This is a genomic window from Petrotoga sp. Shatin.DS.tank11.9.2.9.3, from assembly GCF_003665005.1.
Taxonomy (GTDB): Bacteria; Thermotogota; Thermotogae; order Petrotogales; family Petrotogaceae; genus Petrotoga; species Petrotoga mobilis.
Map to the genome: position 1 here is coordinate 1 of NZ_JGVT01000006.1, position 57,671 is coordinate 57,671.

The window sequence follows — 57,671 nt, forward strand, 5'->3', positions numbered from 1 at the left end:
CACTTTGTCAATTTCTTTTTTATGAACTTATTTGAAAATTATTGTGAATTCATCAAAGAAAAAGAATAGTATACATTGAATATCGAATATCCTAAATAGGCTATGGAAGGTAAATAAAACCATTTGTTTTGGCCTATTTCAGTTTGTCCGAACAATTGTATTCCTACCCAGTTTAAAGAATATTTTATTATTATATAAGTTATAGCAATAGTCATAAAGATTGAAAAGAAAAAAGAGATAGCGCCTATTAACGAGTATCTGTGAAGTCTAGCTTTTTCTATGGCATATATTTCAAATAGTATTCCTAAGACCAACATTAATATAGATAGAAAAAATATTTGTCTGGTTTCTAACGGAAAATTGGGGTTAAGAAGATCATTAATAATAGGTTTTACAGTGTTCATTATTACTACGAGTAATATAAATATTACAGAAATAACTATATTAAATGTACCATATAGCATTTCAGCGAGTGTAAAAGGAGATTTTTTTTCTTTTTTTATATTTTTTGGCGTTAGATTTTGATTAGTCCTTTTATAATAATCTTCAATGTTTACTTTCATTGTTCTCTCCTTTTGATGAAGAATTACTGTTATAGCGCCCCTTCGCCCCGCTGCCCACCCATATTCCTATAATTCAATTTTTATTTCATTAATTTGGTCAACTATTTTAGCAGTCTTTTTTATAAATTGATCATAAATAGATTTGAAGTCTATATCAAGGATACGATCTGCAGGTGTTTTGAATACGGCTAATGCTGGTGCTTTAACTTTCATTTCTGGAAGTTTGTATGAATTTTCCAAAAAATTGTATCCTCGAAGCACTTTTTCTTTTAATATTCGACCTATTTCAATATATATAGATACTTCTGAACTACTTATATGATCGGGAACTTTAAATAAAACATGAATGTCCTTCAAATATGGAAAATAAAATATGTCATCATCCCATTGCTTGTAATGTTCAATTATGAATTTCAATTTTTCATCTGTTATGCTCTGATAGAGAGAAATGTATTCTTCGCCTTTTAATTTTTCAGAGAATATGAGCTTTTTTATAAGCCTTTCATTTCCCCATACCCTGTATGATGTAATTTTAAAAGGTGATTGTACTATTCCAAATGCCGTGTCGGGTTGTATTATTTTATTGTATTGCTTAGATAGTTCTGTGTATTTTTTTAGTAATATATCAGGATCATTGTAATACGTAGGGTATAAGACACTCATAACTTTTCCTGGTTTATCAGGTCCCAGAGTTTCAAAAACTCTTCCTTCTTCATCTATAAAAATACAGTAGACTGGAAATTTGTCTTCACCATCGTAAACAGCGCCAAAGAAAAAATGTTGAAATTCATCGGCTAAAAAGCTTTTGTATTTATTTAAGTAACTTATGGCAAATTCAATTAATTTTTCCAAATTATTTCTCTCCCAAACTTTCTTTTATTCTTTTAGCGATTTTTTCACTTTTAACGACTTTCGATATCTCTTCAATTGATGCTTCCAGTAATTTTTGAATCCCTCCAAAATGTTTTATTAATTCTTTTTTCCTTTTCGGACCTATACCGTAAATATCATCCAACTTTGTTTTTTCGAATCGTTTACTTCTGAGACTTCTATTAAAGCCTATAGCAAACCTATGGGTTTCATCTCTTACGTATATAAGTAATCTTAACACTGGATGATCCAAAGGTAAGTGAAGATCGGGTATGTCACCAGGTAAAACTATCCTTTCATCTTCTTTGGCGATACCTACAACATCGACATCTTTCAAAGAATAGCCGATTTCTTTTAGTGCTTCTACAGCTGAATTTACCTGTCCTTTTCCTCCATCAATAAATAAAAGATCAGGTAATTCATGCTTTTGATATCTTCTTTTTATAACTGTTCTGATACTTTCAAAGTCATCTGGGGCTTTTATATCATCTAATCGATACTTTCTGTATCCTTCTTTTTTGGGCTTGCCGTTTTCAAAACTTACTAAAGAGGCAACGGTATATAACCCTTGAAGATGAGATATATCTATACCTTCAATAATTTTTGGTTCTTTTTTCAAAGAAAGTATTTCTTTTGTTTGTTTTAAGGCAAAGCTTAAGTCTTTTTGCCTTTTTATTTCTTCTTGCAAATTTGTATAAGCCATTTCATATATTTTAGAACTTTTACCTATCTTTTCGATTCTTTTTAAGCCTTTTTCTTTCAGAAAATCCAATATTTCTGGAGAAATTTCTTCATTGTATAATGTCGATATCAAAGAAGGCGGTTCATTCTTTCTAACAATATAGTATTGATACAAGAAATCTTCCAACGTCCCTTCCATCGTGAAGGAAAGTTTTGAAATCAAGTATCCCTTTCTTACTATTAAAACTAAATAAACTGGAGGTTCATACATTATTATATCTAAATTTTTTCCGTTTTTGTATTCAACCGCTACTTCTTCAAATAAATTTTCTAATTTAAACAATGTGTCACGCATTTGAGCGGCTTTTTCATAATTTTTTATTTTGGCATAATCCATCATTGCTTTTTGAAGATAGTTCTTCACTTCTTCAATATCTCCTGATAAAACTTTTTTAACCTTTTCCACTGATTCTTGATATACCGTTTCGTCTACATCCTTGTAACATGGACCATAGCATCTTCCTAAATGGTAAAGGAAACATGGTTTGCTTTTCCTGCTTAAATCTCTGTCACAATTTCTGATTTTATATACGCTTTGGAGTACTTCGATAACGTCTTTTACAAATTTAACATCAGAGTATGGACCATAGAATTTACCTTTTTCTTCTTTTTTTGTACGAATGTATTTTATCTTGGGGAATTGTTCATCCGTTACTAAAATATATGGATACACTCGTGTATCTTTTAACATTATATTGTATTTTGGCTTATGAATATAGATGAGGTTGGCTTCTAAGATAAATGCTTGATTTTCATTTGAAGTTATTATGTAGTCTAAATTTGTGGCTTTTTCTAGCATTTCATAAGTTTTTTCATTTCCTATGTAGTTTTTCTTGTTAAAATAGGAAGAAACTCTGTTTTTTAAGTTTTTTGCCTTGCCTATATATATAGGATCACCTTTATTGTTTTTAAAAATATATACTCCTGGTTTTTTAGGGATGTTGTTTAAAATTGATCTGTCAATCATAGGTTGAGTCGCCTCCTTGCATTAAGGGGTAAACCCCTTAAGAACCCCAAGATCTTTGTTTGTTTTTAAAAAGTCTTTTTGCACAAAGCTGCAAAAGGGCTTCGCCCCTTAAGAACCTCATGAATCTTTGTTTCATTTTAAAAAATTTTTCGTGTAAAGCTGCAATAAGGTATTACTTTGAGATATTCAAAAGTTAGTTTTTTAGCGCCCCTTCGCCCCGCAGCCCACCCTTCTAAGGAAGAGGAATCATCGCTCAGCCTCGCATCCCACCCATTTTTCACATCTATTGTCATCACAATCTTTCTTGCCAATATAGCGATCCACTATTTCCCCCACGGGATTATTCTCCCCATCTAAATACGATGCATAGTGTAAATGTAAACATTTTATTTTAGAGAAATCCTCAATTCCACCTATTCCCGTTTCTTTTAGTTTCTTGATCATATTTTCAGGTAGGGAATTGATTTTTTCTCCTAATAGCTTCATTCTTTTTTCAATTTCTACTTGGTGAACACGTACCAGCTGTCGTTTTAATTCTGGATCATTTTGTATAATCTTTTCTATTTCAGTGATTTTTTGTTGGGCTTCCAGTTTTGAAACTTCTTCCACTAAATATGGACAAGTTAGCCAATAAAGAGTAGGAAATGGCTTTCCATCTTTTAAAGGAAAGCTCTTTATTACTTGAGGATAGCCATAAATGCATCTTTTTTCTATAGTTAATACGTTACTAACGCACCGTCCCAATTGTTTTTCAATTATTTTTAAATCTTTTTCTGAAACATCAGAGCTATCCAAGAACCATCCTCCATTCTATCTTTCAATACTAAATTTACATCTTTTGCTTGTTCAATAACCAATTTTTCCTTACTTTCAATTATACCAGAAAGGATGACAAATCCTTTATTTTTAAGTATTTTATCAAATTTAGGATCTTTCATTAACTGTATCAGTACTTCAGCCACAATATTAGAAACTAATATATCGAATCTTTCATGTTCTCCAACAGCGCTTAACAAATCGGATTCTTTTATCTCAATACTGACATTGTTTAAAATAGCAGTTTCTTTTGCTTTTTCTGTAGCCAAAATATCGTTATCTAAAGCCAAAACGTGATTAGCTCCAAACTTTTTAACCAAAAGCGATAATATTCCGCTACCTGTTCCAACGTCTATAACATCTTTACCTATGCAACCAACCTTTCTTAAAAGTTCGGCTGCCAGTTTAGTGGTTGAATGTAAACCCGTTCCAAATGCACTTCCTGGTATTATATTCAATACTATTCCCGGTTTTTCTATTTTTTTATCGGAAAAAGGATTGATCCAAACTCCATCTATAAGTTCAAAAACATCTATTGTTTTTTTCCATTCTTCTAACCATTTTGATTCTTCGGTAATTTCCTTCGAAAGGAGTTTTAAACCATACATAGAAAGCAAATCCAAAATATCTTTGATTTGCTCTTCCTTCTTGACATACAACTTCAGAAAAGTCTTTGAACTTTCTACATCTTCTTCAAAGTAAAAGGAATTAAACCCATATTTTATGAACTGATCTATTATCTTTTCTTCCTCGCTGGCTTTCAATTCATAAACAAACTCATAATATTTATCCATCTTATTTTTTCTCCATCATTTTATAAATTTGAGGAATTCTCGTGAGTAATAAAAGCATTATAAAGGCGTTCAAAAAGAATGAGACCACATAGCCACCGATTCGTGGAGGCATAAGAACCGCATATGAAACATCAAAAGCTTGATGAATAAAGAATGGTGTTAAGGTTATTCCTACGGCTTCACCTAAACCACAGGAAATGGCTAGTGACCAATAATTGATTCTTCTTTTAAAAAAATACCTAAAAACTATACCTGGAATCAAACCGTGTAAGGCTGAGGTCAACGTGAATTGGGGAAGGAACGCCCCCATTGGATTTATCCAAAAACCAATCAAATCAGATAAACCTCCAACGATAAAACCATCCAGGGGCCCAAAAATAAAGGCGGAAAGAAACATAGGAATCGTTCCAAACCCAAATCTAATAACTTCCACATTGCCTATGGGAATTCTAATCGCTAATAACCTTGACAAAAGTATGGATAGAACTATAAACAACGAATTCATGACTAACCTATAGGTGGCATTCTTTTGGTCCATAAATTCACTCCTTACTTTAATGGATAATTAGCATATTTTTTGCAAAGAACCTTAATACATCTTTTATTTCTTGGCTCCAAAGAAACCAATTATGGTCGCCTGGTTTTATGAAAAGAGTTGAAGATATGCCATTGATTCTTAATTCATGGTGCAGTTCAGAAGCACCTAAATATAGGTAAAAGTAATCTTCACTTCCACAAGAAAGATAAACTGGAAGCTCTAAGCCGTTTTGTTTTACGTTTTCTATATAATTAAAAATATTCTCTTTCTCCCAAAACTTTGGGTCAAAAGGCCAGCCAAATGCATCATGATAGTAATCTTCTCTTACATGAATTTCATTGCCATATAAATCGACTTCTTTCTCTGGGGGAACTTCTCTGGTTATTCCCCCACTTAAACTAGCAACAGACAAAAATAACTCTGGATACTTAAATGCCAACCTTAAGGCACCGTATCCTCCCATAGATAAACCGGCTATGAATCTTGAAGAACGTTCGTTATAAACCTTGTACTGCGTTTCTATATGTTGAAGAAGGTCCTCTATCAAAGCGGTTTCATAGTTAACACCAGTTGGAGAATTAACGTACCAACTGTTCTTAGCATCAGGCATCACGGCAACAAAAGGTGGAATTTCATTGTTAGTTATCATTAAATCCAAACTTTGATCTACTCGACCTTTCCTTAGCCAACTTGTTTCGTTCCCTCCATGTCCATGCAGAAGATAAATAGTCGGATATTTCCTGGTTTCAATGTCGTATTTAGGTGGAAGATAAATAGAATATTTCACATCACTTTTCAGTGCTCGGCTATAAAACGATAAAGATTCATATACTTTTCCATGTATCAAATGTGAACACCCCTTTTTTCTATCTATTAGGCCGTCAGTAAAGATTGTTTACAACCTCACCATACAATGGACCTGGTGTAATTTTATTGACCTTTACTTTCAAAAATTCACCGTTCAACTCTTCATTGCTTTCGAAGATTATTAATTTATTGTTCATTGTTCTTCCCATATAAGTACCATTTTTCCCAGCCTTTCCTTCTTGAATTATAACAACTTCTTGTTCGAGATACTTTTCATTCTCTTCAAGGTTTATTCTTTTTTGTAACTCCATGAGATACTGCAATCTTTTATTTTTAATGTGTTTAGGAACATCATCTTTTTGATACTTATAAGCTATGGTTCCTTCTCTTGGAGAATATTCTGCGATATTTATTCTCTCAAATCTACATCGCTTAATCAAATCTACCGTTTCTTCAAAATCCTCATCTGTTTCTGAAGGGAAGCCCGTTATAAAATCACTTGATATTGTAACGCTAGCTACTTCTTTCTTTACCTTATTTACAAGTTCTATGAACTCTTCTTTTGTGTATTTTCTATTCATTGCTTTGAGAATCTTGTTGCTTCCTGATTGAGCTGGAAGATGAAAATAATTTGCCGCCTTTTCCTCGTTGGCAACAGTCTGTATTAAAGAATCTGTTATATCGGATGGATAAGAGGTTAAAAACCAAATTCGTTTTATGGAATCAAATTCCGCTGCCTTATGAATGAGTAGATCTAATTTAGATTTTTTATCGCCAAAGTCCTTACCGTAGGAATCAACATTTTGACCTAAAAAGGTTATTTCTTTGTAGCCTTTTTTCGCATAACTTTCAACTTCTCTTATTATATCTTCCATAGGCCTACTTTTTTCGAAACCTCTGGTGTATGGGACTATACAGTACGTGCAATATTTGTTGCATCCGTATATGATAGTAATCCAAGCATGGTGTTTACTTGACGGCATCTTTGGAATATCGTAACTTACTTCATCTAATTTGTCGCTAAAATCAGCGAACCTTTCTCCATATAAAGCTCGTTTTACCAAATTTCCTATGTCTACCACATTTCTAGTGCCAAAGACAAAATCTATATTTTTAAATCTTTCAAGCAGATTCTCCCTTTCTTTTTCTGCAGAGCAACCACCTACACCTAAGATTAAATTCTTATTTTCATCTTTTAGTTTACCGTAACCGCCTATGGCTCCATACATTTTATTTTCTGCTTTTTCTCTAACGGCACAACTATTTATCAATATTATGTCGGCTTCTTTTGGATTTTCAGTCCATTCGAAGCCTTCTTCTTTCAAAAGACCTGCCATTATTTCACTTTCATTAATATTCATTTGACAACCAAATGTCCGTATGTAAAATTTCAAAATTATCACCTCTTATAAAAAAACCGGGAGTAATCCCCCGGTGTATTATGTAGAACCAAAAATTAAAATTTTTCGTCTTCGCCCTCGTCTTCTATTTCTGAAGGTACAAATTCTTCTTCCTCTTCTTCTAATTCTTCTGCGTAAATGGCGTATTTCTCTTCAGCTTCTAATTTTTCGTCTACTTCATCTATTACTTCGTCTTTTTCTTCTTCTACTTCTACTTCGCTACTTTCTTCGAGAGTTTCAATTCTACCTTCTTTTCCTTCAATAATCGCATCAGCCATTTTTGAAACAATGAGCATTATGGTTCTAATAGCATCATCGTTTGCTGGAATAACGTAATCAATAACATCCGGATCACAATTAGTATCCACTGTTGCTATTATGGGTATTTTAAGTAAATTCGCTTCTTTCACAGCAATTTCTTCTTTTTTAGGATCAATAATGAATAGTATATCTGGAATTTTTTTCATTCCACGTAAACCACCCAAGTTTTTTTCTAATTTTTCTAAATTTCTGCGAATGGTCGCCTGTTCTTTTTTGGGTAGTTTGGAAAACTCTTCACTTTCAACGTATTCCGTTAGTTGTTCCAACTTATCAATTCTAGATTTTATCGTCTTGAAGTTCGTTAACAAGCCACCAAGCCATCTGTTGTTTACAAAAAATTCTCCACTTCTGCGTGCTTCATCGGCAACAATTTGCTGAGCCTGTTTTTTCGTTCCTACAAACAATACTCTTTTCTTTTCCATGACCGAATTTTTTAGGAAGTCATAGGCTTCGTCAATACTTTTTAAAGTTTTTTGTAAATCAATAATGTGAATCCCTTTTCTTGCAGTAAAGATATAAGGCTGCATCTTTGGATTCCATCTTCTCGTCCTATGACCAAAGTGAGCTCCTGCTTCAAGTAACTGTTTCATACTTACCACTGACACAAAAATACACCTCCGTAGTTGTTTGATTTGGTTTTCTAACCTCCACCTTTCTTTTTTTCACCGACCCTTTTATGGGCACCGAGGTGAAAAACGAAAGATGTGAGTATTATTTTATAGTACCATTCTATTTTGTTCTCCCCAAAGCCCTTCTAAATCGTAGAATTCTCTACTCTCTTCCGAGAATATATGAACTATAAAAATACCAGCGTCGATTATCATCCAATCGGTACTTTTACCTTTATCGTAAAAAGTTATGGGTATATCTTCATCTTTTAAATACCTAACTACTTGGTCTCTTAAAGCTACTCTATGTGGTTCTGAATTTCCCGTAACAATAACAAAGTAATCAACCATCAATTCAGAATTTTCCATGTCAAGTACAACAATATTTTCTCCATCTTTTTCTTCTAACAATTCCACTATTTCCTTAACGGAATTCAAAACATCAGTTTTTAACAAAAATTTATCACCTCCACTAAAATTTTTTTACTTTTAGCATTTCTAAATTTATTAGCGCCCTTCCCCCGCTCCCCACCCATAAGGTAGAAAAATCAATGTTTTGCCCCGCTGCCCGCCCCACAATTGGCCAAATTATTCGACCGTGACACTTTTTGCCAAGTTTCTCGGTTTATCTGGGTCCAAACCTTTTTGCACCGCTGTGTAATAAGCGAACAATTGAGTAATAGGAGCTACTACCAACGGTATTAAAGGTTCCAGAACAGTAGGCACATCGATGTAATCATCACATATTTTTTTCGTTTGTAGATCATCTTTTGGGGTTAAAGCTATAACCCTTGCGCCACGCGCTTTTACTTCCATAATGTTTGAAATCATTTTTTCTCTTAACTTCCCTGAAGGAACTATCGCAAAGACTGGAAAATTATCATCTAATAGTGCTATTGGCCCATGTTTTAATTCTCCTGCTTGATAGGCGATCGCATTGATATAACTGATCTCTTTTAATTTTAAAGCACCTTCCAAAGCTGCGGGAAAACCAAAAACTCTACCAATGTACATCATGTCTTTGAAGTTTTTATACTTCTTTACCAATTCCATCATGTGACCGTTTGTTTCATTCAAGATCATTTTAAATAATTCTGGCATTTTTTCGATGGTTCTCATAATTTCATCCAACTCTTCGTTTTTGTAACCTCTCCAACGGATGAGTTGGGAAGCTAAGGTGTAAAGCAAAGCTATCTGTGCCGTATAAGTTTTCGTTGCAGCAACCCCTATCTCTGGACCAGTGTTGAGATAAAGGACTGCGTCAGATTCTCTCGGAATAGTTGACCCAACTACGTTACTTATAGCTAATACATATGCACCTTTTTTCTTTGCTAATCTGACACCTTCTAACGTATCTATAGTCTCCCCAGATTGAGAGATAGCCAACACCAAAGTATTACCATCTATCGCCGGATTCATGTATCTGAACTCTGATGCAACCTCAATGTCAAAATCAATATCTGAATATCTATTCATGAAGTATTTTGCAGCTAAACCAGCATGATAACTCGTACCGCATGCAACCACATATACTTTTTTCATTTGGTTCTTAACAAAACCTTCTAAAGATCGTACTTCTTTTATCTGTGGTTTCCCATCTTTTAATCGACCAACCAGAACGGATTCTAAAGCTATCGGTTGCTCAAAGATTTCTTTCAACATGAAATGCGGATATCCTGATTTTTCTGCCAGCGACTCATCCCAGGTTATAAGTATTGGTTTTCTCTCAAGAGGGACACCATCTAAGTTAAATAAAGAGTAACCTTTAGGAGTTAAAATAGCTACCTCTCCATCATTCAAAAAATTCATCTCTTTTGAATACTTCAGTAAAGGAGTAACATCTGAAGCTAACATACTAATACTATTATTACTTGCAATCACTAAAGGACTGCCTTTTCTTGCAGCAACTATTTGATCGGGTTTGTCTTTATGAACAACAGCAATAGCATACGCACCTTCGAGTTCTTCTAAAGCTTTTAAAACAGAATCAAAAAGATCTCCATTGTACTTATCTTCTATCAAATGAGCGATAACTTCTGAATCCGTTTCTGATTTGAAGATATGGCCCTTAACTTCAAGCTCCGTTTTCAACTCTTGAAAGTTCTCTATGATGCCGTTATGTACAACGGCTAACTCTTCTTTACAATCCAAATGTGGATGGGAATTTTGTTCTGAAACAACGCCGTGCGTTGCCCATCTTGTGTGGGCTATTCCAGAATAAAAACTTTCTTTCATTAAACCTTCATTTAGTAGTAATTTTTCAATCTCGCTTATTCTTCCCGGCATTTTTAGGTATTTTATAGAATTATTCACATTGTAAGCTAAACCTGCGGAATCGTATCCTCGATACTCAAGTTTTTTTAATCCAGAAATAAGATCTTCAACTTTCACTTTTCTATCGGAAACAAACCCTACTATCCCACACAATTGTTAAACCCCCTTTTAAATCTCAATCTTTTCGATCAAGTCAAATTTGGCGGCACGGTAAGCCACGTACAATGCATTAGCTATTGCTTCAGCGTCTGAAGACCCATGCGCCTTAACTAAAACACCATTGACCCCCAAAAAGAATGTCCCTCCGTAACTCCTATAATCAATTTTATTGACTAAAGATTTCAAAGAACCTCTTAGAAACAAGGCCCCTAATTTTGTGAATAACCCACCTTTTTTAATCGTTTCTTTCAATTCATGAAGGATGAAATAAGCTGTACCTTCCATAGTTTTTAAAACGTTGTTACCGGTGAATCCGTCTGTAACTATTATATCACACGTATCATCAAACAACTCACGTGCTTCTACATAGCCAACATAATTAAACTTCTTTTCTTCTTTCAACAAATTAGAAGCTTCTCTAACAATTGAATTTCCCTTTTCGTCTTCAGAACCGATATTTAAAATCCCAACCCTTGGATTTTCAAGATTCAAAAATTTAGCGTAAGCTATTCCCTCCCTTGCAAAATCATAAAAATGTTCAGCCTTTACTTCAGCGTTTGCTCCTGCATCCACCAAAATTTTTGGTTTATTGGATTTAGAAGGAAGGGCTAAAACCAAGGCAGGCCTTTTTATACCAGGTAGTCTACCTGCAACAAATGTACCGCTTGATAGTAATGCACCAGTGTTACCTGCACTCACAAAAGCATTTAATTCGTTATTTTTCAACATTTCGCAGCCTAGGTACATCGAAGATTCTTTCATTTTCAAAACTTCCGTTGGTTTTGTCTCGTTACTAACCAAATTTTTAGCTGGCACAATCTTTAAATTCGATATTTTATCTAAATCTTCCTTTGAAATTTCGTTTCCCACTATAACCAATTCGTCTGGAGAAAGAAACTTATTCTTTAAAGCAAAAAGTGCGCCCTCAACAACAGAACTGGGCGCATTATCACCGCCGTATAGATCGATACCTATTTTTACACTATCCATAGGCTCATTCACCTATTTCTAAGATTTGTTTGTCACCATAGTATCCACAATTCAAACAAACGCGGTGTGGTAATTTTGGCTCTCCGCACTTCGGACATTTTACAACATTGATCTTGTATGCAGAGTAAAATTTCGCTCTTCTAGAATGTGTTTGACCTCTTGAAGCTTTTTGTTTTGGTGTTGCCATCTATGTTACCCCCTTTGGTATTTTGTATTAATTTGATTTTTCATTATCCAACAACTTTTTTAGCATTACAAAACGTGGGTCAATATCCTCTGTTTCACAAGAATGCTCTGGATTTTCGTTCAAATCAATTCCACAGATAGGACATAGCCCTTTGCAATCTTCTTTACACAGTGGAACTTCTGGCACTGCTAATATTATAGTCTCTATTACTCGATTTGTCAAATCTATTGTTTGACCATCATAGTAAATGAGATTGTCTAACGTTTTTAAACGTTCAGTTTTCGATAAATACTTTTCAAAACTCCTACTCATATATACGGCTTCAAAACTTTCATCGATCCAATACTCTATAGGTTTCAAACATCTCGAACAATGAAGCTGAACCATAGTTTCAATTTTACCGTTTACCAATACTTGACTGTCGCCTTTCTCCAAAGAAACATTTACATCTATTGGGGCAAGTATCTTCGCCTTTTCAGAAGGTAGTTCAATTTCTTTCCAGTTTCTGATGATGATCTCTCTTTCTAATATCTTTTCAAAAGATTCTAATTCAACTATAAGGTTTTTATTTTTCAGTTCTTCGTTAAACATTATTCTCACCTCAGCCGTTTTATTTTACTTCAAAAACGTTTATCAAATACAAAATAATTGTTAATTTTTCAATAATAAAAAGAGAGGCAGGAATTAACCTACCTCTCGAGCATTTGCTGCACTATGCAAATAAGGGGCGCATAATTGTCTTTAAACTGCGGGGGAAACTGTGAAAACAAAATTACCAACCTTACCATTATATTCTCCATTTTTTAAAAGCAATTCTCTCATCTCAGGATTGCTAGCGAGCACCTGTTGAAAATTGAATCCTACTTGAACGGTTTTTTCAATAACTCCATACGATGAATCGTTACTATCAACAGAATAATTAAAGCTACTATTCAACAATTCTAACAATGCTTGAGTATTTTCATTAAAACTGCTTTCTTCGACGTCAAATTCAACCATGAGTTCAAAAGCGGTATTTGCTACTATTTTTACGTTAACCTCTTCACTTTTGTTTTCAGGAGATGACAAATCCAATTCATAATCTAAACTTTCTTTATCAACAGAGTCAATCGCTGCATAACTAGAAACACTAATATAGACAGGGATATTAACACCATCAGAAGTTTGAGAAAAAGAAATAACACTGATATTTAAAACCAACAACATTATTATTGTTATAAAAATAATCTTTTTCATTACATTCACCACCTCTAATAAAAGTCTAATAAAATTATACTAAATAAAAATAAAAATGTCAAGTCTTTTATTATTTTTTTTAGTACGATTAAAAGCGAATTATAATCATTTTTATTGAATTTTTATTGAAATAATTAAAATTATTTATAAAAAATAATGTATAATTAAAGAAAAATATTAGGAAGTGATTAAAATGAAGAAAATGATTGTCTTTATAACTTTCTTATTCTTAACTGTGAGCATATTTTCAGCAAATAATTATTTCGAATTTAAATTGGATTTAGACAATTACAACTATCAGCAAACTCAAATTTTTCTTAACCTGTCCAACGTTTATCGGGTAGAATTACAACTAGATAGTAATTACCAATTCTTTCATAGTTATTTTAACCTTTCAAGTTGGGGAAGCGGAAGTACTTATACATTACAACTAGGGTTTAATATCCAACCATTATGGCAAAACAATAACCAAAAAATTCTGGCTATGTTTCAGAATGGACTTTTATCTTCTTCAGGGACAAAAATAGGAGAAGTTTTGCTTTTAGACTCTACTGGGGAACAGTTAGATTTTATTGATGTTTATTTCGTAGTTGACAACTTTTTTGTCGACTATAACGTTTCAAACGATATAGTCTTTGAATTCACCCCACCTTATCCAGGTAGTGGGAAGTGGTATGATCAAAAATCCTCTAATGTATCCCTCAAGTCTAACTTGCCTCCCCTTCATGTTTACGTTGGTGTAGAGTTATTAGATGGGTTTGATTTTCTATCTGAAGGTAGCTATTTGCAATTTTTAGGTTCTCCAAATACGTATTTAAATAATCCTAATGTAGAGTTCGACATAACAGTTGGCTCTAATTTAGGTAACCTATTCAAAAATTATGGAAGTTTATTACAAGAAAAATTTGTCCAGGCTGGCTTCCCTGAAGAGGGACTTCACGTGGGGGATGTTGTAGTTTCTATCCCTATGGAGGGTGGGTATTTTAGTTATTTGGCTGTTCCTATTTACTTTAAGGTGCCTGAACCTGTTATAAACTTCATCGTCGGAGGAGAAGGCACAATTCAACTAACTTTTGACCTTGCCAATCCTCAGAATAATGTTATTTCCTCAGTTCCCGCGCACATTGAATCAACTTTGCCAAAGTACGATATTTATCTTTCATTGGATATTTTTGACAGTTACAACTTTTTGGAAGATTATATTATATTACAAAGTGACGAAGTAATATCCGTAGAGAATGGTAATACCGATTTTGATATTGAAATAAAGGCAGATTTTGCTGATTTGTGGAATGACAAACGTGAGCAAATACTATCCCTTTTTGAAAATGAGGTGCTCACGGTCAATGAAATTATCCATATAGGTGATGTTTACATTACTCTTTCGTCCTCTTGATACCTTCCTGAATCTTTTTCTTATTTTTTATTTTCTTCTTACTGTTTTTCTTCAAAATTCTTATTGAAATTTTATTGAAATTAATTGCTATCTTATTAGCCCGAGTATAATTAAAACAGAATTAGTTTTATAAAAAATGAAGTCAGGGCGTGAGGGTAAATGATTCAAAAATTAAAATATACATTAATTTTTTCTTTCATAATTATCATTTCATCAACCTCATTTGCTATAAGCAAAGAGACCACTGTCCCTATATATTTAGCCGTACCTGAATACTTGAAAATTACCAACCTTAGCGATTCACGTTTAGACTTGTATGCTACAGTTGCCAATTGGGGCGACATAGTAGAAGACAGTTTAACTTTTAATGTTGAATCTAACATAAATTATAATTTAACAGCTAATTTTACGGTACTTAGCTCGCTACCTGGGTGGCAGCAATATTTGATACTAGGTTCTTATGATTTGCTACTGTCAGGCACTGGAGGAACTCCTGGAATCCACAATTATATTTTAACTTTTCAGCTGGATGTAGGCCTGTTGGAAGGACTTATATACACCTTTATGGAAGGTCAAATTGGGAATATTCAAATAACAGTTTCTAGCAACTGAAGTTGTAACATAAATTTTGATTGGATTTTTATTAAAAATTATTGTTGTTTTATTATAGTAAGTATAATTAAATTAGAAAAGTAAAATAAAGATAATTCAAATAAAACGAAAATTTTAAAAGGGGTGGAAAATTATGAAAAAAGTTTTAAGTTTGGCAGTTTTGATGATGGTGATGTTGATTTCAGTTTCAGGTTTGGCACAAGTTTCTGATACTGTTAACGTTCCAGTTTTTTTGAATGTTCCAGCATTTGTCAGATTGACAGTAGATACTACAAGTCCTGATTCCCAGTTCGATTTAGTATTTGATCCAGCAAATCCTGCAAATCCTACAGATACTGTAAAGCTCTTAGCAGAGGCAAATGTTAATTATAGTGTTTCTTCTAGTATAACTCCAGTGACTGGTTATTCTTCATGGACTAGCTTACTACTAATTACCATAAACACTAACAACGCAGCTGGTTTTGGAGGAGCAGGAAATGTGGTCTTCGATGTTTCTGCAACACTTGATGTTCTAGGTAACTTAAATCTAGGTGCACTTCCTACAAATACAAAAATCGCCGATGTAACCTTTACCATAGCCTCAATTTAAGAGTTTTTAAAGAACATTTATTAATAATATCCCATATTTTTCAATTACCCCTTTTTGCTTCTAAAGCACATAAAAAGGGGTAATTTTATTAATATTTAGGTAGAACGTATTTTAGTGAATATAATTATTAAAGATTCAATAAATTTTAATTGTGTTATAATAGAAACAAAAAAAGGGGATAGGTAATAATCATGAAGAAATTTTATATTCTATCTATTGTTTTTTTACTTTTTACAACTTTTTCTTTCACTCAGATAACAGTTTCGCCTTTGTCCGTTGAAAAAGACGTCAGGGCAGGGGAAGAATTCATTGCCACTATAAACGTCATTGGAGGTAACACTACACAAAACGTCAATATAGAGCTTTACCTACTGAGTCAGGACTTTGATGGAAATTTTGATTATGTAGAAGCAACTCCAGATAACTTTCTCTATTCAAATTGGATCGAATTTCCAAACTCCATTACCGTTTCCCCTCGATCAACGACACCAGTTGAAGTCGGTGTCAATATCCCCTCAAACGCTCCTTTTGGAACTTACAATTTTATCCTTATGATTACCCCAGAAGTTGAAACTAGTGGAACGATAGGAATAATTATTAGATACGCTATAAGAATCACAGTTCATGTGCAAGGAACTGTCATAACAATGGTGGAAGTTGAAGATGTGAAGGTCGTTCCAGATGGAGAAGGCAAACCAGTAATCGAAGCTACCATCTCTAATGGCTCAAGTTATGACCTAGTAATTTCTGCTGAAGCTATTTTGAGAGATAAATCTGGTATGATGATAGAAAGATTGCCCTTAAAATCTTCTTACATGGAAAAAAACAATATAACCACCCAAAGAGTATTAAAAGGGAACAAAGTTGTATTTTCAGGTAAACCCACCTACCTGTTAGCTCCTGGAGATTACAAGGTAAACCTCTTTGTTAACTACTCCAACAGGCAAAGAGTGTTTACATACGATATAAACGTTCCTGAAGAAGGTTTTAATTTCACTCCTCCAACGGAACTTGCGCTTATATTAGACAATACAGAGTTCAGTCATGAGCTTTACGCTGGTGCTGTTAAAACCTTTGTTATAAATCTACAAAATATGTCTAATCAAAACGTCACGGTACAAGTTGGTGGAGAAGAATTTGCGAGTTTACCTAAAGATAGATCCTTGCTATCATGGATCACTTTGAGGTCTCCGTCATCTTTTACAGTTAATGCTCAACGAACCTCAAGAGTTATACTTTCAATAAACGTACCAAAAGAAGTCGAAAATGGTGCTTACTACGGCAAAATCTTTCTAAATGCCTACGATGAATCGGGAAAATTTTTATCTCAGAAAAAAGTCAACGTTGAAACGATTATAGGCGAAGTAAATTATGATGTTGAGTTAGTGAGCTCAAACTATGAAAAAATAGAAGGTAGCGGAATTTTTAGTGCCTTGATCAAAAATACGGGGGAGAGATACATAATTCCTAAAGGAAGTTTGAGTATTTTAGACAGTGATGGTGTGAGCATAGGTGTTTACAGTCTTCTTCCATCTACTCAAGAGTGGTTAGTTCCTAGCCAAGAAACGATGTTGATTGGCGAAGTACCTATTTTAGAAGAGAATGGTTATAGATACATCCTCACTATTTATAACAACGAACAAAGGTTAAAAGCCTTCGAGGGGGAGTTAATGTGATAAAAAAAATATTAAAAAGATCAATTTCTTTTGTTATTTTATCACTTATGTGTTTATTAGCCTTCTCTCAAGAAAGTACCGCCCCAAAAGTGACGGCAACTTTTTACAACACTGATTTAATAGAGGCTTTGAACGAAATCTCTCTTCAAACGGGGGTAACGATTTTAACCGATCAATACGTGAGTGGCTTGGTCACAGCAGACTTTGTAGAAGTGGATTTAGAAAAAGCGTTGAATATACTTCTACTTCCCGGTGGCTACTCTTACAAAAAAATTGATGAAAATGTTTACTTTGTGGGATTAGCCGATCCTCAAAGTCATAATTTTTTGAACTTAGCTGAAATGCAAGTGTTTTCTTTGAATTATATTTCGGTGGAAAAATTTTTAAATTTGATTCCCGAAAATCTACACCAATACATAAAAACTAACGAAGAAACTAACCAATTGGTTGTATATGCTCCACAAAATACAATAGATTATATAAAAGATCTGGTTGACAAGTTGGATAAGAGTGAACCATATATTGAATTAACCGTTTATATCGTTGAAACAAATGAAAGGTACTCTGATTTGATAAAGGGCAATGTGTTCAATATAAACCAAGAAGGTATGATTAACAGTTTTTCTTTTACGAGTCCTGCAATTGGATTTTCTGTACAAGATCTTTTTGAAGCTGAAATAGAGATGTACGAAAAGAACGAAACCGCAAATTTAGTTACTAAACAGGTTGTCAACGTTTTACCAGGAGAACCAGCGTTATTAAGTTTGAAGAATCTAGAGAGTATCGTTTTTACTACCTACAGAAACGAATTCCGAAATATTGAAAGTGGAATAGAAATAGAAATGACCCCAACTATGATGAATCAAATACTTCAAATTTCTTTTAGGACAAAAACAACAAACTTAATGGAAGTCACAAATGATAGCTATTTACTTTCAGAATCGGAGTTGGAGACTAAAGTGAATTTAAACCCCAACGAAATTTTGCTAATTGCTGATTTAGATTTGAGTCAACTTTATTCAAAAAATGGGGGAACAACTTTGTTGAAAGATCTTCCATTTCTTAGATTTTTATTCGGTGATAACCAAAACATTGATGAGAGCAAACGGATGATGATATTTTTAACTGCTACCCCAACCTTTGAAGGGGTTGATCAAAATTGAAAAAATATCTCTATCTTTTAACACTCTTCGTTTTGATGTTTCAAATTTTTGCGTTTTCACAAAGCTCTCAAATGTATAATTACTCAATTTACTCTGTTTTGAAGAATGATAGCAGAAGTGAAACTCTTTTGGGTAATGTGGCTGTTATTCAAGGTTACACTTTTAATTTTGTTTCGAAAGGCAATATTGATGCTACTTTCGGAATCACTCCTCTCAATGACTTGGGAGATAAGGTTAGAACAAAAATTATTATAGACAGTGTAAATATGCACTTTGAAAATACTATCGACCTCTCAAAAAACAAGAAAAACTATGTTACCTCGATTTATTATTTAGAAGGCGACGAAGAAAAGACTTTGGATATCTATCTCCAAGTTAACAACGTTGAAAAGTTAGAGTTCAGAGATCAAGAAGTAACTTCAAAAAATAATAAAATTATCTTTAAAACTTATTACAACCAATTTTCTTATTATGAAGATGAGTTCATTACCGAAACAGAAGTGGAATTAAATGATTTAGTTTTCTTTGGCATGAGTAACTTACTTGATTACAAAAATGGGGGATATTACTTAGGAGTTATTTTTAATGGAATGAAAGTTGGTGCTAACTATCAAAACGATACCTTTTATCTGTTTTTGAACGACAAAACCTATATTGACTCGTTTGAATTCGATGGAATTTTTGTACCTTACACATTTTCCAATAACAGCCTTGATTTCAAAGGTGATTTTGCATTCACAGTTACCGAAAACTTCCCTACGTTTAAAATCGTCGATTTAAAGGATACACTTACTAATGAAGAACAAGGTTTTTATTTAGGAGAGAAAATAGGACGGGCTTTGAATTTTGAAGATCTTGGATTTTATCTTGGAAGAGAGCTCAAAAAATTGACTGAAAATATGAACAACAACTTTTTTGTTGGCTTAGATTTGAGTTATTTAGAAAATCAGTATGACTTCTCCTTAACAGGAGGCATTTCGAATCAGATATCAAATTTTAAATTTGAGACCTTAGGTGGTTATAACTTTGTTTCTAACACATTTTCTTTTTCTTTAACCTCCTTCTATGAATTTTAGTAGATATTGATCGCTTTAAAAACATTAATATTTTTTGGTTTATTATCGAAAGTGCTAAAATATTAATGGATTGATTATTAAAGGAGCATACCTTATGTTAAATATTTATATGTTAGGGGATTTTCAAATTTTTCTTGATGACAATCCAATAGAAAATTTAAAGTCAAGAAAAGCTAGAGAAATTCTAAAATATCTTATTCTCAACAGAGGCCAAAAGGTTTCCGTTTTTGATTTGTACGATCTCTTTTGGCCCGGTTTCGACGATGAAAGTGCCAGACAAAATTTAAATACCACACTCTATTATATTAGAAAAAATTTAGGACTTAGTAGCGATGAATTAACTCTACAAGAGGATTTTTGCACGTTTTCAAAATCAAAAGACATATATATAGATTTTGAAGAATTTTTAGCCTTAAGCGATGAAGGGTTTAAAGAGAAAGAAATCAATAGACGTTTGTTTTTATTCTCAAAGGCGGTTAGTTTATACAAAGGTGAGTTATTACAAGAAAACGTTCACGAAGAATGGGTAAGAGAAAAAAGGGAATATTTAAAACGTATATACGTTGATATGTTAATTGAAATGGGCAATATTCACCAAAAAATGAATAACCCAATAGATGCGCATTATTATTTTCAAAAAGCTTTTTATTATTCACAAAGAGAAGATAGTTGGTTAAGATTGATTAAATTCTACACAGAAAACAATGAACTTGAAAAAGCTAGAGGTTTATTCAACGAATACAAAGATATTTTTGGTCATGCAAAAGAATTTCCATTCTCTCCACCCAGCGCGAATAATGGAGAATTAACAGCATTTTACGAAAAAAATGGTAACCTTTTGTCGTCAGAATTATTTGATATAGTTCTTGAACTTGAGAAAATTAAAAGAGATAAAGATCACCTATTAGTGGAGATTAAAATGCATTCTTCTTTTGACGACAAATTAATTAATGAAATAAAAAAGATCGTCAGGCAAGAAGATTTAATAAGTTATAATTCTCAAGATATATATATTTTATTTCGAGGAATTAAAAACCTTTCTGATAGTAGAGAGATTGTCGTTAAAAAGATTAATAATCTTTTAAATGAAAAAGGTTTCACATATTCTATAGTTAAAGTAGAATAAGGATGATAAGGGGTGAATGAAATTAACGAGAACTACGAAAAACTTACAGGGGTAGAGAAAGACTTCATACTGTCTCAACTTCAAAAAAAGTTAGAAGAATCAAAAAACGAAACCTTCGAATTTAACGAAGAGAACTTTCCTTCTTACATTCTAGATGACTTGAACGACCTCATACTTATTATGGATTGTTTTAGAAAAATTGTTTTTGTCAACAAAAAGATAAATAATTTCGGTTTTTCAAAAAAAGATTTTATCGGTAAAGATGTCATAACTTTTTTTGAGGTTCACGTTAAGAAACAGATCGAATATTTCTTTAGAAGGCAAAATCAGAACAAGTTGTTGATTTTTAAATCATACTTTCCCAACGGAAATGGAGAAAAAATACCTATTGAATTCAAATTAGAAACCTTTCATATAAACGATGAAAACCTTTACATATTAATTGGAAAGGATTTAAGCGAAAGTGAAAAATACAAAAAAGAGATTGAAATCATTCAAAAAAACCAAGAAATTATTCTAAAAGCTTTAGAAGTTTCTCAAATAGGAATTTGGGAATGGGATGTAAACTGTGGTAAATTCAGTTATGACGAAAGATACAAAGAAATCTTAGGAACCAATACAGACCCTTTTGAAGGCAAATGGAGCAAATTTGAAGAGTCGATCAATAAGGAAGATACTGAAACATTAATAAAAAATATAAGAGAACATTTTTTAACCAAAGCAAGTAAATTTGAAGGAACGTACCGCATAAAAGATGTGAACAATAATGATAAATGGTTTCTTTCAAGGGGTAAAGTTTTAGAACGAAACAAGTTTGGGCTGCCTTTGAATATGGTTGGAGCTTATTTAGAAATAACTGAAAACAAGAAGAAAGTCGACGAAATGAAGAAAGAGAAAGATTTTATTGAAAAAGTCGTTGAAAACATGGGACAAGGTCTGGTTTTATTAGATTTTGATTTAGAGGTTAAATATGCTAATAAATCATTCTACAAAATGGTTGAGTTTGATGACGGAATTTTAGATTTGAAAAAAGTTTTAGATCAAAGGGATTGGGAAAGTTTTAATGAAAATATGAAAAATTTAAAAAGAAGCACCAATAATGCAATTTCTTTCGAATCTAACTTAGTTACGAAAAGCGGTGACAAAGTCCCAGTTTTAATAACGGGTGTAACGTATGAAGAAGTTGATGTGAGTAGAATTATCTTGGTCATAACAGACATTACTGAAAAGAAAAAACTTGAAGAAATACTTAAAAAATACGCAACTTTCGATGATTTAACTGGTTCTTACAACAGAAGAGCGGGTTTTTATGCTTTAGAAAAATATTTTCAACTTGCCAAAAGAAGACAAGAGCCTTTGTCTGTTGTTTTTATTGATATTGACAATCTTAAATACATAAACGACAATTACGGCCACGATGCAGGAGATTACATTCTAAGAAAGGTAACTGATGTTTTAAAAAATACCTTAAGAGAATCAGATTTGATAATACGAGTAGGTGGGGACGAATTCGTTTTAGGCCTTCCAAATGCGGAAGAAATCGATGTTCACAAAATTTTTCAAAGAATTTTAAGGCAACTCAAAGAGGTAAAAGTGGATGGTAATGTGAGGATTAATTTAAGTTACGGTGTTTCGGAATATAAAGATTTTCAAAAGGATATAAACCTTGAATCATTAATAAAAGAAGCTGATAATAAGATGTATGAGATGAAAAAAGCTAAGAAATGAAATGTTTCCTTGACAGGTGAGAATATCAATGCTATAATATTTCAGGGTTGAATAAGAAACAAAAATCACGGAGAGGTGGCCGAGTGGCCGAAGGCGCTTGCCTGCTAAGCAAGTGTAGAGGTGACTCTACCGAGGGTTCGAATCCCTCCCTCTCCGCCATTTTTTATCAATTATTGTTATAAAGTGCCTGTAGCTCAATTGGATAGAGCGTTGGACTGCGGATCCGGAGGTTGCCGGTTCAAATCCGGCCAGGCACGCCAAATTATGCAAAATAAAATCGGTCTTCTTTTAGACCGATTTTTTACTTAAGCTTTTTGAACTTTTCCTGATTTTAAACATTTCGTACAAACATACATTCTTCTTACTGTACCTTCGTCTGTTACTACTCTTATCTTTTGAAGATTGGGCTTCCATACCCTTCTTGTTGTTACTTTTGATTTAGCAACGGTGTTTCCTGTTGCAGGACTTTTTCCGCAAATTTCACATTTTCTTGCCATCTATATTCCTCCTTAGCCTATACTTTTTTCTGTTTTTAGAAATTTTGAAATTTTATAACTATTTTATGAAGGCAAAAACAATTTTCCTTACTAAGAATTCTTGTATATTTCTCTGTAAATAAAGTACAAATCCATCTCGTTGTCGCCAGAAACGTAAACTGGAAATTCTATTATGACACCTTTAGAATTCACTTTTACAATCTTACCAGTAAATACGGACGGAGGTGTTACAATTATATTATAACCATATTTTTCAAGATTAGTACCAATGGATCCAGAAACCATGTTACCTAGTTCCCCTATTGCACTAATCGCCATATCATTAATTTCATCTATTTTCATAATACCATCCATCATGTTGTTGACTATATCCTTCGCGACATTCTCGGAAAAAGAATAGAGAATGTTCCCTTCAAGTTCACCGGTAAAACCAATATTAGTAATCACATCATAGTGTTTTTCAATTTCTTTAACGACATATGGCTTTTGCAATTGTATATCCATCTTTGTGATTATTTTAAAGGTGTTTTTGAGGGAGGCGAGTACTGAGTTTATTATATTAACGTCTATTTGAGAACACCTCCAGTTCTAAGACCATTTTGTTCCTTCAGGGGTATCTTTTATTTCTATGCCAATTTTGCTTAAGTTATCCCGTATATAGTCTGAAAGATTGTATAACTTTTCTTCTCTAAGAGCAGATCTTACGTTTAGAATGATTTCCATTAGTTGATTTAATTCTACATTGTTCTTCTGTATTTGTTCGTTAGTTTCAAAAACCCCCAGGACACTCCCGTAAATATTTCTTATTATATAATAATTATTTTTTATTGTTTCTTCATCACGTGAATTTAACGCTTTGTTTAAATCTCTTGATAATTCGAAAATTCTTGCCACAACTGATGGTGTATCAAAATCATTTGAGAGGCTACTAATGAGATACTTTTCTTCTTCCTTAAAACAATTCATTTCCCGAGGATAAGGGACTTTTCCGTTAAAGAAAGCTTCAGCGTCATTCAAAGATTCTTTAATTCTATTAACCGATACCTCTTGGTTACGAAGCAATTCTTCACTTACGTCTATAGGTATACGATAATGCTTGCTGAGTATAAAAATTTTTAAGACATCCGAATCAAATTTTTTCAAAAGGTCTCTTAAATACCAAACGTTCCCTAAGGATTTTGACATCTTATCTTGTGCCATACGAATCATTCCGTTGTGCATCCAGTATTTTGCAAAATCCTTACCACTTTTTGCTATAGCTTGGGCTCTTTCGTTCTCGTGATGAGGAAAGATGAGATCGTTACCTCCCGCATGAATATCGAAGGTGTCGCCTAATATTTCAGACGACATAACAGAACATTCTATGTGCCACCCTGGGCGACCTTTTCCCCATGGACTTTCCCAAAATGGTTCCCCTTCTTTTGAAGCCTTCCATAGGGCAAAGTCCAAAGGATTTTTTTTGTATTCGGAGACTTCTACCCTAACCCCTACTTTCATATCTTCAATCTTTCTGTGGGATAACTCTCCATATCTTGAAAATTTTCCCACTTCAAAGTAAACATCTCCATTTTCAGCCTTATAAGCATAGCCTTTTTCTTCAAGTTCTTTTATATAAGAAATAATTTCATTAACATAGTTGGTAGTTTTTGGATGAAAATTAAAAGCCCTCACTTTAAGAGCTGTCATATCTCTCCAGTATTCAATTATATATCTTTTACCTACCTCTTCGAAAGGTAAGTTCTCTTTTTTTGCTTGTTCAATGATCTTATCGTCTATATCAGTGAAGTTCTGTACTAATGTAACTTTGTAACCAATATATTCCAAAAAACGTCTAAAGGCATCGAATATTATAATAGGTCTTGCATTGCCAATGTGTAACAAGTTGTAGACTGTTGGTCCACAAAGATAAATCTTTATTTCGCCTTCTTTCACCGGTACTAAATCAACTACTTGTCCACTTAAAGTATCGTATATTTTAATTTTAGGAAATCTTTTCAAATCTCGGTCACCCTTTGAAGTCTTTCCAAAACAGTATTCCTACCTAATAAAAATATCGTATTTATCAAATCGGGTCCATGAAATGAATCCGTTAAAATTTTTCTTAAAGACATGTAAAATGGTTTCTTTTGAGGATTGGCTTCGTTCATAGCATTCTTTAAATTCTCTGTTATAGTTTGTGTATCCCATCTGTCATCTTCATTGAAATACTTATAAATCAAATTGATAGCTTCTTTTACTCCTCTTTTATCAAAGTATTCTTTAAATTCAGGATCGTTTGTATCTGGATATACATCTTTTAAAAAAACTTCCATTTTTTCAGGTATTTCGCTCAATATTTCAACAGAAGAAAGAATAGTTTCTAAAGCTTTAATAACCCATTTTTTGTTTACTTCATATTGTTCTTTGCTTAGAAGTTTTGATCCAGTCACAAAAGGTTCTGCGAGTTGATAAATTTCTTCCAGAGATTTGTTTCTTAGATACTGCCCGTTCATCCACTTTAATTTTTTCTCATCGAATAATGCAGGGCTCGAATTGACCCTATCCAAGGTAAAATTATCAATTATTTCAGAGAGAGGCAATATTTCTTTACCCTCAGGATGAGACCAACCAAGCAGTGCTAGATAATTGTCAACAGCTTCAGGCAAGTATCCCTGAACCATAAACTCTTCGACAGAGGTAGCTCCATGTCTTTTGGATAATTTTTTACCGTCTGGTCCCAAGATCATAGAAACATGAGCAAATATTGGGGGTTCCACCTCAAAAGCCTCATAAATTGCCATTTGTCTCAAAGTGTTTGGTAAATGATCGTCCCCCCTGATAACATGGGTGATTTTCATTTCGATATCGTCTACAACGACAGCAAAATTGTATGTAGGTATACCATTACTTCTCAGAATTATAAAATCTCCTATAGCACCTTTCTTAAAGATGACTTTACCCTTTATTTTATCGTCGAGTTCATAATCTTTTTGAGGCATCTTCAAAAAAACAACGGGATTTAAACCTTTATTATTGTACTGTTCAATTCTTTCCTTTGTGTTGTACTTTGAAATCAAATCATAGGTATAATGTGGTGGTTTACCTTCGCTTATTAACTGATTTTTTACCTCTTCTATCTCTTCTGGTGAGATATATGCCTCGTATGCTTTATCTTTTTCTATTAGTTCCTTTGCTCTTCGTTGATAGATTTCTAACCTTTCACTTTGGCGATAAGGTTCATAATCTCCGCCAATTATAGGTCCTTCATCCCAATTCAAATTCAACCATTTTAGAGTGTTTATAAGTTGATCTTCAGATTCTTTTGTTGAACGTTCTATGTCTGTATCTTCGATTCTTAAGATAAATTTTCCTTCATTTTTTTTGGAAAAGAGATAATTAAAAAGTGCCGTTCTAGCTCCACCAACGTGGAGATATCCTGTTGGACTTGGTGCAAACCTTGTTCTTACAGTGTTTAAGATCATTGTTTAGTCCTCCAAAATTATTTGATTTTATTGTTTTTAGAAACTCTAAAATTTGTTTTAGCGCCCCTTCGCCCCGCTGCCCACCCATCTAAGGAAGTTTAAAAGGCTTTCCCTTCGCCACGCAGCATGCCCATTTATTAAAGAAGTAAATATTTGTAGAAAGCACAAATACTTTTTGAATCGGTAATTTCGCCTTTTTTTATCATCTCTTTCATTTCATCTGTGGTTACCTTTAAGATTTCAACAAACTCGTCATCGTCAGGATTGACTCCTACTTCAGTTAATTCTTTTGCTAAATATAAATATATTTTTTCGTTTGAAAAACCCGGGGTTGTGTATATGTATCCTAATTCAATCCATTTATTTGCTTGCTTCCCTATTTCTTCTGCTAATTCCCTTTTACCGCATTCCAAAGGGTCCTCATTGGGGGAATCAAACTTTCCTGCAGGTATTTCTATTAATACTTTTCTTATTGGGAATCTGTATTGTTTAACAAGATAGATGTTCCCTTCATCATCTACCGGCAATATCGCTACTGCCCCCGGATGGTTGACAACTTCTCTGGTTGAAGTGTTTTTATTGGGCAATTCAACGTGGTATTTTTCTAGATCTAAGATTTTCCCTCTAAAGATCACTTCTTTTGATAATTCTTTTTCTATTAAATCCATTTTTAGTTAAACTCCTATATTTTGATTTTGGTGTTTTTAGAAACACAAAAACTTTATAATAGCGCCCTTTCACCCCGCTCCCCACCCTTCTAAGGAGGGACCTGCGGTCCCTAACCCACCAGGGGGAGGGCTCCGCCCTGGAACCCATTTTAAAATCAAAATCTTATTTTTGAAAAAAGACGAACTTTTTTCTACGTTGTGCTTAGTCTTTATTAGCGCCCCTTTTGCCCGCTCCCCACCCTAAAGGATAAAGGGATCTTTAACCCCTTCGCCCAGCTACCTGCCCATTTAATGAATTTTTAGCTATTTCACAGATCTTTTGGGCTAAAGGCATTTGGCAGTAACTCACTTACTTTCGTCTTTTCTATTTTCCCTTTGGTATTTGCTAGATAAACGTCGAAATCCCCGAACTCAGCCATTACTTGTCTACATGCCCCACATGGTTTTACAGGTGCCTCTCCTTCTGCAACGACTAACATGGCTTTGAATTCACGTTTGCCCTTGGCAACAGCAGAAAATATTGCGTTCCTTTCAGCACAGAGAGATAATCCATACGAAGCATTTTCCACATTACAACCTGAAAATATTTCCCCGTTATCCGATAACAAACTCGCACCTACTTTAAAATTAGAATAAGGAGCATATGCATTTTCTCTTGTTTTCATAGCTTCTTCATACAACGTTTCAACTATAGTTTTATCATTCATCTTTTTCAGCCCTTTCTTGGTTGTCTGTTTGCATTTTTGGATGTACAGTTATTTTAACTTTATCTATCTTATTGATAGTTACTGAAACAATTTCGAATTCAATATTTTCAATATAATATATTTCTCCAGATTTAGGAAATCTTTTGAACCTTTCAAGTAAAAATCCACCAATGGTTTCAAACTCAGTTTCTGGAAATTCTATATCCAACTCTCTTTCAACGTCATTAATTGGTGTTGTGCCATCAACTAGTATAACATTTTCTGCTACTCTTATTATATTAGTTTCATCGCTGTAGTCATCGTACTCATCAAAAATCTCTCCGGTCATTTCTTCTATTATATCTTCTAAAGTAACTAATCCAGCGGTTCCTCCATATTCATCAACGACTATAGCCATATGTGTATGATTATTCAAAAACAGCCTAAAAACATCTCTTATTTTCATCGTTATGGGTACAAAGAATGGTTTATGCATAATTTCTACAACTCTTAATTTTTGCAGTTTGGTAAAATCTTTTACCTCATCGAGCTTTTTGAAAATATCTTTTGCGTAAACTATGCCAATTACATTGTCCAACGTTTCCTTGAAAACAGGAATCCTCGAGTACCCTTCTTCATTTATTATCTTTATCAACTCTTCCATGGTTTTTGTATCCTCAATCGCTAATATATCAACTCTTGGAGTCATAATTTCTTTGACAGAGGTATCCTTCATCTCTAGACTTCTTTGCATCAGGTACTTTTCACTTTTCTCAATTACCCCTTCTTCATGCCCTATGTCCAAGTAAGAAATTATTTCGTCCTCTGTGATCAGGGGTGGAGCATTGGTAATGGTCTCACCACCAAAAAGCCTAATAAACACGTTTGTAATGTTTACAAGTAACCACACAACGGGTGTTAATAGTTGATTTAAAAAATAGATTGTAAAAAAGGCAAAATTAAAGTATTTCTCTCTATTTTCTCTTGCATATACCTTGGGTGTTATTTCTCCAAAAATCAATATCAATAGGGTCATTATAGCTGTTACTAAACCAATGGCACCGCTATGAGAAGAGGGCATTAAACTGACTGCAAAAGCTGTCGCCGTAGATGTAGCTAAGATATTTACAAGGTTGTTCATTATAAGTATGGTTGTTAAATAATGATTCGGATTCTCAACAAAATGTTGGTATTTTTTCCTTTTTTTCTCATTTTTTTCTTCATCGATCAGTTCTCTTATCCTGTATCTCCCTATTGTAGTCAAAGCAGTTTCAGAACCTGAAAAAAAAGCAGACAAAGATAAAAGAACAACCAGTAATATTAATGAGCCCCACAAACCACCGGGGTCATCCACTTTCCATCATCTCCTTGTTAAGATATTTTTTTGAAACCATATCCTATGGCTTCACTATTTGGCAAAATAACAATAAACGCGTTACTATCCCTCTCTTTTACAATATTCTTAAGCAAACCTATCTCGGACCTTGAAATGGTCACCATTACTATATTTTTTTCTTGATTAGTGTAACTACCAACTCCTTTTAAAAAGGTGACTCCTCTATCTAATTTGTTATATATATCTTCTTTAATTTTATCATAATGATCGCTGATAACCAAAATCGTCCTTGTCGATTCAAATCCTTCTATCACCCCATCTATAGTCCTTGCAGTTACAAAAATTGCTATTATTCCATACATTGGTAATAAAGGACTGATTAATATGGAAGATGCGGTTATAACAGTATCAGCAATCATAAGACCCGTACCCACACTTAAAGAGAAATACTTGTTGAAAATCATTGCGATTATATCTGTTCCACCGGTAGTTGCACCTTTCCATATAACTAAACCCATGCCAAATCCAGCTATCAGGGCTCCGTAAAATGCAGCCAATAAGCTCATTTCTAGACCAGCGTTTCCTGTTTCTCTCATCAATGAAGGAATGAGTTGATCCCAGCCTAAACCATGTTGAAAAAAATCAGTGGAAAAGGAAAGCAAAGCAGCCGAATAAATGCTCTTTATTCCAAAACCTATTCCTAGTAACCAAAACCCTAAAAAGAACAAAATCAAATTATAAGCGAACATTTGTACCCCTACCCACCAACCAAAAAAATTGTTTAATATTATAGCCAATCCGCTAACCCCACCAGCAATAATATTGTAAGGGATCATGAAAAGAACTAGCCCTATAGCCGTTATCAAAGTACCGACCGTAATAATTATATAATCTTTGATAACTATTTTTTGATCAGAGATATTAAATTTCAATCTTCATACCCCCCAAGATGAATTATTCAACGTTTGTTTCTTCCAAAAGTTGACTAAGGATCTTCCGCTCTTTTCTCGATGGTTTGTTGATTTTTACGTTTATTTTGACATATAAATCTCCTCTTTTACCTCCACCAAATTCTGGAAGTCCCATATTTTTAAACCGTAAAATTGTCCCAGGGTTGGTTCCTTCTGGCAACTCTTCTTCTATATCTCCTTCTAACGTGGGAATTTTTACGGTTCCTCCCAAAACTGCTTTCAAATAATTTATTGTGATCTCTGTTTCTAAATCTGCTCCTTTTCTGATAAACCTTTCATGCGGAAGAACTCTTACTTGAACAATTAAATCACCATTTGGACCTCCGTTCTTACCTGCATTTCCTTTATCTCTTATTCTCATGGTATAGTTATCTGGAACTCCTGCAGGTATCGTAATTTCCATTCGTTCTTTTTTCAAAACTTTTCCGCTACCACCGCAGTAAGGGCATCTACGGTTGACTATTCTGCCTTCTCCGTTACACGTTGGACATGTATAAGTCCTTACAAAACTTCCAAAAAAACTTCTTTGTTCCTCTCTAATAACTCCTCTTCCGTTACACCTTGGACAAGTTTCAAAACTGGTGCCGTTTTCTGCCCCGGTACCATGACAGTGCTGACATACTTCGTACCTGTTGTATTCGACAATTTTCTTAACATCATAAATAATCTCTTCCAATTTTAAACTGATTACTACATTAATATCCTCTCCACGTTCTTTGACTACGTTTCTTCGCCTAGAGGAAGATCTACTACCGCTTCCTTCAGTACCAAAAATCATATCAAAAAAGTCCGAAACGGTGCCTCCACCAAAACCTTCTCCGAATATATCTCCAAAAATATCACCCATGCCACCGCCTGGATTACTTTGCCCTGTATAGGCGGTTCCTTCTTCTGGTACGAAGCCGAATCTATCGTACACTTTCCTTTTTTGTGGATCACTTAAAACTTCGTAAGCCTCCTGAATTTCTTTAAATTTGCGCTCTGCTTCTTCTTTATTTTCAATGTGTCTATCAGGATGCCATTCTTTGACTTTTTGTCTATAGGCTTTTTTTATTTCTTCCTGTGATGCGTTTCTATCTACTCCCAAGATTTTGTAATAATCTTTTCTTTCCGCCATAATTATTTGTCACCTTCTTTTGAGTCGATCCCTTCCGCAGTTTGTTCGTCAGAATCAACATTTTCGTCACAAGGGTTTTTCTTGTCTTCAACTTTTTCCTTGACCCCGCTCGAGGCGTTCTCTTTCGGTTTAACAGCCACTATAACCCTTGCTGGTTTTATTACTTCACCTTCCAATTTGTACCCGATGGATTGGACATCGTATATACAGTATTCGTTCACTTCTTTTGTTTCAAATTTGTCAACAACATCATGTTCGAATGGATCAAATTGATCCCCTTTTTGCGGAACTATAAAATTCATTTTCAAGGAGTCAAAGACTTTCAACATATCTTTGTAAACCATCTCAACAGCAGAAACAAATTCGGGTTCATCTTTGTAATTCAAAGAAAGATTCAACTTTTCAAATGGGACAAGTAATTTTTCTATTATCATTTTTGTTGTGTTCAATTTTATCTGCTTTTTTTCTTTCTCCACTAAATTTTTGTAATCTTCAAATTTAGTTTTAAGATATATAGAATACTCTTTAAATTCATCTCTTTCTTTTTCTAGATTTTTCAACTCGTGTTTTAACTCATTATTTTCTTTTTCTAATTCTTCTAATTTCTCTTTCAACGATTCGATATCTTCCTGACTTAATTCTTTTTCTTTTATTTCTTGTTGTTCCTCTTGTTCTGTTATTTCTTCAGTTTTTTTTCTTTCTTCCATTTCAAAAAAACACCTCCTAAAAACTGATCATTACTATTTTTAAGTTTGCGCCCTTTCACCAACCGTTAAGGGGCAAGCCCCTTAAAAACCCCGAATTCAAAGTCAAAATCATTTAAAAACATCGTTTGTATACTACAACAAACTAAGTCTATAAACAAAATTATATACTAATTTCATAAATTTTTTGATATAATCTCTGAGAGTCTAGAAATATACTCTCTCAAAAAATAGTAATTTTTTTCATAATTACAGTATTTTTGTGTTATAAACAGCACTCTACCAAGAGGGTCGGCATTTAATTTGTAAGTAGTGTAGAAAAACACCATCTTTTTTAGAGCTTTAGAGTTTAAATCTTCACCAAATAATATTTCTATATCATCGGTGAAATCTAAAAGTTTAAATATTCCTTCTTTGATTGTATCATTTTCAACCATAGAAGCCAACGCTTCAATAGCTTCCAAGTCTGGAATAGATTGAGAGATAATTTTTTCAAGACCACTTATAATGTATTTTTTTCTATTGAACTCAGATGTTAGATGTCCCAAAATCTCTATGAAATTAGTTACTCTTAAATCTTCTGTTTCAAATTTTGGAGCTGAAAGAAACATGAAAAGTGTATGAAAAGATTTGCCAACAAGACCATTATTCAAAATATTTTCCAATTCCTTTGAAGGTGGCAGACCATATATTTCAACCGTCCTGGATACAGCTAAGCCTAAATTTGTTAAAATAGTAATGACGTTGTTTGTCTCCATTAAGGGAGTGACTGTTACCCTTGTTATATATACATACTTTGGATTGGGATATTCAAAAATCACCAAACCTTCCAAGGTATTAGATATTAGTTCACTCAAGCTTTGAAACATAAGATTTAAATCATAAAATTTGTACTTTTTTGGAATATCAATATGTGTATCCTCTTGGTTGTAGGCGTCTTTTATCATTTGAAAATAGATCTTCAATGCGGAATCTGTAGGAATTCTTCCACCGCTTGAGTGTTGTTGATATATGTATCCTAATCTTTGAAGTTTTTGCATATCGTTTCTGATAGTGGCGCTACTGGCTTTGATATTTGAGTTTTCCAAAACTTCATCTGAGCTAACTGGTTTATCGTTTTTTAAGTATAATTCAACAATGGTTTTTAGAATTTCTTTTTGTCTATCGTGTAGCACCTTAGACATTTTATCACTCCCACATAGTAAGTGCTAATAATATGATACCAGGTCTTATATACATTGTCAAATATATTAATTTACCACATTGTAACAACTAACATTTAGGAGGCAGTATTAATGAGAATCCCTTCAAACAAAATAATACAATTTTTAAACGGTAATATAAAAAAGAAAGTAATAACCAAAGAGATATTGAATATAGCCGGTATAAAAGACAACAGTGAAAACGTTGAAAAAGACGATGTTTTTATCGCTTTTAAAGGTTCACGTTTCGATGGCCATGATTTTATCCTTTCAGCATTTGATAAAGGTGCTTCATTAATAATTGCTCAAGACGAAGAAAAGATCCCAACAAATGATTCTCTGCAATATATAATCGTAGATGATATTAAAAAGGCTGCTGCCGATTTATCTCACAAATTATTCGACATCTCTCCAGATGATTTTAAAATACTGGGAGTAACAGGAACTAATGGCAAATCCACAACGGTATCTTTAGTTCATCACATCTTGCAAAAAGTAAGTAAGAATTCTACGTTAATAAGCACTGTAGAAATTAAAATAAACGACGAGGTAATTAATGAACCATACAACACGACTCCAAGTATCTTAGAGTCGTCCAAAATATTAAAAAAAAGCAAAGAAAATAATATTGAATTTATAAACATGGAAGTATCCTCTCATGCTATCCATCAAAGAAGAATTGAAGGCTTTAAATTCGATATCATATCTTTCACAAACATCACAAGGGATCATTTGGACTATCATAAAGATTTTGAAGAATACAAAAATATCAAGTTGTCACTGATGAACTATTTAAAAGATGAAGGAAAAATAATAATAAATCTCGACAGGTTGAACAAAGAAGACTTCATAAAGAGTGGGAAAGAAGTTATCAGCTACGGATTCAAAAAAAATGCAGACTTTGTGATAGATAATTACGAACAAACGCTTCAGCAAATGAAATTCACGATCACAACAAAGGAAAATAAAAGTTTTGAAATACGATCCCACTTGATAGGGAAGTTCAACGTTTACAATATAACAAATGCCTTTGTAATAGCTACCCTATTCGGGCTGGATCCTGAAAAAATCATCTACCCCATTTCAACATTTAAAGGTGTCCCTGGAAGGTTCCAAATCGTTCCCAACAGTCAATCGTTGGGATTTGTTGCCGTTATTGACTTTGCGCACACTCCTGATGCACTTAACGAAGTATTGAAAAGCGCTTCTTCAATAACTGAAGGAAGGATAATCACCGTATTTGGAGCTGGTGGAAACGCAGACCAAGGGAAACGAATGTTGATGGGACAAGTTGTAAGTGAGAATTCAGACGTAATAGTTCTAACCAACGATGATCCAAAAGATGAAGACCCCAACCAAATAATAGAAGATGTATCAAAAGGTATAGACAAAAATAAACATTTTATTGTGATACCTGATAGAGAAACCGCCATCGACACAGCCTTAAGATTTGCCAACAAAGGGGACATGGTAATCATAGCGGGAAGAGGCCATGAAAAATACCAACTCTTCGCCCACGGAAAAAAAGTTGAGTTCAACGACTTCGAAGTAACAAAAAAACTAATCAACAAAATAAAAAGGAGTTCGGGAAGGTAGTGTTGGAACGATTAAAATATAAAGGCCATAATTTTCAAATTGATTCTAGAAAAGTCAACAAGGGTGATGTATTTCTATGTTTAAAAGGTGAGAAAACGGATGGTCATCTTTTTATAAACGACGCATTGAAAAACGGAGCGTCTTACGTAATTGTTGAAAAAGATGTTGCAGGTTTTCCGAAAGAAAAAATAATCAAAGTCAACAACGTCTTAGAAGAAATGCTTATTTCTGCTTCCACATTGATTAATCAAAACGCCAAATTAAAGATCGGAATAACTGGGTCCACCGGGAAAACCACCACGAAAGAATGCTTGTACTATTTGTTGTTAGCTTATTTCAAAACCTATAGAAACGAGATGAATTTGAATACAGAGATAGGAATACCATTATCGATTTTAAACAACTATAACAACGAAGAAACCGTCATACTAGAAGAGGGTCTTAGAAAAAAAGGAGACCTCGAATTTTTATCGAGATACTTTAAATTGGACGTCGCTATCATCACAAACGTAGGGGCTTCACATCTGGAATTTTTAGATTCTTTAGAGACGGTAGCTAAGGAAAAGATGAAGATAACAAGTAGCATGGATAAAGGGGTTTTGATAATCAATGGAGACTACTCGATATTAAAGGAATTGGCACCAAAACATCTTAACCAACTAACCTTTGGAACCAAAGATGAAAACGATGCTGTTTTACAAAGTTTCGAGTACAATGAGAACCACACCACAACTGTTTACGCCAAAATTCTTAAAGAAGATTTCATGGTAACACTGAACAATTATTGGAGTGAAGGTCAGATATTAGACTTACTTTCAGGATTGTTGTTTTTGAGATACATTGACTTACCAATCGATCCATACTATTTATCCAAAATCAATATCCCTCAAGATCGTTTTCAAACCATAAAACGTGGAAGTCTTCTAATAGTGAACGACTCATACAACGCATCATACGAATCTTTCAAAAGTGCTTTTAACAGCATAAGTAAGTTGAATCTTTCCCCTAAAATTATCATAATGGGAGAAATAAAGGAACTAGGAAAATACAGTCAAGAGTACCACATTAAAGTTATAACAGAAGCCTTAAAAATTTTTGATCAGATTTATTTCTATGATCCCCAAGAAAAATTCACTTATCTATCAAACGATAAAGTTACCTTCTTTCAAGAGCTAAAAACAATTGATGAAATAATATCAAACACCACCGAAGGAGTGATCTATATAAAAGGATCTAACGCTACAGGAATAAACAAATATCTCAAGGAAAGTGGCTTAACTTGGAAAGATTGATATTTTATACTTCATTAATAACTTTTATTGTTTTACTTTTTCTCTATCCAACATTTATAAAATGGTTAAAAAAAAGGCAATTTGGACAATATATCAGAAAAGAAGGGCCTGATCTTCATAATTACAAGCAAGGAACCCCTACAATGGGGGGAATCTTATTCGTTTTCGCTATTTTTTTTCTAAGTATGCTCACTTACTTCATCCAAAAAGAAGATTTATTTCTAATAATTGGAGTTGCCACTTTACTCTTTGGATTCATAGGATTTTTAGATGACTATCTGAGTATAAAAAAGAAAGACTCAACTGGATTAACAGCGATACAAAAATTGTTAATGCAATTCTTATTCTCTATACTCATAGTATATCTCATATCAATACTCAATCCCCATTCGATATTGAAAATACCTTTCACAACTAAAAGCTTAGACCTAAAATTTTTCTATCCACTGTGGGGAATAATATACCTAACAGGTATGTCCAACGCAACAAACTTAACTGACGGAATAGACGGACTGTCAGCAGGAACTTATGCGATATCAGCACTATTCACCGCACTGATCACAGGTATGAATTTTAATCACATCTCCATATTGATTTTGCCAGTAATAGCGTACCTCTTTTACAATATAAAACCGGCAAAAATTTTCATGGGAGATACTGGATCTTTAGCTTTAGGGGGGATATTAGGTTCTATAGCGTTATATTATTCCGTTGAACTTTTCACCATTTTAACCTGTTTTATATTTATTTCGGAGATGTTTAGCGTTATAATACAAGTAGGAAGTTTCAAACTACGAAAAAAAAGAGTCTTTTTAATGGCTCCAATTCATCATCATTTTGAACTAAAAAAATGGAGTGAAGAAAGAATCGTTCTAACGTTCTGGACTATAAACTTTTTAACTGGAATAGTCGCACTAGGAGGAGTACGGTGAAGATATGCCTTGTAGGATACGGAAAAAGTAACACAGATATACTAACGAAGCTTTTAGAAACAAACCATCAAATCTTCGTCAGTCAAGACAAAGATTTTAAAGAAAGCGATGAAATATACTTTAAGAAAAACAACATTCAATATGAAACCAACCACAACGACCTTTTAAAAAACTGTGATTTGGCTATCGTAAGCCCTGGTATCCCACCAAACAGTAAGGCTGCTAAAATAATATTTGAAAACAATATCGATTACACTACAGAATTAGAGTATTCATGGCAGAATATAAAAAAAGAAAACAAAAAAGCTGTTTTTATTGGAATAACAGGAACCGATGGAAAATCAACCACCACCTCTTTAATAGGACATATATTAAAATTCGCAGATCCTTTAACCTTTGTGGGTGGTAATATTGGAGTTCCCTTAGCAAAAGCGTCAGAAACTCTAAACTACTACGTAGTTGAGGTTAGCTCTTTTCAAATATTCTGGTCAAAAACGTTTACTCCTGAAATATCCGTGTTAACGAACCTGGCACCCGATCATCTAAACTGGCATAAAGACTTGAATGATTATTACAAAACCAAAGCAAACTTATTGTTAAGAACCCTCAAATCAGGAGGAGTAACGGTTATCAACGAAGATGCTGTAAATCTTTTAAACCTAAAAGATTATCAAACAAGTGAAAGGATTATAACGTTTTCTAAAAACATGATTGAAGGCAATTACATTAAATACAAAGATAAAAAGATACAAGTCAACAACAAAATGTTTGAACTGGACATCTTCAAAGAAGACATCTTGGCATCAGCAGTGACGACGTTAAATCTTGGGATCTCTGAAAAAGTTATCGAAGAAGCAATAAACTCATTTAAACCACTAAAGTATAGGTTGGAACTGATAAAAAGCAAAAACGGAGTCAATTATTACAACGATTCAAAAGCAACCAACGTTCACTCCGCATACAACGCTTATAAAAGTTTCAGAGGAAAGAATTATATAGCAATCCTAAGTGGAATCCCTAAAAATGAAGACTTAACACCATTAATCGAAGAACTTAAAACCTACGCCAAAGCTGTAATAGTATTCGGAGAAATGGAAAAAGAAGTCAAAAAATACCCCTTGAATTCTAAATTTATCTTCAAAAATAATTTAGAAGAAGTATTCTTATACCTAAGTGAAATATGTGAAGTTGGAGACAATGTGGTATTTTCACCAGCTGGCGCAAGTTTTGATAAATACAAAAATTATGAAGAAAGAGGAGAACATTTCAATTTATTGGTCGAAAAATCGTAAATGGTCGGGCTGCAAATTCAAGGGTTAATGGCAAAGCCCTTCCTTTATTCCTTATGGGCGGCTGCGGGGATCTAAGGGACCGCGGGTCCCTTCTTTAGATGGGTGGGCTGCGGGGCGAAGGGGCGCAAATGATGATCCTTTTCCTCACGGGCGGGCTGCGGGGCGAAGGGGCGCTAATAAGGACAATAATTCCCCAATTTTGGAGGCAGTTAGATGAATAATGAAGAAGTAAAAATCGTCATCGAAAAATTAGTCTACGGTGGATACGGCATGGCTCGTTATGCCGACAAAATCTACATGGTAAACAACGTTTACCCTGGAGAGTTTGTCTCAGTTATTCCAACAAGAACGAATAAAAATTTAGTATTCGCAGATCTAAAAGAAATCCTACAACCATCCCATCAAAGGGTATCCTCCAAATGCAAGCACTTCCCCGAGTGTGGGGGTTGCCAATGGCTCGATTACGATTATAAATCCCAACTAAAATCAAAAACAGAGATAGTAAAAGAACAGTTAGAAAGAATCGGAAAGTTAGATAGCTCCCTTGTTAATGACATAATCGAAAGCGATTTGATTTGGGGTTACAGAAACAGAATGGAATATGCCTTTCAGAAAAATAATAAATTAAAATTAGGTTTAAATATCGCCAATTCAAATAATGTTCTTGATATCTACTCATGCCCAATCTCACCAAACTTATTCGATAACATAAGAAATAAATTCAGAGAACTAGTTAACAAATTGAATATCGAAATATACGACAAAAAGACAAAAAAAGGTATCTTGAAACACTTAGTCATTCGAAGATCATTTTCCAAAAATCAAACGATGGTAATTATAGTTACCAACACAGAATATTTACCTTACGAAGAAGAGATAAAACAGTTTTTTCAACAGAATTTCCAGCCCTATTCACTGATACACTTGATGAACAGTTCGGATAGCGTTGTACTAAGAGGTCCTTACAAAACGCTTCTCGGTGAAGGAGTATTAAATGAGGAGTTTGATGATTTTAAATTCCAAATTCCACCAACCTCCTTTTTTCAAAACAACTACAACGTCACACAAAAGCTATTAAGGCACATATTAGAATATTTCAAAAACAACACACAAAAAGATGACACTATGTTAGACTTATACTCTGGTGTTGGCTTATTCTCAATATACTTTTCACCACTCTTTAAACACATAGAATCCGTTGAAACCTCCAAAATTTCAGTAAAGGCTGCAATTTCAAATTCTCATATAAATTTTATTAAAAACGTTAATTTCATCCTAGCAAGCTCGAAACCGTATCTCATGAAAAATTCTGATAAAAGATTTGACTATGTCATCTTAGATCCCCCAAGAAAAGGACTGGAAAAGGAAGAGATCCATTTACTTTCTTCTATGGCAACAAAAGGGATTATCTATATATCCTGTGACCCTTCAACATTTGCCAGAGATCTAAATCTTTTTACAAAAAATGGATTCACTCTCAAATCGGTTCAACCATTTGACATGTTTCCACACTCATACCACATCGAAAACGTTGGAATTCTAGAAAAAAACTGAGGTGGTTTACATGGCGAAGCCCTCCGCTTCCTTAGAAGGGTGGGGAGCGGGGTGAAAGGGCGCTAATAAACTCCCAACAATTAAAAAGGAGGTTCCTATGGAATTTTCTGCTAAAATAGAATCAATTCAACCATCTGCAACTATCGAGTTAAACTCAAAAGCATTAGAACTACAAAGCAAAGGGTACGAAATAGTCAGATTGACAGCTGGAGAACCTGATTTTGATACTCCTCAGCCTATAATAAACGCAGCTTACCAAGCCATGAAAGAAGGGAAAACCAAATACACCGACAACAAAGGAATAAAAGAACTCAGACAAAAGATAGCTCAATATATAAATAAAAAATACTCAACTAATTACAATGAGAACAATGTAATCGTAACTAATGGGGGAAAACAAGCACTATTTAACTCACTCTTTTTGATAACAAACCCAGGCGATGAAATAATCTTAATTGACCCATCTTGGGTCAGTTATGACGCACAAATCAGAATGGTTGGCGGAATCCCCGTTCACGTTAAAACTACGAAAGAAAATAACTACATCCCCGAAGAAACAAAGTTGGAAAAAGCTATAACCAAAAAAACAAAAGCCATAATTATTAATTCTCCCAACAACCCAACAGGTGTGGTTTACGATAAGGAGTTTTTAGGCTTTATTTCAAAGCTCTCCATCGAACATGACTTTATAATCTTAAGTGACGAGGTATACGATGCCCTTGTTTACGACGGTAGTTACACCTCTATGGCAACCTTTGAAGAATCAAAAGATAGAACAATATTGATAAACAGTTTTTCAAAGACCTGGTCAATGACAGGATGGAGATTGGGATATACGATTGCCAACGAAAAAATCATAACTCAGATGGCTAAGATTCAATCTCACTCCACTTCTAACGTAAACACACCATCTCAATATGCTGCACTCAAAGCCTTAGAAATAGACAATTCTTACATGATAGAAGAATTCAAAAAAAGAAGGGACTACTTGTACGATGAATTCAAAAAACTCAGTTTGACATTCAATAAGCCAAAAGGTGCTTTCTATTATTTTATCGACATATCGAAGTATGGATTGAATGACAAAGAATTCTGTGAAAAGTTACTCGAGTATGGTTTGGCAGTAGTCCCAGGTTCGGCTTTCTTTTCTGATGGGCACATCAGACTCTCTTTTGCAGCCTCTATGAATGATTTGAAAAAGGCAGTTGAAATACTTAAAAAGTTTCTAACGGATTTGGAGAAGGAAAATACATGAAAATAGATTTATTAGTAGCTGAGATAGGAAGTACCACAACGGTGATCACAGCTTACCAACTCACAGAAAAGAGCGTTAAAATAATAGCTCAAACAGAAAGTTACACGACCATAGACAAAGGTGATGTAACCATTGGAATAGAAAAGGCACTAAAAAATATGGAAGAAAAAATTAAAGATAAAATAAGTTGGGAAAAATTTTTAGCAACCTCTTCCGCCGCCGGTGGGCTAAGTATGACGGTCCATGGACTGGTATACGATATGACAGTTAGGGCAGCGAAAGAAGCAGCTTTAGGCGCTGGAGCTATTTTAAAATACATCACATCCGGCAAACTTAGAGAAACCCATTTGAAGCAAATTTTAAAGATTAAGCCAAAATTGATTCTCTTATCAGGCGGGGTGGATTACGGGGAAGAAGAAACCGTTCTTTACAATGCTGAATTACTCTCTGAGTTACCACTAGAAATCCCCATAATATACGCAGGAAACACTGCTGTGAAAGAAGAAATAGAAGAAATCTTCAAAGAAAAGGACAAAAACATAATCATAACAGAAAACGTCTACCCTAAAATAGATCACCTCAACGTTGAACCGGCAAGAAAAATAATCCAAGAGGTTTTCTCAAAACACATAATTCACGCCCCTGGCATGGAAAAAATCTACGATGTAGTGGATGAAGAAGTCATCCCTACCCCTGCGGCTGTTATGAATACCACTGAATTACTAAATGAACTGTATGGAGATGTTCTAACAGTTGACATTGGAGGGGCTACAACTGATATAGACTCCGTTACCGATGGCTCACCAGAAATTCAAAAGATTTTGGTATCTCCACAACCCCGTTCCAAAAGAACGGTAGATGGAGACATGGGAATATACGTAAACGCGCATAACGTAGTTGAAATGATAGGCAAAGAACAAATAAAAAAAGACTTTGAAAACTACGAAGAGATACTAAAAAATCTATCCCCGTATCCACAAAACGACGAGCAAGAAAAATTTGCAGCTTACTTGGCAAAGTTTTGCTTCTTAACATCCCTAAAAAGACATGCTGGAAGAATTGATTACATCTTTACCCCCACTGGAAGAAAAAAGGTAGCTCAAGGGAAAGATTTAACCGCCGTTAAAATCATCTTTGGCACTGGAGGAATACTATCCAGATCAAAATACAAAAAGGAGATATTTGAAAGCCTTAAGCAGCTAAAAAACTCAGAAGATTTACTACTACCACCAAAAGACGTAACCTTCGCCTACGACAAAAATTACATATTCGCTAACATAGGTGTTATCGCAAACCTAGACAAAGAAATAGCAAAGAAAATTCTACAAGACGATATAGAATGGCTATAGAGGATAGCGTTTAAGGGTTGAGCCCTTCCTTAGATGGGCGGGGTGCGGAGCGGAACCCTTTACAATCTTGCTGGGACAGGGACCGCAGGTCCTTCCTTAAACGGGCGGGGTGGGGGGTAGGGCGCTAATAAAGACTCTTTTCCTCACGGGTGGGGAGCGGGGTGGAAGGGCGCTAATAAAAACTAAGCGTAGCTTACAAAAAAGTTCATCTTTCAAAAATAAGATATCAATTTTAAAAGGGTATAGGGTGAAGCCTTCTTCCCCTGTTGGTTGTAAAGGACCGCAGGTCCTTCCTTAGATGGGTGGGGGTGCGGGGGGAAGGGCCGCAAACTAATAACGACTGGGAGTGAAAAAAATGATAAAAATCGGCGCACATATGAAAATCTCAAAAGGCTTCACAAAAGTCCCTCCCGACACAGCAAACATAGGAGGAAACACCTTCCAAATCTTCACAAGCTCACCACGGGTTTGGAAAGTAAACCCGTTAAAAGAAAACGATGTAGAAGGCTTCAAAAACGCAATGACCGAATTCAACATAAATTTTGAAGACGTCTTAGTTCATTCAAGCTACTTAATAAACCTCGCCTCTCCAAAAGACGACATCAGAGAAAAATCCATAAATGCAATGATAGAAGAAATAAAAGCCACAGACGAATTAGGAATACTTCACTACAACTTCCATCCAGGAAGCCATTTAGGTGAAGGTGAAGAATTCGGCATAAACAAAATATTAGAAGGGTTAGATATCGTCTTCAAAGAAATTCAGAATACAAAAGTAACTATCTTGCTCGAAAACGTTGCACAAAAAGGTTCAAACATAGGATACACCATGGAACAATTAGGAAGAATAATAAACAAATCACCATGGAAAGAAAGATTAGGCATAACCTACGATACCTGCCATGGATTCGATTCAAACTACGACATAAGAAAAAAAGAAGAGGTGCAAAGACTACTAGATGAAATTGACAAATACATCGGCTTAAACAAACTAAAAATGATTCATCTAAACGATTCCAAATATGACGTAGGCGCAGCTAAAGACAGACACGAATTTATAGGCAAAGGATACATAGGAAGGGAAGGATTTAAAACCTTCTTCTCTTTCGATGAAATATCTAAGCTACCTCTGATACTTGAAACCCCTGGAGATGATCCAGAACATAGCCAAGACATAAAAGTAGTAAAAGATATCTTCAAGGAATTAGGAAAGCTTTAAAAAAATACCCCCAGATGGGGGTATTTTTAAACGATCCCTTGATCCATCATCGCTCTTGCTACCTTTAGAAAAGCAGTTACATTAGCCCCAAAAATAAGGTCTCCGTCTTTCTTGTATTCTTCAGCTGTCGCCTTTATACTACTGTATATGTCCTTCATTATCTCTCGTAGTTTTTTATCTACATCTTCAAAACTCCAAGACTCCCACATACTATTTTGAGTCATTTCTAATGCAGAGGTAGCAACACCACCAGCGTTGGCAGCTTTAGCTGGGGCAAACATAACGTTATTTTTTTGGAAACACTCAATAGCTTCTGGAGTGCACGGCATATTAGCACCTTCTGCTACTACTAAAACACTATTATTCACAAGTGCTTTTGCTTCTTCTGTATCTATTTCGTTTTGTGTAGCACATGGAAAGGCAATATCACACTCAATTTTCCAAATATCTTTACTATTGTCATTATACTCAGCAAAAGGATGAGCTTTGAGATACTCAACTATTCTTCCTCTTCTTTTTTCTTTTATCTCAATCACAGAATTTAAATCTATCCCTTCTGGATCGTATACTACACCATCAGAATCACTAATAGCTATCACTTTTCCACCAAGTTCTTTAACTTTTTGAGCAGTGTAAATAGCCACGTTTCCGGATCCAGAAATTATAACCCTCTTGCCCTCAAATGTTTCACCAATATCTTTTAGCATTTCTTCAACAAAATAAACCAATCCATACCCTGTTGCTTCTGTTCTTGCTAAACTTCCACCCCAATCTATTCCTTTTCCTGTTAGGGTACCAGCTTCAAAACGATTGGTAATTCTTTTGTATTGACCAAAGAGATACCCAATCTCTCTTTTTCCGACACCTATATCTCCAGCTGGAATATCGGTTTGTTCCCCAATGTGTCTGTATAGTTCAGTCATAAAGCTTTGGCAAAATCTCATAACTTCGGAATCTGACTTCCCCTTTGGATCGAAGTCACTGCCACCTTTTGCTCCACCTATAGGCCTTCCAGTTAAAGCATTTTTGAAAGTTTGTTCAAATGCAAGAAACTTCATAATTCCAGGGTATACGGTGGGATGAAAACGCAATCCCCCTTTATAAGGCCCTAATGCGGAGTTAAATTCTATTCTGTATCCCCTATTAACATGAACGTTCCCTTGATCATCTACCCATGGAACGCGAAAGATAATCTGTCTTTCAGGCTCAGTTAACCTTTCTAAAATCCCGTTTTCTTCAAATTCAGGATACAGTTCAACAACTGGTTTTATACTTTCAAGAACTTCACGTACCGCCTGGTGAAACTCGGTTTCTCCAGGATTCCTTACAACTACCCTTTCAATTATGCTGTCAACATAATTTTCTTGGGTTAATTCAATAGAGTTACGCATGGTTACCTCCTCCTTTTAGCTTTTCCCCGGTATACTTAAGAAAGAACAAACAACAAGAAATTATCTTCATAGTAAACAATTCAATGAAATATATTTCATTATTACTAATAAATGGTAATGAATATATTTACTAAGTTTTTTAGATTATACACAAAACTTGCAAATTCGCAAAATTTTAAAATTTTTCGTTGAATATGCTTTAAATCATTTATCTAAAGTGTTTTTCAGGTGATTAGTTATTACTGAAGAAAGTAAATTAAAAAAATATTTATATTTTTTTAATAAAAAATTTATCTTTCTTAGATTCTTGAGTGAGTGCCAGGAGGTATGCGGAAAGTTTGAACCAAAACCTACTGAAGTACTAAAAAAGTGGTGGGCGCTGTAGGGTTTGAACCTACGACCTTCTGCGCGTGAAGCAGACGCTCTCCCACTGAGCTAAGCGCCCCCAAAACACTTTTCTAAAATATTATACATTATATTTCAAAACTTGTCAATGAAAGTAAAAATTACTCTTTATATGCTTGAATACATCTCAAATTCCCATCAATAGCCTCAACTTTTGAAACTTTAAACCCTGCTTTCTCAAATAACGAAATTAACTGGCTCGTTGTTCTAAGCACCCTAAACTTTGGAATAAACCAAACCAAGTTCTCTCTATCCTTTAAATCAGGAACATATACAAAAGTTAAAACCTTCTGTGCCTTCTTTATAGTATCAGACAGATCATAATTTTTCTCAAACTCCCCTACAATTAAAAGATTGTTAGAAGTATCCTTCACAGAAACACCCAAATCTTCAAAAACACTTTCAAACTTCTCTTTATCAACTCCAAGAACCTTGACATCTTTAAAATCACTATCAATTAATCCCTTTAAAATAACTTCCTTTTTGACCTCCAAAGGAGCAGATTTGTAAGTTTCTTTCTCACGCTCTTCGTAAATTCTTAAAGCTTCATCAGAGGGATAAGGGGAAGCGTACATAAAAGATTCTGATTTCTTCCAACTCCTAATGGGATGAATAATTCCAAGCGTGGAAAACTTTTCAGAAATATTTCCCGCCCAAATTATTTCATCGTTGTTTTTCATAAAACTAATCTGAGTGTTTGGATAAAGCCCAGAATAACTGTATATACCAAGTGCCAAATCAGCGAGTTTGTTATTCTCTTCTACAGCTTTTATATGATATTCAAAAGCTTTTTTATTATCTTTTTTTTCGTATATCTTAGCAAGCCTATAATAATAAAAAGGAAATTCTTCGATATTTTCTATTTTTTTTAACAAAGTTTCAGCCTTTTGTGGATCTTTTTGAATAAAAGATACCCCCGAAACGTACAAAGCCAATGGAGCATCAGAAATAAGATAAAGTTTTTCAGCGTTCTCTTGCCCAACGTACCCCAAAATATCGAAAATGAACTCTTTCCCTGAAGTAAAATGGGAATACATCTCTTCGTAAACCCCGTCCATCTCGGGGTCTAATTTCGTGCTCAAATCCTCAATTATAGGTTTAATAAACTGTGAAAGCTCGGGAAGTATTTCTAAAGACTTTTTATACTGACTCAGAGCCTCTTTGAACCTTTTCAAACTCAGATAACAATCTCCTAATAAGGCGTATAAAACTCCTTGAATCTTTTCATCTTCGATCTTTCTTAAACTAGAAAGGGTCTTCAACGTATCAACAGTATCTTTTGTGTTTTGCAAAACAGAATAAAAAAGCAAAAGTCCAGGTATACGGCTTTTTTCTATAAAATTAAGATAATCACTTTTTGTTATAAAATCTAAAAGTTGGTCTTCTGATGTTTTCATTTTCTTTATTATGTATTTTGAAAGTTCATTTCTACAAGATAATTTATCTAACAAATCTTCATCAACTTCTACTTCTAATTCAGCAATTTTTTCAACGAGGCTGTCATAATAAATCACAATCTCAGATCTTTGTACGCCTTCAATCATAACTCTTAGCCCCGGTAATAACTTTTCAAACTCATCTTTAGCTTCAACATCATCTTTTATATCGTTCATCAAAACATACAAATTCTTTTTATCGATATTAATGTTCTCATCTTCACTAAATGCAATGGAAATATGATTGTTGAAACCTTTAAAATCCTTTCTTTTCAACATTGCACGTGCCATCAAAATATGTGCCAAAGGCACTTGCTTAAAAGACATAATAGTCCAATCAAAATTCTCAACATTTTTCATAGCTTCATCTAAGACTTTAAAAAACTTTTCCCCCCACTTGATTAGCTCATCCCAATCTTTTGATCTTTCGTACAAAGCCATCATACCAAAATAAGGATCAGGATACTGAGGAGTAGCGTCTATACATTTTTGTAGCAAATCCCTTCCAAGATCTTTCAAACCCGCAAACATACAGTCCAATCCAAACATGTACAAAAATTCAAGCCCTATGGCAGGAACCTTCCCCACTCTTCTTATCTCTGCAAACGTCTCCCAAGCAACTTGGTTTTTCTTATACGTGTACCCCCCGATAGACTCCGTTTTGTACAACTGAACTAAATAGTATAACCTCTCGATAGGGTGTTTTGCGTCTTTTAATTGCTCTCTTATTAAAGTACCTGTTCTTTCATACTTCTTTCTCTTCAAAGCCCTTGTCCAGATGTAACCGTAATGAAGAATCGGAAAATTACCTCGAACGACCTTTGGTTTATATTTAGCTTGATTATGGACAACGTTTTTGTATTCAATGGTACCTTTTCTAAAAATTCTTGGAGTCGAAGCTACTTCAGTTCTTGTGTAGTCAATATCCATATAACTTATTGTTGGTATATAGACAGTGTTAACATCTTTTGGCTGCCTCATAAGAAAATCTCTTATATTTTTTTTAAACGATTCTGACGCCTCCTCATCCGCATCGTATATCAAAACCCACTCACAGGTTGGAAACTTCAAAGAATAATTTCGAGCCTCAGAAAAATCATTCTGCCATTCATGAAAGTACAACTTATCGGTATACTCTTTAACTATCTGGGGTGTTCTATCCGTAGAACCCGTATCAACAACGATTATCTCATCAGCTACATCTTTAATAGCCTCTAAGGCGCGTCTAATATTAGCTTCTTCGTCCTTAACAATCATAGCAACGGACAACAATTTTTCTTTATCAACACTCATAAACTTTCCTCCCATCATAAAACTGTATCTATTATATCATTCTTGTTCATACCCGCCATTTCCTTAAGGGGCTTTCTCCAATCATAGAAACCTACCTTAAGGGGTGGTGGGCGGGAATAGATAAAAGAAGCTCTAACCAAAGAAAAAACTCCTTAAAGGGTGGCGGGTGCGAATAGATAATAAATAGATAATAATTAGATAATAAATAGAAAAAAGAGGGCCGAAGGCCCTCTCTCAAATTCCCCTTTATCTCAACAACTGCAACACATTTTGTGGAATCGTATTCGCTTGCGCTAACATTGCATTTGATGCTTGCAAGAGTATCTGTTGCTTTGTAAAATCCATCATCTCTTTCGCCATATCTGCATCTCTGATTCTGCTTTCGGCTGCTGTTAAGTTCTCAGAAGCTACACCCAAGTTGGATATAGTATGTTCCAATCTGTTTTGAACAGCACCAAGTGATGCCCTTGCTGTACTTACTTTGTGAATTGCAGCGTCCACAACCATTATCGATCTTTCAGCACTGTTTTGGTCTGTTGCTTTAAGTGACTTATCTGTGAGCCCAAGTGCCTTGGAACTCATATCGTCTATTCCAAGTACGATGTTATGACCTTCATTCGCCCCTATTTGCAAAACTAGCTGATTAGCCGCAGTGTTAGTTGCTTCAACTCTAACAACAGCACTATCTACAATTTCATTTAAAGGTAATGAATCACCGAAATCAGCAATTTTAAAAGTGTCAGCCTCCCATTTAAAGGTAATATTTCCTAGCGTTGTTGATGCAGCTGACAAATTGACTATTTTTGAATTTGTTCCACTAGCAGTTATTTGAGTTATTCTAACATCCAATACAGATTCTACAGTGCCACTTAATTGTCCCACTTCTATAACATAAGTACCTTCCACTGCAGCTGAGCTTACAGGTGTTACTAACTCCACATTGATATTGCCACCTGTAACAACTTTGGCATCCACTTCACCTCTGAATGATTCAATCTTACCATCAAGCAATTTCATTGTGTTAAACTCTGTGGTTCTTGAAATCCTATCGATCTCTTCTCTTAGTTGGTCTAATTCTAACTGAATTTGATTTCTATCAACATTTGTGTTGGTATCTGATGCAGCTTGAACAGATAATTCTCTCATTCTTTGAAGTATAGAGTGTGTTTCTGTCAATGCCCCTTCTGCTGTTTGTATCAAAGATATAGAATCTTGTGCATTCTTTACAGCAGTTTCTAATCCTTTAATTTGACCTCTCATCTTTTCGGATATTGCTAATCCCGCTGCATCGTCTCCTGCTCTGTTAATCCTTAAACCAGAAGAAAGTTTTTCAAGTGTTTTACCCATAGATTGGTTTACTTGATCCATCGATCTCCATGCATTCAATGCACTGATGTTGTGGTTAATCCTCATAATTCATACACCTCCATGTGATTTTTTTGTTTCTTGCCCTTCCTTGGACAAGGATTTTTCTACTTTATCGCAACAACTGCAACACATTTTGTGGAATTGTATTCGCTTGTGCTAACATTGCATTCGATGCCTGCAAGAGTATCTGTTGCTTTGTAAAATCCATCATCTCTTTTGCCATATCTGCATCTCTGATTCTGCTTTCGGCTGCTGTTAAGTTCTCCGATGCTACACCCAAGTTGGATATAGTATGTTCCAATCTGTTTTGAACAGCACCAAGTGATGCTCTTGCTGTACTTACTTTGTGAATCGCAGCGTCCACAACCATTATCGATCTTTCAGCACTGTCTTGGTCGGTTGCTTTAAGTGAATCCTCCGTGAGTCCAAGAGCCTTGGAACTCATATCGTCTATTCCAAGTACAATGTTGTGACCTTCATTCGCACCTATTTGCAAAACTAGCTGATCATCAGCTGTGTTGATTTCTTCAACTCTAACTACTGCACTATCTATAACTTCATTTAAAGGTAACGATCCTCCAAAATCATCAATATCAAAGGTCGCAGCATCCCATTTAAAGGTAATATTTCCTAGCTTTGCTGATGCTGCTCCCAAAGTGCTTAGTGTTGAACTTATTGTTCCATCAGCTTTTATTTGAGTTATTTTAACATCCAAAGGAGAGGTGACATTGCCATTTAATTGTCCAACTTCTACAACATAAGTACCTTCCACTGCTCCGGAGCTTACAACTGCTAGCTCCACATTGATATTGCCACCTGTAACAACTTTGGCATCCACTGAGCCTCTGAATGACTCAATCTTACCATCAAGCAATTTCATTGTGTTGAACTCTGTGGTTCTTGAAATCCTATCGATCTCTTCTCTTAGTTGGTCTAATTCAAGCTGAATTTGATTTCTATCAACATTTGTGTTAGTGTCTGATGCAGCTTGAACAGATAATTCTCTCATTCTTTGAAGTATAGAGTGTGTTTCTGTCAATGCCCCTTCTGCTGTTTGTATCAAAGATATAGAGTCTTGTGCATTCTTTACAGCGGTATCCAAACCTTTTATTTGACCTCTCATCTTTTCGGATATTGCTAATCCCGCTGCATCGTCTCCTGCTCTGTTGATTCTTAAACCAGAAGAAAGTTTTTCAAGTGTTTTACCCATAGATTGGTTTACTTGATCCATCGATCTCCATGCATTCAATGCACTGATGTTGTGGTTAATCCTCATAATTCATACACCTCCATGTGATTTTTTTGTTTCTTGCCCTTCCTTGGACAAGGATTTTCCCTTAGCGCTAAGGATTTTCATAAATATTATCGAACAGTTTTCCAAAAACTTTAGTATTTTTATACCTTCTTTTTATTTTTCTTTTCTTGAATATAGCTAAAACTTACCTTAAAAATACATACTCCCTTTTGACACATTCAAAGGATATTATGGTTTATATAGCGCTTCTCTTTCAAAAAGTGTGGTTAGATAATTGGTAAACTTAATTTCACTCCAGATTAATTATTTGCTATTTTCGTAAGAGAACTATCTTCCTTATAACTTTCATCCCTCATAATTCCTCCTATAAAACTCCAAATACTCTCCTGTTATACCCTTCTTTCATACATATTTTTCCTAAAAAATTCCTCAATTTTAATTACTTTTCGATTTTTTTAAGAATTATTTCGATTTTCAAAAAGCATTTTGTATAATTATTCAATATTTTAGTTCTTTTTCTTCTTACCTTATTTCCCTTGAACCCTTTTCGGGGTGTTTCCTTTAGTTAATCGTTGTTTTGGCCTATTTTTTTAGTTGGTATTCTTTCTCAGCTCCTTTTAACATTATTATCTCTTCATCCATCAAAATTCTATCCACGCCTGTCATATGCTCTTTAATATATGCTGTCTCCCTTTTTATCTCTTCTATCTCCTTAGGTATCAAAGCAACATTAGCATCTTCCATACCTATCTCCTATATCTTATGATTATATAAAACATTCGTTTTTGGTTATATAATAAAGTTACAACATCCTCTGCTTCTTACAGGCGGCAGGCTCAATTTTGGACAACGTCCGCGGACATATGAAGTGCAAGGCGTCGTCGTTTGTCCTATGTTAGCGGAAGTGCCTACTTTTTTCATGGTAAGGAGATAGTCAAACCTGAATTTGGTCCAGGTGGTATACCTAAAGCTGGTTCTACCCCTTGCGATTTTCTGAGGTCTTCCAACAAAGCTTGCGGATCAATTCTCCTTCCAATCATTGCTTGGGACTTTTGGCGTGGCTGTTGAACTTGCTTCCCTCTATACACTACAACTTCACTGATCCCCTCAGCAATTGCTCTTGCACATATTCCGCGTGCGTAAAAACGATTGAATTCACCTTCAGCTAGCGTTTCAGGAGCATTCACAGGAACTTCGGCTTTCGTTATTCCTCCACTTCGCAATCTCCTTTCCTCCTCTGATTCCATATAACGCTGCTCATTTAACTGAGCAGCTAACCAATCATCATTGTGACCAACGATAGCATCTATAAGAAGTTCAGCCTAATTAGATTTTCCATTGGAATTCAAACGAGGGCTTATATATAGGGTTCCCTCCTTAACATCCATTTCCAATTCCTTAAGCATAAACTTGCGTGTTTGATCATCAAGATTTTTATATTGTATGGCCATGTTATTTCCTCCTCGTATAATATGTATGGATATGAAACTCAAAAAATGGTACTAAAAATCAGCTTTTTGTTCTTTTTATTATTTTTTTTGTAAAGAGATACCCTAATGCTAAAATAGTACCAGGATGATTAACGAGGGAAGATTCTCTTCCCCCCTGCAAGCCCTTTTGACCGTTGCTTAAAAAGCTTGTTTCCTGACTTAGCAGTCAACTTGCTAACCGATTACTGCATCACCTTTGATTAGGCCATCAGCAAGGCTATTTTTCATTGGTGGATGCTCATAGAGCGCGAGGTTGCCTTTGACTGCTAAGATTAGGGTATCTCTTTGCTTTCATCCTTTATCTTTATTCGAAAGGTGGTGAAATAACTATGAATTACAACGTTTTATCCACTTTGTTTGTCGGTATCGATGTGAGTTCTCTAACTAATACAGTTTGTGCAATCGATTTTCAAAACAACAAACTCCTTGATTTTGATACTAAAAATAACAGAATAGGTGCTGAATACATCGCTGAGGCTATCTCCAATTGCCTTGTTTCTAACAACTTTGAATTTGTCGTTATCGCTTTGGAAGCTACTTCTTTTTACAGTACTCACATAGCCAATTTCTTGTCAACCAATAAGAAACTTTTGCCTTTTAAACCTCTTGTGTATCAGCTTAATCCAAAAACTACAGCCAATTACAAAAAGACTTTTGTCGATATCGATAAAACAGATCATTTGGACGCTTACGTCATAGCCGATTTTGCTAGATGTGGTAAGATTTCTTCTTCCCCTTGGCGTGGTTCTCAGTTTTTGGCTTTACAAAGACTTACACGCCATAGGTTCCATTTAGTTCAAACACTCGTCTCTGAAAAGAATTGGATGCTTTCCAACATTTATCTGAAATTCAGTGAATTGGCTGTGAATAATAGGGATAAGCCCTTTTCCGATATATATGGTGCTACATCTTGTGCTGTTTTGACTGAGTTCTACTCTTTGGATGAGATAGTTTACAAATCCATCGATGATTTAACTCAGTTCGTTATTAAAAAAAGTAAAAACAGGTTCAAAGATCCCGTAAAGGTTGCAACACTTCTTAAACAAGCAGCCAAGAATTCGTACAGATTGGACAAAATGGCTTATGAACCTTTGAATATCGCTATCTCTTCTTCCTTAAACGTAATAAAAGCCTTGGAAGATGAAATAAAAACCGTTGATAAGGCTATTGAAAAAACGGTAAAAGGGCTTAATCCCACAGAATATCAATCACTCATCTCTGTCAACGGTATCGGTCCTGTTATCTCCTCTGGTATCATCAGTGAGATAGGTACGATAGCTTCCTTTCAATCTCATGATAAGTTGGCTAAGTTTGCAGGACTGACTTGGAGAAAACGTCAATCAGGGAATTATTCCTCTGATGAGACAGAAATGACTAAAACAGGTAATCCGTATCTTCGATACTACTTTATCGAAGCTGCTAACTCCGTTAAAAATTATATCCCTGAGTTCGAAAAGTATTACTGGAAAAAATACTACGAGGTTACCACTCATCAACACAAAAGAGCCCTCGCGCTCACGGCTCGTAAGTTGGTTCGCATGATTTTTGCATTGCTGAGCAAAAATCGAATCTATTCGAATTACTAAGTTGAATAGATACAATTGAATCTTTTTGTGTTTTCAAGCCTATTTTGTGTTTTTTTAAAAGTATGGGTATTGTCAGTTACGCCAATTTTTAACATTTTTTTGATTTTTACCCCTTGACATATCACCGATTAGCTTTTTCCCATTAAATTTATTGGTTCTCTTCCAAAAAGTGTGGGTAGAAAAAAAATATGAACAAATGATTAAATAATCTGATATCATTTTAGAAAAATAAAAAAACTGATCTCTACACTTATCCAAAAGCTACTTTTGTTACAAGAGAAGCCTTTTCAACCGCTGTTTTTTAAAAAACATCTTGTTATTAATTTCATTCCCTAACGCAGATTTTTTTCAAAATTTTGAATGACATCATATACATTATACATTACATCTTTTTGTTCCTCGGTTATATTAGATATTCCCAAAAATAGGCTATTTTCTCCCTTGTTTTTTGATATTCATATTCGATTCTATACTCTTTATGTCATTCTCCAATTTATCCCTATAATAATTTAAATTTACAATCTTAATCAAAGAGATGTATAGATTTTCTGCTCCTATTTTCTATTTCCTCTTTTATAGCTTTTTGATAAGCTAATTTTTTGAAACCATCCGCATTTATGCCTTCTGTAATATATTTTTAAATTTTTATCTGATATTTCAAAGATGCTGTATTTACTAAACGAAAAAAATTCACTTAGCAATAGCAATTGGAGATTTTGATTTTAACTTGATACGCTCTTCAAGTTTTTCTTTTGCTGTAAATTGCACCGGGACTTTGCTTTGGGCTTCCTTCAGATTCCACCTCACGATGGATACCCTTGCCTCAACTAGTAGTTCCTGCTACCTGACCCACAAGGGACTTTCATCGCTTAGCTATTGCGTATGCTGGATGCACAAAAAACTCTGTCTATAAGAGAGATTACTTATCTATTATAGTTAAATTTAATTTTTCTAATTCATTTTTAACTTCCAAATAAGTTGTTCTTTTTGCCTCACTAGAATCAATTTCCACTATTTTTGTTTTGTTGGCTAGTTCTTTGAAAGTTTCTTCAAGGTTATCTTTGCTTACTAATTCACCATTAACATAGATTTCGTCAGATTTTATTGTTATTAATGGTATTTTATCTTCTTCAATTTGCTTTCCTGGGCCCTTTGTACCTTGTCCTCCTCCCCCAAGTCCAAATCCTTTAAATGCAAACCCTATAAAAAATAATAAAGCTATGATTATTAAAATAAGTATAACATTCAATTTCATAATAATATCACCCCTCAATTATTGTATAAAAATGGTATTTCTGTAAAATAAATTCGGTCAGCACTGTATTTATTCTGTATTTCCTTGACTGCTTCTAACAACAAATTATATGAGTAAAGAAAAACATTATCATCCATCTGTTTTATAGTTATTAGAACTAATTGGGGAATTCCGTTGTTTTTCAAAGAACTCTCTATTCTCTCTTCAAGGATGTCTAACTTACTTTTTCTAGTGTTTTCTGAGGCATACTGCTCATAGGTTATGGAAAAGTCTATTTTCTGGTTGTTCAAGAATATTTCAGGCTCCTCACCTTGAATAGTTATATCCAGAACAAAGAAGTTCTCTTTTAAAGCTTCACTTTTTATAAAGTAATCTAAGTTGATTTCTTTGTTTTCCAATAGTTTTTTTATTCTTTTGACTTCATCTTCATCAATATTTTCTGGTAGTTCCACATCTTCAAAAGCTTTTTCAATGATATTGGATAGCTCTATGTAAAAATTTTCATAAAAAGTATTTTGTTTTTCCAACTTGTCGTTTTGGTTAGCTATTTCTTGAAGAGAGTTTGATTTTTCCTCTAAATCATTTTTAAGTTCCAAGTTTTCTTGTGCTAATTCTATACTTTTGTTTGTTGCAACTTCAGCTTTTTCATTGGTTTCAGATATGTTAAATAAAAAAGCGAAAAGAAGTATCAACAGTATATCTACAAAAGGTGTAAGTTCAATTATCGTTCTTTTTTTCATTACTATCACTCGCAGTCTTGATCATTGTATCTATTATATAATTGTTATCCTCTATTTTATAGGCGAGTATTCCTTCTAATACTTTAAATACTATTGCAAATATAAGACCAAGAAATGTTGAAGATAAAGCATTCACAAAATTTTGAGTTATTATTTCAGAAGTGATTTCTGAAAGTTTCAAAAAAGAAATTACTGTACCCAAAATCCCCAAAAGTGGGAAAATACTAGTCACAGAACCGTAAATAGAAAAATATTTGTTAATAGAACTATTTTCACCTTCGATATATCCAAAGTTATTCTTTGCGTTAGATTTTTTGTACGTGTCTCTGAAAAATTCGTAAAGTTCTAAATGTTCTGCCCTGTTAGGTCTTAATTTAGAAGAAAGATTTTTTGATTTAGCAAGAATCCAAAGAAATAAAACTAAATTTCCAGCTCCAAAAAAAACAATCACCCAATTCACCCAAAAAGAACCAAGAATATTTCCCATAATAAAACCACCCCTTGTTTAGATCCTATATCTTAGTTGATTCCTAATTTTATCCTTTTTTCCTGAAAAAGGGTTCAGAACGTATACATTTTTCTTAATAACTTTCATCCCCCATAATTCCTCCTATAAAACTCCAAATACTCCCCTGTTATAACCTTCTCCATCCATTCTTTGTTTTCAAAGTACCAATCTATCGTTCTTTTTATTCCTTCTTCAAACTTTGTCTCTGGTTCCCAGTCTAACTCTTCTTTTATCTTTCTTGGGTCTATTGCGTATCTTCTGTCATGTCCTAACCTGTCTTTCACATGTTTAATCAAACCTTCGTTTATCTTTTTGTCTTTTGTTTTTTCTTGTAAGTATTCTATTACTATTTTTACTATCTCTATGTTCTCTTTTTCGTTGTGTCCACCTATGTTGTATACTTCTCCACTTCTTCCTCTTTCAAATACAAGCTCTATCGCTTTACAATGATCTTCCACGTACAACCAATCCCTTATCTGTTTGCCATCCCCATACACCGGTAACTCTTTGTGGTTCAACGCGTTGTTTATCATCAGCGGTATGAGCTTTTCTGGAAATTGATAGGGTCCATAGTTGTTTGAACATCTTGTTATGTTCGTATTTAAGCCGTATGTGTCGTGGTAAGCCTTTACTATTAGATCTGCACTTGCTTTACTTGCAGAGTATGGACTGTGTGGATCAAGGGGTGTTTTTTCTGTGAAGTATCCTGTTAGTCCCAACGCTCCATACACTTCATCGGTTGATACTTGTAGGAATTTCTGGTTTTTTCTTTCATCGTAGTATTTTTTGAATACATGCAACAACGTTTGTGTCCCCAGTATATTTGTTTTTAAAAATATCTGTGGATCGTGTATCGATCTGTCTACATGGCTTTCGGCAGCTAAGTTTATTATCCCTTCTATTTCGTTTTCTTTGTATATCTTTTCCAGCAGTTCTATATCGTTTATGTCACCTTTTATGAAGGTGAACCTATTTTTTTCTTCTTCATTTAATTTGGATAGGTTATCCAAATTTCCTGCATAGGTTAGTTTGTCTAACCCTATTATCTTTTTGCCTTTGTGTTTTCTTAAGTAGTAGTATACGAAATTACTTCCTATGAATCCAGCTACCCCTGTTACTAAGATACTCATTCGATCAACCCCTGAAGGAAATCCTAGAATCACTATCAACATTAAA

General features: G+C 34.3%; 54 protein-coding genes and 3 tRNA genes. 19 read left to right on the forward strand and 38 right to left on the reverse strand.

What is annotated here, in order from left to right:
- Nucleotides 1-38: 38 nt before the first annotated feature.
- The 15 genes from BZ25_RS06655 to BZ25_RS06725 form a co-directional block, all read right to left on the reverse strand.
- A complete protein-coding gene (locus BZ25_RS06655) occupies nucleotides 39-563 on the reverse strand; it encodes a hypothetical protein (protein ID WP_012209642.1) in 525 nt (174 codons plus the stop codon).
- A 66-nt stretch (nucleotides 564-629) separates the two neighbouring features.
- Nucleotides 630-1,415 (reverse strand): DUF4895 domain-containing protein, encoded by a 786-nt coding sequence (locus BZ25_RS06660; protein WP_103065823.1) that lies wholly within the window; start codon nucleotides 1,413-1,415, stop codon nucleotides 630-632.
- A gap of 1 nt (nucleotide 1,416) precedes the next feature.
- A complete protein-coding gene (gene uvrC / locus BZ25_RS06665) occupies nucleotides 1,417-3,141 on the reverse strand; it encodes an excinuclease ABC subunit UvrC (RefSeq protein WP_121567461.1) in 1,725 nt (574 codons plus the stop codon).
- Nucleotides 3,142-3,387: 246 nt separating this feature from the next.
- Nucleotides 3,388-3,936: a DUF501 domain-containing protein gene (locus tag BZ25_RS06670; protein ID WP_121515529.1), complete on the reverse strand. Its 549-nt coding sequence runs from the start codon at nucleotides 3,934-3,936 to the stop codon at nucleotides 3,388-3,390.
- Nucleotides 3,903-4,751, reverse strand: a complete 849-nt coding sequence (locus BZ25_RS06675; RefSeq protein WP_121567462.1) for a 50S ribosomal protein L11 methyltransferase — start codon at nucleotides 4,749-4,751, stop codon at nucleotides 3,903-3,905. Before BZ25_RS06675 ends, BZ25_RS06670 begins: the two co-directional genes overlap by 34 nt.
- Nucleotide 4,752: 1 nt before the next feature.
- Nucleotides 4,753-5,289, reverse strand: coding sequence for a folate family ECF transporter S component (locus BZ25_RS06680; protein ID WP_121567463.1), 537 nt, complete (start codon nucleotides 5,287-5,289; stop codon nucleotides 4,753-4,755).
- 16 nt (nucleotides 5,290-5,305) lie between these two features.
- Nucleotides 5,306-6,136 (reverse strand): alpha/beta hydrolase family protein, encoded by an 831-nt coding sequence (locus BZ25_RS06685; RefSeq protein ID WP_158584874.1) that lies wholly within the window; start codon nucleotides 6,134-6,136, stop codon nucleotides 5,306-5,308.
- Nucleotides 6,137-6,170: 34 nt separating this feature from the next.
- Nucleotides 6,171-7,490: a tRNA (N6-isopentenyl adenosine(37)-C2)-methylthiotransferase MiaB gene (gene miaB, locus BZ25_RS06690; RefSeq protein ID WP_121567464.1), complete on the reverse strand. Its 1,320-nt coding sequence runs from the start codon at nucleotides 7,488-7,490 to the stop codon at nucleotides 6,171-6,173.
- A gap of 62 nt (nucleotides 7,491-7,552) precedes the next feature.
- Nucleotides 7,553-8,422, reverse strand: coding sequence for a 30S ribosomal protein S2 (gene rpsB, locus BZ25_RS06695; protein WP_121515533.1), 870 nt, complete (start codon nucleotides 8,420-8,422; stop codon nucleotides 7,553-7,555).
- 111 nt (nucleotides 8,423-8,533) lie between these two features.
- On the reverse strand, nucleotides 8,534-8,881 hold the full coding sequence (gene rsfS / locus BZ25_RS06700) for a ribosome silencing factor (protein WP_012209633.1): 348 nt from the start codon (nucleotides 8,879-8,881) through the stop codon (nucleotides 8,534-8,536).
- A 132-nt stretch (nucleotides 8,882-9,013) separates the two neighbouring features.
- Complete coding sequence (gene glmS / locus BZ25_RS06705) at nucleotides 9,014-10,852, reverse strand: glutamine--fructose-6-phosphate transaminase (isomerizing) (protein WP_121567465.1); 1,839 nt, start codon at nucleotides 10,850-10,852, stop codon at nucleotides 9,014-9,016.
- Nucleotides 10,853-10,867: 15 nt separating this feature from the next.
- Nucleotides 10,868-11,848, reverse strand: coding sequence for a phosphate acyltransferase PlsX (plsX, locus tag BZ25_RS06710; protein ID WP_121567466.1), 981 nt, complete (start codon nucleotides 11,846-11,848; stop codon nucleotides 10,868-10,870).
- Nucleotides 11,849-11,852: 4 nt separating this feature from the next.
- Nucleotides 11,853-12,035, reverse strand: a complete 183-nt coding sequence (rpmF, locus tag BZ25_RS06715; protein WP_012209630.1) for a 50S ribosomal protein L32 — start codon at nucleotides 12,033-12,035, stop codon at nucleotides 11,853-11,855.
- A 27-nt stretch (nucleotides 12,036-12,062) separates the two neighbouring features.
- Nucleotides 12,063-12,626 carry a DUF177 domain-containing protein gene (locus BZ25_RS06720; RefSeq protein ID WP_012209629.1) on the reverse strand — a complete coding sequence of 188 codons (564 nt, stop codon included), beginning with the start codon at nucleotides 12,624-12,626 and terminating at the stop codon, nucleotides 12,063-12,065.
- A gap of 150 nt (nucleotides 12,627-12,776) precedes the next feature.
- A complete protein-coding gene (locus tag BZ25_RS06725; RefSeq protein ID WP_121515537.1) occupies nucleotides 12,777-13,271 on the reverse strand; it encodes a hypothetical protein in 495 nt (164 codons plus the stop codon).
- Between the two features lie 193 nt (nucleotides 13,272-13,464).
- Here BZ25_RS06725 and BZ25_RS06730 point away from each other — a divergent pair, with 193 nt between their 5' ends.
- From BZ25_RS06730 to BZ25_RS06775, 10 genes are all read left to right on the forward strand, one after another.
- Complete coding sequence (locus tag BZ25_RS06730; RefSeq protein ID WP_121515538.1) at nucleotides 13,465-14,667, forward strand: hypothetical protein; 1,203 nt, start codon at nucleotides 13,465-13,467, stop codon at nucleotides 14,665-14,667.
- A 159-nt stretch (nucleotides 14,668-14,826) separates the two neighbouring features.
- Complete coding sequence (locus BZ25_RS06735; RefSeq protein WP_012209626.1) at nucleotides 14,827-15,279, forward strand: hypothetical protein; 453 nt, start codon at nucleotides 14,827-14,829, stop codon at nucleotides 15,277-15,279.
- A gap of 133 nt (nucleotides 15,280-15,412) precedes the next feature.
- Entirely contained in the window at nucleotides 15,413-15,868 is a 456-nt protein-coding gene (locus tag BZ25_RS06740; protein WP_121567467.1) for a hypothetical protein, read from the forward strand.
- Nucleotides 15,869-16,059: 191 nt separating this feature from the next.
- Nucleotides 16,060-17,544: a hypothetical protein gene (locus BZ25_RS06745; RefSeq protein WP_121515539.1), complete on the forward strand. Its 1,485-nt coding sequence runs from the start codon at nucleotides 16,060-16,062 to the stop codon at nucleotides 17,542-17,544.
- Nucleotides 17,541-18,707 carry a type II secretion system protein GspD gene (locus BZ25_RS06750; protein WP_121515540.1) on the forward strand — a complete coding sequence of 389 codons (1,167 nt, stop codon included), beginning with the start codon at nucleotides 17,541-17,543 and terminating at the stop codon, nucleotides 18,705-18,707. The genes BZ25_RS06745 and BZ25_RS06750 overlap by 4 nt, the downstream gene beginning before the upstream one ends.
- Nucleotides 18,704-19,783: a hypothetical protein gene (locus BZ25_RS06755; protein WP_121515541.1), complete on the forward strand. Its 1,080-nt coding sequence runs from the start codon at nucleotides 18,704-18,706 to the stop codon at nucleotides 19,781-19,783. Before BZ25_RS06750 ends, BZ25_RS06755 begins: the two co-directional genes overlap by 4 nt.
- 94 nt (nucleotides 19,784-19,877) lie before the next feature.
- Nucleotides 19,878-20,909 carry a BTAD domain-containing putative transcriptional regulator gene (locus BZ25_RS06760; RefSeq protein ID WP_121515542.1) on the forward strand — a complete coding sequence of 344 codons (1,032 nt, stop codon included), beginning with the start codon at nucleotides 19,878-19,880 and terminating at the stop codon, nucleotides 20,907-20,909.
- A 12-nt stretch (nucleotides 20,910-20,921) separates the two neighbouring features.
- Nucleotides 20,922-22,637: a diguanylate cyclase gene (locus BZ25_RS06765; RefSeq protein WP_103065807.1), complete on the forward strand. Its 1,716-nt coding sequence runs from the start codon at nucleotides 20,922-20,924 to the stop codon at nucleotides 22,635-22,637.
- A gap of 69 nt (nucleotides 22,638-22,706) precedes the next feature.
- A tRNA-Ser gene (locus tag BZ25_RS06770) sits at nucleotides 22,707-22,796 on the forward strand.
- A 24-nt stretch (nucleotides 22,797-22,820) separates the two neighbouring features.
- A tRNA-Arg gene (locus tag BZ25_RS06775) sits at nucleotides 22,821-22,897 on the forward strand.
- Between the two features lie 45 nt (nucleotides 22,898-22,942).
- Here BZ25_RS06775 and rpmB read toward each other — a convergent pair.
- The 11 genes from rpmB to BZ25_RS06830 form a co-directional block, all read right to left on the reverse strand.
- Nucleotides 22,943-23,134 (reverse strand): 50S ribosomal protein L28, encoded by a 192-nt coding sequence (gene rpmB / locus BZ25_RS06780; protein ID WP_012209619.1) that lies wholly within the window; start codon nucleotides 23,132-23,134, stop codon nucleotides 22,943-22,945.
- A gap of 90 nt (nucleotides 23,135-23,224) precedes the next feature.
- On the reverse strand, nucleotides 23,225-23,626 hold the full coding sequence (locus BZ25_RS06785) for a chemotaxis protein CheX (RefSeq protein ID WP_233552367.1): 402 nt from the start codon (nucleotides 23,624-23,626) through the stop codon (nucleotides 23,225-23,227).
- Between the two features lie 96 nt (nucleotides 23,627-23,722).
- The gene (gene cysS, locus BZ25_RS06790) at nucleotides 23,723-25,114 is read right to left on the reverse strand and encodes a cysteine--tRNA ligase (protein WP_370038217.1); all 1,392 of its coding nucleotides are present in this window, start codon (nucleotides 25,112-25,114) and stop codon (nucleotides 23,723-23,725) included.
- Between the two features lie 14 nt (nucleotides 25,115-25,128).
- Entirely contained in the window at nucleotides 25,129-26,595 is a 1,467-nt protein-coding gene (gene gltX / locus BZ25_RS06795; RefSeq protein WP_121567470.1) for a glutamate--tRNA ligase, read from the reverse strand.
- Between the two features lie 137 nt (nucleotides 26,596-26,732).
- Complete coding sequence (locus BZ25_RS06800) at nucleotides 26,733-27,263, reverse strand: NUDIX domain-containing protein (RefSeq protein ID WP_012209615.1); 531 nt, start codon at nucleotides 27,261-27,263, stop codon at nucleotides 26,733-26,735.
- A 308-nt stretch (nucleotides 27,264-27,571) separates the two neighbouring features.
- Complete coding sequence (locus BZ25_RS06805; protein WP_121515545.1) at nucleotides 27,572-27,970, reverse strand: cytidine deaminase; 399 nt, start codon at nucleotides 27,968-27,970, stop codon at nucleotides 27,572-27,574.
- Nucleotides 27,963-29,303: a hemolysin family protein gene (locus BZ25_RS06810; protein WP_121515546.1), complete on the reverse strand. Its 1,341-nt coding sequence runs from the start codon at nucleotides 29,301-29,303 to the stop codon at nucleotides 27,963-27,965. Before BZ25_RS06810 ends, BZ25_RS06805 begins: the two co-directional genes overlap by 8 nt.
- A gap of 17 nt (nucleotides 29,304-29,320) precedes the next feature.
- Nucleotides 29,321-30,217: a YitT family protein gene (locus BZ25_RS06815; RefSeq protein ID WP_121515547.1), complete on the reverse strand. Its 897-nt coding sequence runs from the start codon at nucleotides 30,215-30,217 to the stop codon at nucleotides 29,321-29,323.
- 22 nt (nucleotides 30,218-30,239) lie between these two features.
- Complete coding sequence (gene dnaJ, locus BZ25_RS06820) at nucleotides 30,240-31,376, reverse strand: molecular chaperone DnaJ (protein ID WP_121515548.1); 1,137 nt, start codon at nucleotides 31,374-31,376, stop codon at nucleotides 30,240-30,242.
- The gene (locus tag BZ25_RS06825) at nucleotides 31,376-32,080 is read right to left on the reverse strand and encodes a nucleotide exchange factor GrpE (RefSeq protein ID WP_121515549.1); all 705 of its coding nucleotides are present in this window, start codon (nucleotides 32,078-32,080) and stop codon (nucleotides 31,376-31,378) included. Before BZ25_RS06825 ends, dnaJ begins: the two co-directional genes overlap by 1 nt.
- 173 nt (nucleotides 32,081-32,253) lie before the next feature.
- The gene (locus tag BZ25_RS06830) at nucleotides 32,254-33,261 is read right to left on the reverse strand and encodes a heat-inducible transcriptional repressor HrcA (protein WP_121515550.1); all 1,008 of its coding nucleotides are present in this window, start codon (nucleotides 33,259-33,261) and stop codon (nucleotides 32,254-32,256) included.
- A gap of 111 nt (nucleotides 33,262-33,372) precedes the next feature.
- Between BZ25_RS06830 and BZ25_RS06835 the strand changes: the two genes are divergently transcribed.
- The 8 genes from BZ25_RS06835 (at nucleotide 33,373) to BZ25_RS06870 (ending at nucleotide 43,768) form a co-directional block, all read left to right on the forward strand.
- The gene (locus tag BZ25_RS06835; protein WP_121515551.1) at nucleotides 33,373-34,875 is read left to right on the forward strand and encodes a UDP-N-acetylmuramoyl-L-alanyl-D-glutamate--2,6-diaminopimelate ligase; all 1,503 of its coding nucleotides are present in this window, start codon (nucleotides 33,373-33,375) and stop codon (nucleotides 34,873-34,875) included.
- Nucleotides 34,875-36,167, forward strand: a complete 1,293-nt coding sequence (murF, locus tag BZ25_RS06840) for a UDP-N-acetylmuramoyl-tripeptide--D-alanyl-D-alanine ligase (protein WP_121515552.1) — start codon at nucleotides 34,875-34,877, stop codon at nucleotides 36,165-36,167. The genes BZ25_RS06835 and murF overlap by 1 nt, the downstream gene beginning before the upstream one ends.
- Complete coding sequence (gene mraY, locus BZ25_RS06845) at nucleotides 36,155-37,099, forward strand: phospho-N-acetylmuramoyl-pentapeptide-transferase (protein ID WP_121515553.1); 945 nt, start codon at nucleotides 36,155-36,157, stop codon at nucleotides 37,097-37,099. Before murF ends, mraY begins: the two co-directional genes overlap by 13 nt.
- Nucleotides 37,096-38,391, forward strand: coding sequence for a UDP-N-acetylmuramoyl-L-alanine--D-glutamate ligase (gene murD, locus BZ25_RS06850; protein WP_158584877.1), 1,296 nt, complete (start codon nucleotides 37,096-37,098; stop codon nucleotides 38,389-38,391). Before mraY ends, murD begins: the two co-directional genes overlap by 4 nt.
- A 213-nt stretch (nucleotides 38,392-38,604) precedes the next feature.
- Nucleotides 38,605-39,945, forward strand: a complete 1,341-nt coding sequence (gene rlmD, locus BZ25_RS06855) for a 23S rRNA (uracil(1939)-C(5))-methyltransferase RlmD (RefSeq protein ID WP_121567471.1) — start codon at nucleotides 38,605-38,607, stop codon at nucleotides 39,943-39,945.
- 97 nt (nucleotides 39,946-40,042) lie between these two features.
- Nucleotides 40,043-41,200, forward strand: coding sequence for an aspartate aminotransferase (gene aspC, locus BZ25_RS06860; protein WP_121567472.1), 1,158 nt, complete (start codon nucleotides 40,043-40,045; stop codon nucleotides 41,198-41,200).
- Nucleotides 41,197-42,549 (forward strand): GlmL-related ornithine degradation protein, encoded by a 1,353-nt coding sequence (locus BZ25_RS06865; protein ID WP_121567473.1) that lies wholly within the window; start codon nucleotides 41,197-41,199, stop codon nucleotides 42,547-42,549. Before aspC ends, BZ25_RS06865 begins: the two co-directional genes overlap by 4 nt.
- A gap of 355 nt (nucleotides 42,550-42,904) precedes the next feature.
- Complete coding sequence (locus tag BZ25_RS06870) at nucleotides 42,905-43,768, forward strand: deoxyribonuclease IV (RefSeq protein WP_121567474.1); 864 nt, start codon at nucleotides 42,905-42,907, stop codon at nucleotides 43,766-43,768.
- A 26-nt stretch (nucleotides 43,769-43,794) separates the two neighbouring features.
- Here the strand turns inward: BZ25_RS06870 and gdhA are convergent, their stop codons facing one another.
- From gdhA to BZ25_RS10565, 8 genes are all read right to left on the reverse strand, one after another.
- Nucleotides 43,795-45,159: an NADP-specific glutamate dehydrogenase gene (gene gdhA, locus BZ25_RS06875; RefSeq protein ID WP_121567475.1), complete on the reverse strand. Its 1,365-nt coding sequence runs from the start codon at nucleotides 45,157-45,159 to the stop codon at nucleotides 43,795-43,797.
- A 370-nt stretch (nucleotides 45,160-45,529) separates the two neighbouring features.
- A tRNA-Val gene (locus BZ25_RS06880) sits at nucleotides 45,530-45,604 on the reverse strand.
- A 61-nt stretch (nucleotides 45,605-45,665) separates the two neighbouring features.
- The gene (locus BZ25_RS06885; protein WP_121567476.1) at nucleotides 45,666-48,293 is read right to left on the reverse strand and encodes a glycosyltransferase; all 2,628 of its coding nucleotides are present in this window, start codon (nucleotides 48,291-48,293) and stop codon (nucleotides 45,666-45,668) included.
- A gap of 246 nt (nucleotides 48,294-48,539) precedes the next feature.
- Entirely contained in the window at nucleotides 48,540-49,706 is a 1,167-nt protein-coding gene (locus tag BZ25_RS10590) for a flagellin (protein ID WP_121567477.1), read from the reverse strand.
- Nucleotides 49,707-49,770: 64 nt separating this feature from the next.
- A complete protein-coding gene (locus BZ25_RS10595; RefSeq protein ID WP_121567478.1) occupies nucleotides 49,771-50,937 on the reverse strand; it encodes a flagellin in 1,167 nt (388 codons plus the stop codon).
- Nucleotides 50,938-51,498: 561 nt separating this feature from the next.
- The gene (locus BZ25_RS10320) at nucleotides 51,499-51,660 is read right to left on the reverse strand and encodes a hypothetical protein (protein ID WP_158584878.1); all 162 of its coding nucleotides are present in this window, start codon (nucleotides 51,658-51,660) and stop codon (nucleotides 51,499-51,501) included.
- Between the two features lie 173 nt (nucleotides 51,661-51,833).
- On the reverse strand, nucleotides 51,834-52,139 hold the full coding sequence (locus BZ25_RS06900) for a hypothetical protein (RefSeq protein ID WP_121567479.1): 306 nt from the start codon (nucleotides 52,137-52,139) through the stop codon (nucleotides 51,834-51,836).
- Nucleotides 52,140-52,238: 99 nt separating this feature from the next.
- The gene (locus tag BZ25_RS10565) at nucleotides 52,239-52,367 is read right to left on the reverse strand and encodes a hypothetical protein (protein ID WP_255415883.1); all 129 of its coding nucleotides are present in this window, start codon (nucleotides 52,365-52,367) and stop codon (nucleotides 52,239-52,241) included.
- 368 nt (nucleotides 52,368-52,735) lie between these two features.
- On the opposite strand from BZ25_RS10565, the gene BZ25_RS06905 reads away from it, so the two are divergent.
- Nucleotides 52,736-53,992 (forward strand): IS110 family transposase, encoded by a 1,257-nt coding sequence (locus BZ25_RS06905; protein WP_121567480.1) that lies wholly within the window; start codon nucleotides 52,736-52,738, stop codon nucleotides 53,990-53,992.
- Between the two features lie 919 nt (nucleotides 53,993-54,911).
- On the opposite strand, the gene BZ25_RS06910 is transcribed toward BZ25_RS06905, so the two are convergent.
- The 4 genes from BZ25_RS06910 to rfbB all read right to left on the reverse strand — a co-directional run bounded on the left by BZ25_RS06910 (nucleotide 54,912) and on the right by rfbB (nucleotide 57,625).
- Nucleotides 54,912-55,247 (reverse strand): hypothetical protein, encoded by a 336-nt coding sequence (locus BZ25_RS06910; RefSeq protein WP_121567481.1) that lies wholly within the window; start codon nucleotides 55,245-55,247, stop codon nucleotides 54,912-54,914.
- 14 nt (nucleotides 55,248-55,261) lie between these two features.
- A complete protein-coding gene (locus BZ25_RS06915) occupies nucleotides 55,262-55,987 on the reverse strand; it encodes a hypothetical protein (protein ID WP_121567482.1) in 726 nt (241 codons plus the stop codon).
- The gene (locus BZ25_RS06920) at nucleotides 55,965-56,474 is read right to left on the reverse strand and encodes a MotA/TolQ/ExbB proton channel family protein (protein ID WP_121567483.1); all 510 of its coding nucleotides are present in this window, start codon (nucleotides 56,472-56,474) and stop codon (nucleotides 55,965-55,967) included. The genes BZ25_RS06915 and BZ25_RS06920 overlap by 23 nt, the downstream gene beginning before the upstream one ends.
- Nucleotides 56,475-56,578: 104 nt before the next feature.
- Nucleotides 56,579-57,625 (reverse strand): dTDP-glucose 4,6-dehydratase, encoded by a 1,047-nt coding sequence (gene rfbB, locus BZ25_RS06925; RefSeq protein WP_121567484.1) that lies wholly within the window; start codon nucleotides 57,623-57,625, stop codon nucleotides 56,579-56,581.
- Nucleotides 57,626-57,671: the final 46 nt, after the last annotated feature.

Coding starts and splice junctions, on each gene's coding strand:
- BZ25_RS06655 (WP_012209642.1), bottom strand. CDS start 563: ATGAAAGTAAACATTGAAGATTATTATAAAAGGACTAATCAAAATCTA.
- uvrC (WP_121567461.1), bottom strand. CDS start 3,141: ATGATTGACAGATCAATTTTAAACAACATCCCTAAAAAACCAGGAGTA.
- BZ25_RS06675 (WP_121567462.1), bottom strand. CDS start 4,751: ATGGATAAATATTATGAGTTTGTTTATGAATTGAAAGCCAGCGAGGAA.
- BZ25_RS06680 (WP_121567463.1), bottom strand. CDS start 5,289: ATGGACCAAAAGAATGCCACCTATAGGTTAGTCATGAATTCGTTGTTT.
- plsX (WP_121567466.1), bottom strand. CDS start 11,848: ATGGATAGTGTAAAAATAGGTATCGATCTATACGGCGGTGATAATGCG.
- rpmF (WP_012209630.1), bottom strand. CDS start 12,035: ATGGCAACACCAAAACAAAAAGCTTCAAGAGGTCAAACACATTCTAGA.
- BZ25_RS06720 (WP_012209629.1), bottom strand. CDS start 12,626: ATGTTTAACGAAGAACTGAAAAATAAAAACCTTATAGTTGAATTAGAA.
- BZ25_RS06725 (WP_121515537.1), bottom strand. CDS start 13,271: ATGAAAAAGATTATTTTTATAACAATAATAATGTTGTTGGTTTTAAAT.
- BZ25_RS06730 (WP_121515538.1), top strand. CDS start 13,465: ATGAAGAAAATGATTGTCTTTATAACTTTCTTATTCTTAACTGTGAGC.
- BZ25_RS06735 (WP_012209626.1), top strand. CDS start 14,827: ATGATTCAAAAATTAAAATATACATTAATTTTTTCTTTCATAATTATC.
- BZ25_RS06740 (WP_121567467.1), top strand. CDS start 15,413: ATGAAAAAAGTTTTAAGTTTGGCAGTTTTGATGATGGTGATGTTGATT.
- BZ25_RS06745 (WP_121515539.1), top strand. CDS start 16,060: ATGAAGAAATTTTATATTCTATCTATTGTTTTTTTACTTTTTACAACT.
- BZ25_RS06760 (WP_121515542.1), top strand. CDS start 19,878: ATGTTAAATATTTATATGTTAGGGGATTTTCAAATTTTTCTTGATGAC.
- rpmB (WP_012209619.1), bottom strand. CDS start 23,134: ATGGCAAGAAAATGTGAAATTTGCGGAAAAAGTCCTGCAACAGGAAAC.
- gltX (WP_121567470.1), bottom strand. CDS start 26,595: ATGATCTTAAACACTGTAAGAACAAGGTTTGCACCAAGTCCAACAGGA.
- BZ25_RS06800 (WP_012209615.1), bottom strand. CDS start 27,263: ATGGATTTAATAGAAAAAGAATTATCAAAAGAAGTGATCTTTAGAGGG.
- BZ25_RS06805 (WP_121515545.1), bottom strand. CDS start 27,970: ATGAATGATAAAACTATAGTTGAAACGTTGTATGAAGAAGCTATGAAA.
- BZ25_RS06825 (WP_121515549.1), bottom strand. CDS start 32,080: ATGGAAGAAAGAAAAAAAACTGAAGAAATAACAGAACAAGAGGAACAA.
- BZ25_RS06830 (WP_121515550.1), bottom strand. CDS start 33,261: ATGTCTAAGGTGCTACACGATAGACAAAAAGAAATTCTAAAAACCATT.
- BZ25_RS06835 (WP_121515551.1), top strand. CDS start 33,373: ATGAGAATCCCTTCAAACAAAATAATACAATTTTTAAACGGTAATATA.
- rlmD (WP_121567471.1), top strand. CDS start 38,605: ATGAATAATGAAGAAGTAAAAATCGTCATCGAAAAATTAGTCTACGGT.
- aspC (WP_121567472.1), top strand. CDS start 40,043: ATGGAATTTTCTGCTAAAATAGAATCAATTCAACCATCTGCAACTATC.
- BZ25_RS06865 (WP_121567473.1), top strand. CDS start 41,197: ATGAAAATAGATTTATTAGTAGCTGAGATAGGAAGTACCACAACGGTG.
- BZ25_RS06870 (WP_121567474.1), top strand. CDS start 42,905: ATGATAAAAATCGGCGCACATATGAAAATCTCAAAAGGCTTCACAAAA.
- gdhA (WP_121567475.1), bottom strand. CDS start 45,159: ATGCGTAACTCTATTGAATTAACCCAAGAAAATTATGTTGACAGCATA.
- BZ25_RS06885 (WP_121567476.1), bottom strand. CDS start 48,293: ATGAGTGTTGATAAAGAAAAATTGTTGTCCGTTGCTATGATTGTTAAG.
- BZ25_RS10590 (WP_121567477.1), bottom strand. CDS start 49,706: ATGAGGATTAACCACAACATCAGTGCATTGAATGCATGGAGATCGATG.
- BZ25_RS10595 (WP_121567478.1), bottom strand. CDS start 50,937: ATGAGGATTAACCACAACATCAGTGCATTGAATGCATGGAGATCGATG.
- BZ25_RS10320 (WP_158584878.1), bottom strand. CDS start 51,660: ATGGAAGATGCTAATGTTGCTTTGATACCTAAGGAGATAGAAGAGATA.
- BZ25_RS10565 (WP_255415883.1), bottom strand. CDS start 52,367: ATGGCCATACAATATAAAAATCTTGATGATCAAACACGCAAGTTTATG.
- BZ25_RS06905 (WP_121567480.1), top strand. CDS start 52,736: ATGAATTACAACGTTTTATCCACTTTGTTTGTCGGTATCGATGTGAGT.
- BZ25_RS06910 (WP_121567481.1), bottom strand. CDS start 55,247: ATGAAATTGAATGTTATACTTATTTTAATAATCATAGCTTTATTATTT.
- BZ25_RS06915 (WP_121567482.1), bottom strand. CDS start 55,987: ATGAAAAAAAGAACGATAATTGAACTTACACCTTTTGTAGATATACTG.
- BZ25_RS06920 (WP_121567483.1), bottom strand. CDS start 56,474: ATGGGAAATATTCTTGGTTCTTTTTGGGTGAATTGGGTGATTGTTTTT.
- rfbB (WP_121567484.1), bottom strand. CDS start 57,625: ATGAGTATCTTAGTAACAGGGGTAGCTGGATTCATAGGAAGTAATTTC.